Here is a 57,671-nt window from a genome sequence, read left to right as displayed (position 1 = left end):
GAAAACTTCACATCCATGCGTGGTTCTTCGAGATAGGCAAGGGACAGGTCCATACTTACAATCCGGACAAGGAGCAGTACGAGCCGGTCCGCCACGAAGAACTGGTGCTTCCGGGATAGGGGACCGGCGGGAACGGCCGCCGGCTGACCAGGGAAACGTCTCCTTTCCGGATGGAATCTCACGGGGGGCAGCCGATGCAGGTACCGGGGAGGAGGCGATGAACGGTTTCCGGATCGAGAAGGATTCGATGGGGGAGGTCCTCGTCCCCGAGGATGCGTATTACGGGGCGCAGACACGCAGGGCCTTCGATAATTTTCCCGTGAGCGGTTTGCCCATGCCCCTGCCGGTAGTGCACGCCGCGGCGATGATCAAGGGCCTGGCGGCGGAGGTGAACGCCGGGCTCGGGATTCTGCCTCCTCCGCTCGCGGATGTGATCTCGCGGGCGGCGCGTGAAGTCCTTGAAGGGAAGTTCGACCGGGAGTTCGTGGTCGACGTCTTCCAGACGGGCTCCGGGACATCCACCAACATGAACGTCAACGAGGTGCTGGCAAACCGGGCGAACGAGCTTCTGGGACAGCCCAGGGGGAGCAATGCGCCGGTCCATCCGAACGACCACGTCAACCGCTGCCAGTCGAGCAACGACGTCATTCCTTCCGCGATCCGGGTCGCGGCGCGAAGGCAACTCTCCGGCGAGCTTCTTCCCGCCCTCGAGCTGTTGCGGGATGCGCTGGATGCGAAGGCGCGGGAGTTTTCCGACGTACTGAAAATCGGCAGGACCCACTTGCAGGACGCCGTTCCCGTCACCCTGGGGCAGGAGTTCTCCGCTTACGCCTCCCAGGTGGACCACGGCATCCGCCGCATACGCGGGACTTTCCCCGACCTGGAAGAGCTGCCTTTGGGCGGGACGGCGGTGGGGACGGGACTGAACGCCCATCCGGAGTTCGGCCTGCGGACCGTTGCCGAGATCGACCGGCTTACCGGCATCCCTTTCCGGCCTGCCGAGAACCGGTTCGAGGCGATGGGGGCGCAGGACCCGCTGGTCTCCGCGAGCGGTGCGCTGAAAGGTTATTCCGCCTCACTGATGAAAATCTGCAACGACCTGCGGCTTATATCATCCGGCCCTCGGTGCGGGATAGGGGAAATCGAGCTTCCCTCGCTTCAGCCGGGGTCCTCCATCATGCCGGGGAAGGTCAACCCCGTCATCCTGGAGATGGGGATCCAGGTATGCGCGCAGGTCGTAGGCAACGATGCGGCTGTGACGCTCTCCGGCTCGCTCGGGGTGCTTGAACTGAACGTGATGCTCCCGGTGATGGCGCGCAACCTGCTGGAATCGATCCGGCTCCTCTCCGCGGCGTCCCGTCTCCTTGCGGAAAAGTGCGTAGTGGGAATATCTCCCAACCGGAAGCGGTGCGAGGAGCTGATCGAGCAGAGCCTTGCCATGGTGACCCCGCTGGCGGTCAAGATCGGCTACAACCCGGCCGCGGAGCTTGCACATGAGGCGTTTCACACTGGAAAGACCATCCGCATGCTGCTGAGGGAGAAGGGGCTCCTGACCGAGGCGGAGATCGAGCGCGTTCTCGATCCGAAGACGATGATTTGACGGTGGTATAATTAATCGCTAATGGATACCGTCACCCATGGACTTGCGGGATGGCTCATTGCAAGAGCCATTCCGCCCGTAGCGGGAAATTCCGAAGCGGTGAAAGCGGTGAAAAGGGAAGCGACCGTTGCCATGGTCCTCGGCGCGGTTCTGCCGGATGCCGACAACATCGCTTCGTTGCTGGGGAGCGAATTCTATATTCGGCTCCACCGGGGAGTGTCTCATTCCTTTGCCGGCATCGCGATCACCTCGCTTGCAGTCGCGCTGCTTTTTCACAAGTTCGGAAAGTGGAAAGACCTCAAAAAACTTTATCTTTTGGTGCTGCTCGGGCAGCTTTCCCACATAGGGCTCGACCTTCTCAACTCCTACGGGACGCAGATCTTCCAGCCGTTTTCCAACGCCAGGGTGTCCTTCGATCTGCTTTTTATCGTAGATCTTGCGTTCACCGGGATCATAGTCCTCGGGATATTGCTTTCGCGCCATAGCCCGTCACGGGCGCGGGCGGCGCTTGCCGTTCTGACAGTATATGTGGGTTTCGCGGCATTTCTGCACCTGAGGGCCGAGGAAGCCGTGCGGTACGCGGCGGTCCGGAACGGGGTTCCGGTGGTTTCGGCATGGGCGCTGCCGCGTCTTCCCGAAATTCGTTCCCTGCCGGACCTGACACCGGGGAGGAGGGCCGAGGCCGCGCAGAAGCCGAAGTTCGAAGAGGTTGCCCCCGGGCTTGCGGCGATCGCACGCCGCGACAGGTTCCCGATCCCGGCGGGACCGTGCGCCTGGAACGGCTTCGTGGACGACGGCCGAACGTATCTAAGGGCCGAAGTGAATCCGTTCGACGGCGCGGTGGACTGGAAGGAGCGGGAGTGGAAGGGGCGTGAGGCACCTGAAGCGAAGGCGCTGCGGGACCTTCAGGACGTCCGCACCTATCTCTGGTTCGCGCGCTTCCCCACGGTGCGCGTGGCAACGGAAGACGGGAAAACGGTCGTCACCTTTCTCGACATGCGGTTCGGCGGACCGACAACGCGTCGCCCCTTCGTCCTCAGGGTGATCGAGTCTCCCGGCCGGTCCCCGCAGACGCAGTGGGGGTCTTTAGAAGCAGGAGCAGCGCGGACGCGATGACCGCCAGGGACGCGCTTGTCCCGAACGCGGCACCGGCGCCGTACATTTTATAGAGAACCCCGAAGATGACGCTCGCCGGCAGGGCGGCAAGGCCGACGACGAGGTGGAACCAGCCGAAAGCCGTCCCGCGTCGCTCCGGCGGAACGAAATCGGCAACCAAAGCCCGCTCGACGCCTTCGGTGGCCGCGGCGTAAAGCCCGTACACCAGGAACAAACCCGTCATCCAGGCCGGCCCCCGCGCGATCCCCCATGCCGCGTACGCGGCCGCGTAGACGATCCACCCCGCGACGACCACCTTCCTGCGGTCCATGCGGTCGGAAAGGATCCCTGCCGGGGTGGACAGGGCGGACTTGACGACATGAAACGCCCCCCACAGCAGCGGAACGTAAGCAACCGGGACGCCCGATTCCACGGCGCGCAGGATGAGGAAGGCGTCGCTGGCATTTCCGAGCGTGAACAGTCCCACGATGAACAGGTAGCGCCGGAAGGCGGGAGGCAGATCCCCGTCCTTCAATTTACCCCCGACGTGCACGGGGGGCGGGGTTTCCGGCTCCCGGACGAACAGGAACAGCGCAAGGACCGCCGCGGCGCCCGGGACCGCCGAAAGAAAAAAGACGCTCCGCAGGGACAGGTCCGCCCCGTAGAGCAGCAGGAAGGCGGCCAGAGGGCCGATGACCGCCCCCATGTGGTCCATCGACCTCTGCAGGCCGAAGGCCCGGCCGCGGTCCGCCGCGGGGACCGCTCCGGCGATCAGCGCATCCCGGGGGGAAGAGCGGATTCCTTTGCCGATCCGGTCGGAGAATCGCACCGCCAGTACGTGTCCCCACGCCGTGGCGAACCCCACCAGCGGGCGCATCAGGGCGGAAAGGCCGTAGCCGGAGAGCACCAGCGGTTTTTTACGGCCCGTCCGGTCGGCCCACATGCCGGAAAAGAGCTTGAGCAGGCTGGCGGTTGTTTCCGCCACGCCTTCGATGATCCCGAGCGCCGCCGGCCCCGCGCCGAGCGTGGACGTGAGGAACACGGGCAGCAAGGGATAGATCATTTCGCTTGAGAAGTCGGTGAGAAGGCTTACCAGACCCAGCGCGAAGACGTTGCGGTGCAGTCGCGATCTTCCCATGCCGCGGTTATCCGGGGATTCCCTGGTTCCGCAGCAACCTCATGCCGTTCCCGATGACGAGCAGCGTCGTCCCCATGTCGGCGGCCACCGCCATCCACAGGGTCGCGTAACCGGCCACCGCCAATGCCAGGAAGCCGGCCTTGATCGCGAGGGAGTATGCGACGTTCTGCCGGATGACCGAAACCATCCTGCGCCCCAGAACGATCGCGGCGGGGATCTTTCGCAGGTCCTCCGTCATCAGCGCGACGTCCGCCGTCTCGATGGCCACCGGAGATCCCGCGGCGCCCATCGCGATGCCGACGGTGGAAAGGGCAAGCGCAGGAGCGTCGTTGACGCCGTCCCCGACCATCGCGACCGCTCCGTTGACATTCACGAGCTCCCTCACCTTTTCGAGTTTGTCTTCCGGTAAGAGTCCCGAAAAGACCTCGCGGATTCCGATCGTGGCGGCGGCGGCCCGCGCGATGCCGGAACGGTCGCCGGTAAGCATGGCCACGTGCTCGACGCCCAGCGCCTGCAGCGAGCGAACCGCCGCCTGGGCCTCCCCCCTGAGTTCGTCCTCCATTTCGAGGACCCCCGCGATTCCGTCCGGCGTCCCCACAATGGCGGTCAACCGGGAATCGTCCTTCCCTCCTTCGGGGTGCAGCGCGCCCAGCGTGGACAACGGAATGCCTGTCTCTTCGAAGAGACGCCTGTTTCCGACGAGCACGCGTTTCCCCTCCACCTGCGCCGATACGCCCCGTCCTCCGAAAACCTCCATGGTTCGCGCCACAGTCCCGCGCGCCGCCAGCGCAACACCCCGCCGCCTCGCCTCGTGACGGATCGCCTCGGCGACGGGATGCGCGGAGCCCGCCTCCACCGCGCCCGCCAGCCGAACGACCTCCTCCTCCGAAAATCCGTCCGCCGCCCGCACGCGGGTGATCTTCAGCTTTCCGCGGGTGAGGGTGCCCGTCTTGTCGAACGCCACCATGCGGATCTTGCCAAGGGTCTCCAGGTGATGCGCTCCCTTGACCAGGATGCCGTCGCGGGTGGCGCGGGTGAGAGCGGTGATGGTGACGACCGGAGCGGCAAGGACTATGGCGCAGGGGCAGGCGATGACGAGCAGGACCAGCGCACGGTACGCCCACGGGATGAGCGCGCCGAAGCCGAAGATCGGAGGGATCGTCGCCACCAGCGCGGCGGCCGCGAGCACCGAGGGGGTATAGACTTCCGCGAACCGTTCCATGAAGGCCTGGATGGGGGCCTTCTGCGACTGGGCCTCCTCGACGCGCCGCAGGATCCGCGCGTATGCCGATTCCGACAGCGGTCTTTCCGCCTCCGCCAGCAGGAGCCCGCGACCGTTCACCGTGCCTGCGTACAGCGGATCGCCTTCCCGTTTCTCCACGGGCAGGGATTCGCCGGTGAGTATGGCCTCGCCGACGTCCGAGGATCCCTTGAATACAACGGCGTCCACAGGCACGCGCGCGCCGGGCCGGATTATCAGCATGTCGCCCGGCCGGACCTCTTCCGCCGCGACCGTGCGCTCCTTGCCCTCCACGCCGCCTTCCCGGATGACGGCGGTGTCGGGGGAGGATGCGAAAAGATCGGCTGTGGCCTTCCGGGCGCGGTCCAGGCTGCGCGCTTCCAGGTGATTCGCCAGCGCGAAGAGGGTGACCACGACTGCACCTTCCGCCCACTCCCCCATCGCCGCCGCCCCGGAAATGGAGATGGTCATGAGAGTGTTCATCCCCAGGGAGCGGTTGCGCAGTTCCCGAAATCCCCGCCATGCGACCGGCGCGCCTCCCGCCGTTATCGAGGCGAGAAAGAGCCGTCCCGCCCAGGGCGAATCCTTCGCCAGCGCGAAAAGCGCCGCCCCGGCAAGGAGCAGAACGGCGCTCGCGTAGAAGGTTTTAAGCGATGCCCTGGACGTTTCCGGGATTTCGGCTTTCCGCAGGGATTCGTCCACGGGATGCCCCTCCATCCCGATGGCCCGCAGCGCGTGGAGGATTTCATCGAGATCCCCCCGGTGCCTAACCTCCACCTGGCGCGAGAAAAGGTGGAAAGTGAGCGCTTCCACCCTGGAGAGACGCCCCAGCGCGACGCGGATTTCCTTCTCTTCGTCCGGGCAATCCATCGCCGGGATGAAGATCCGGGAGAGGGTGGTGTTCCTGCCGGTATTCATTCTCTTATATTAATGTAAGATCCTCGTCATTCCTTGCGGCCTACGAAGATACCCTTTTCGTCGGAGTAGGAGACGACCCTGCCGTCCTTGATGCGGACCCGGAAGAAATCCCGCGCCCGCGGGAAAGCGTTCAGGAACATCTCCTCCACTTCCCGCTGGACGGCCTCCGGCATCCCGGTCCTGCTCACCCACTCCTCGAAGGGGTGCTCCTTCCAGGCGCAGGAAACGTGCAGAAGGTACAGCCCCGCTTCCTTGAGAAAGGAGACCCATTCCTCGACCCGGTAGCTGTGCACGTGCGAGGGATCTCGTACCTTTTCGATGCCGTTCATGAACGCATCCAGGGCCGGGTCTTCCGGCACAACGCTGTCGATTATGCCTACCTTCCCTCCGGTCTTCGTGACGCGGACTATCTCGGAAAGGGCCTCACGCACGTCCGGGAAATGGTGGGGGGCGATGCGGCAGACGACGCGGTCGAACGATTCGGAGCGAAAAGGGAGAAGCTCCGCGTCCGCGGACATGAAGTCCATGTTCCCGCAACCCCGCTCGGCGGCAAGGATGCGCGCCTCCCGGAGCATTTCGGGGGTGAGGTCGGAAGCTATCATCCTGCGGACTACCGGAGCGATGGTCACGGCCGTGTGGCCGCCTCCCGTCGCCACGTCGAGAACGATATGGGAAGGCGCAAACGCGAGTCGCGAGATGAGAATGCGCCGGTCCTCGGCGTCGGTGTGGTCGGCGCTCACCCGATATCTTCCGGCGACTCCCGCGAACAGGTTCCGCGTTTTCCGCTTCGACGGCAAGTCGGACAAGTGCTTCCTCCTTGAATTCCCAAGACTATTCTCCGATGCGGCGGCAGCGATTACAATGGGGTGGCGATGACCGCCCATCCAGCTCCCGTTTCAAGGCTGTTCGCCGGCACGTTCCCGGCCATCGAGGAGAGGCTCCTCTCCCGCCTTCCCGAAACGATCGCGCGTGGGGGGGATTGGGAACATGTGCTGCTCGTCCCGTCGAACGATTTGAGGGAGCATCTGCTCAGGCGGCTTGCAGCGCGCTGGGACGGAGTCGCGGCTCGTGTTTCCATCATGACACTCTACGATTTCACCATCCGGTTGCTCAAGCACCGAGGGATGTTCCCGAGGGAGCTCCCCCAGGCGGTCATGTCTGCGGCCTTTTTCGCGGCCGTCCGGCAAACCTACGAGGAAGGGAGCGGGGACTTCGCGGCGATTTCCTCGACGCCGGGATTTCTCCCGGCGCTCCAGCGAACTTTGAGCGATCTCGAGGAGGGATGGCTCGACGCGGAAGTCCTGCGCGCGGCCGAAATGTGCGCGAGGAAAGAAGGACGCCCCGGGAAGGCGTCCCGTTGGGCCGAATGGCGCGCGCTCGTCGAGGAGGTAGAGCGCAAGGTCCACGCGATGGGCGGGATGACGAGGCGGCGGATCTTCCGGGAAGCGGTTTCCGGTTTCGAGCACCCGGGCTACCCATTCCGCGTTTCACTCTACGGCTTCTATGATTTCACGCGGCTGCAATGGACCCTCGTCGATGCGCTGCTTTCGAGCGGCCTCCTGGACGAAGTGTATTTCCCCGGCATCTTCCGTGAGGACGGTTCCCTTTCCCCTTCCTTCTTCTTCGCGGCGCATGCGTGGGACCGCCTTTTACGGGCTTTCGAGGGGAATTTCGAATTCCGTGAAGATCCGGTCCCCCCGGCGTTGCACGATGCGCGGGAGCGGATCTTTTCCACCGCATCTCCCGATACGCTCGCCCCCGCGCCGGTGACGATCCTGTCTCCTCCCCACGAGGAAGGGGAGGCCCGCCTGGCCGCCCGGCATGTCCGCCGCTGGCTCGACGAACATCCGGGAGAAGAGGTGATGCTCGTTTACCGGAGACTTGACGAAGCGGGGGTTTCCGCCTGGGAGCGGGCGGCGAAGGAATACGATATTCCGACCGTTGAGCGGCTGGCCGTGCCGCTGTCCTCCGTTCCCCTTGTACGGGTGCTGCTCCAGATGATCGAGGCGGCCAGAGAGGACTTTCCGCGGCGCAAGACGATGGACATCCTTTCCTCGCCGTACCGCCGGCATTCCGCCGCTTCGGCCGCGGTCGCTCCACGCCCCGATTTCTGGGATGTATGGACCCGCGAACTGCTTGTGGTTTCCGGAAAGGACTGGGACGCGCGGCTCTTCGGTCTCCGCCCCCGGGACGCGGAAGAAGCGGAGAGCGACTCATGGAAGGAGAAGGAGCGGCAGCTCAGGCTCCTGCGGGGAGAGGTGAAGGCGCTTCGCGCCTCGATGGCGCCGGTGTGGAAGGCAGGAGGGTACGCCGGCTTCGGGAAGGCGCTGCGGCGCCTGCTGATCGAAAACTTCCGCTTCCTGGACGACGAGAGCGCCGAGGCCGAGCGTGACCGCAGGGCGCTTTCGGACCTTTTCTCCATCCTTGACGAGGTCGAGCAGGTTCCGGACCGAGCCGCGCCGTGGCCGGGAACGGACGACGCCGTCGCCTGGTTCGCCGCGCTGCTGGAAAGCCGGCGCCTTTTCGTGGGAAAGAGGGGCGGGATGCGGTTGCCCGGCGTCGTAACGGCGGGCGACCTGAACGCGCTGCGCGGGGTAACCGCAGACCGGGTGATATTCCTTTCCGTCGACGACGGCTCGGTCCCCGCGCAGATAGACGAAGACCCGCTGCTGCCCGACGAGGATCGGGAGACGCTCAACCGGCTGACGCGGCGCCCTGAGCTGCCCGACGCCCTCTCCCTTCTGCGCAGGAACGCGGCGCAGGAGAAGCTTCTTTTTTCCCTTCCCGTGATCTCCGCGCGCCGGGAAGTCTGCTTCTCCGTTCCGCGAGCCGATTCGGAAGGGGCCGTGAAGCGCCCATCCAGGTACCTGCTGAACCTTCTCTCGCGGTTCGCAGGCCCCGGCGTATTCGGGGAGGAGTGGACGGCGAAATCGGGGGCGAAGGTCCGGTTCCTGCCGCGCTCCCCCTTCGCGATGTTGCGCGCCGACGGGCCCTTGAGCAGGAGGGAAGAGGCGCTACGCGCATGGAGCGAAGGCGTTCCGCCGAAAGACGGCGCGGACGGAATCCCGTGGCGCAGGATCGCGGCGATCCTTTCGGAATGGGAAAGCCGGTGGTCGGGGACCTCCCTGTTTCCGGAAAGGCGAATCGTCCCGCCGCGTCCGGACTGGAGCGCGACCGAGCTTGACGAGCTCGCACGCTGCCCATATCGCTACTTCCTGCGATACCGCCTCGGTCTCTCGCCCGTGGAGGAACCGGAGGAGGAGCTGTCGCTGACGCCCGCCGAGGCGGGGCTCATCCTTCACGACATCCTTCACCGGCTGGGGAAGGAGGCGGCCGCCGGAAAAGGATGGGGGGACGCAGCGTCCGCAGCGAGGAAGGCATTCATCCGGTTTGCGCGTGAGAACCCCACCGGCCTGCCGGGGCTCTTCCTTTTGCGGTGCCGGGAAATCGAGAGGGACGCGGCCGTGCTGGTCGAGTGGGAGCGCGGCCGCGCGGAGAGGCCCGAGGCGTACCGCGTGGAAGACGTGGAGCTCAGGTTCAAAGTGCCCGCGGGAAGAACCCTCCCCGCATTCCGGGGGAGAGTCGACCGCGTCGACCGGGGCCCCCGGGGAGAAGCGGAGATAATCGATTACAAATACGGCGGCGGGAAGGATGAAAAGCCGCCGCTCGAACGGATACTTCACGGGCTCGCGAGCCAGATTCCCGTGTACCTTTCCTTTGCACGGACGCTTTCTCCTCCTCCGCCCGAAATCCGCGCTACGCTGCTGTTCCTGAAGGATGGCGTAACGCCCGTGACTGTCGTGGGGGAGCAGTGGAAAGCCGTGCAGGAGGGGTGGGCTTCGTCCCTGTCCGAATGGATCGGACTCGAACGGTCGGGAACGTTTCCACCGTTGCCCCATGACGGGTTCACTTATGCCGGCGCAAAATCGCCCCGGTATTGCGATGCCTGCCTGTTTGCGGACCACTGCCGCGTCTCTCCACGCTACGAAGGTGCGAAGAAGGAAAAGGAATCGCTTGTCCGGCGCGTGATCGAAGATCCCGCGTTACGGGCTATCGGAGAACACAGGCCGGCGGCGGGATGACATGGACAGCGATCGCATAAAGGCGGTAACGGAATTCACGCGGGACATCGCGGTGGACGCTTCCGCCGGAACGGGAAAGACGGCGACGCTGATAGCGCGCGTCCTCAACCTGTTCCTCGCAGACCCGGTCCTCCTCCCCGACCGTGTGCTGCTGCTGACATTCACCGACAAGGCGGCGGCGGAGATGAAGTCCCGGGTGGTGGAAGGGCTGGAGCTTCTTCTCAACGCCTGCCGGTCGGCCGCCACCCTGGGCGAGGTTCGAGAGAAGGCCGCGGCGTGGAATTCCCTCGTCAGGATTCCGGGCGGCGGTGAGGAGGCCGCTGCGGCGCTGCGCGAGCGCGTCGAGGAACTGGCGGACGGTGTGGGGCGCCTCTCCGTCACCACTTTCCATTCATTCTGCCGCCGCATCCTTCTTTCCTTCCCCGCGGAGGCGGGTGTCGACCCGAAGTTCGAAGTGCTCGCGGAGGGGGAAGCCTCCGACGCGTGGGACAACGCCTTCACCGCGTTCTTGCGCGAGGAGTTCGGCGGCCGGGAGATCGATCCATCCTGGGAGCGTGTGCTCCACGGCCCTCCCGGGCCGGAAGCAGTCTGGTCGGCGATCCGCCGCCTTTGTCTCTCCCAGCGGGACCTTCTCACGGCCGGGGAGCTCGATTTCGGAACGGCGGCGGATTTTCTCGGATACACTCGGGCGGAGTACGCGGACGCAGTAGAGTGGTTCCGCGCATTCGTCGAAGGGATCGCTGACCCGGCGCACGAGATGACTCCAGTGCTGTCGCGCGCGCTCGGAATGCTGGAACGAGTGTGGACCGAGGTTTCCGGCGGCGACATTTCCGCCGTCGCCGCACAGGCCTCGGAGGCCGTCCAGGCGTTCGAGTTCCGCGCTGACAGGACGAGAAGCAGGAAGATCTTCCCCCAGCCGCCGGGGTTCACCCTTGCGCAGGCCCGGGATAATCTGCAGCGCTTCCTGCGGGAGATTTCGGAGGCCCCCGCGGGGGACGCGGCGGCCCGCTTTCTCGTGGATCGTGCAAGGGCGGCGCTCGGGCATTACCGGAAAGCGAAAGGCAGCGGGCTCGATTTCATGGACCTGCTTCTGCGGGCGAACGATCTGCTTGCGGGGAGCCGGGAAGTCGCGAAGTCGCTCTCGGAGCGGTTCCGGTATGTTTTCGTGGACGAATTCCAGGACACCGACCCTCTCCAGGCGGAAATGCTGGAACGCCTCTCCTCTAACACCGCGCCGGGGCGCCTTTTCGTTGTCGGCGATCCGAAACAATCCATCTACGGCTTCCGCCGGGCGGACATCCAGGTCTACGCGCATTTCCGTGAGAGTATGCTTTCCCGGGGCGGGGAAGGCATTGCGCTTGTCAGCAACTTCCGGAGCCGGCCGGACCTTCTCTCGTCCGTCAACGGGCTGTTCGGGCAGGTTCTTTCCGGAGGCGAGGATTTTTCCCCCGGATACGCCCCGGTGAAACCAAACCGGCAGGACCCGGGCGGCGGCTTCCCCGTGACGTCGTACACGCTTGGAGAGGAGGCGACCGAAGCGGAATTCGTCTGCGGGCTCGTCCGGCGGATCGCCGGGAACGTTCCCGTTGGAGGAAAGGGCGGCGCGCCCGAACGGGCCGCGTCTCTTCGCGACATCGCCGTGCTTTATCGCTCGGACGCCGGCGGGGAGGCGCTTGCCGGTTTCCGGGATGCCTTCGCAAGGGCGGGTATCCCCCTCGTCGTGCCGCCGCGGAAGGGGTTCTATTCCCGGCAGGAGATACAGGATTTGCGGATCGTCCTCTCTGCGGTCGACGCTCCCGCCGACCTCTCCGCGCGTTACGCCGCGCTGAAGACCATCTTCTTCGGGCTGCGTGACGAGGAGATCCTGCCGCTTCACGAGGATGGCGGTCCTCCTCCGGGGGAAAAGGTCCGCGACGCGCTCGGGCTGCTCGGGCGCCTTTCCGCCGAGCGCGGCAGGGCCTCCCTTTCCAACCTGCTGGCCGGACTGTACGCGGAGACCGGGGTGGAGTTCGTCGCGGCGCGGCATCCCGACGGCGATCGCATAGTCCGGAACCTGGCGAAGGCCGCGGGGATGGCAAGGGCGTTCGAGTGGACCGGCGGCGGTTCTGTGAAGGCGTTCCTCGCCGACCTCAAGAGGAAGACGGAGGAAGACCGCCAGGAAAGCGAGTTCCCGGCTTTCGACGAAGGGGAGGACGCCGTTCAGGTTTCGACCATCCACGCATCGAAGGGGCTGGAATTCCCCATCGTGATCCTCGCAAACCTTTCGAGGGGAGGCAGGAAGAGGGTGGAAGGGCTGCGTGTGGACCGGCGCCGCAAGCTATCAGCGGTGATCTTTCCCGGATTCAGGACTTATTCCGCCTTCCGCCGGATCCGGCTGGGCGAGCGGATGGTGACTTTCGAGGAGTGGGAACAGGCGAAGCAGAATGCGGAGGAGGTCCGGCTGTTCTACGTTGCCGCGACCCGCGCGCGCGACCGGCTCTATCTTGTGAAGGGCGCGAAGGGGAAAGGATCGATCCAGTGGGATGCTCTCCGGCAAGGGCTTGCATGCGCATCGGACGGCGGACCGGGGAAGTGCGCCGTTACAGGGATCTCCGGAACGCGCCGCCTCTTTCCCGGCGGAGGAGAGATGCTCGACGTCGCCGTTTCGGAGTCGCCCGCGGTGGAGCCGTCCCCTCCATCCGTCACGTTCGACCTGTCGTTCGTCAGGGAGTGGCCGACCCCGCCCCCGGAGCCGATTCCCCCCCTTCCCGAGCCGTTGAGCCTGAAGGAGTACCACGACCGCGAGAAAGGGAAGCGGTTCGGCGAGAAGGTGCATATGGCATTGGAAGCGTTTCCGCCGGCCGGCTCGCCATGGCCTCCGCGAGAGCCGCTGCCGCCGGCCGTCTCCTGGGGTGAAGGCGAGGAAGCCCGCTGGATCGTCATATGCAGGAAGATCGCGGCAAGCGCGTTCTTCAAGGAGATTCGCGAAATGTCCCTCGTCGGCACGGAAGTTCCGCTGCTGGCATGCAGCGGCGGGATGTCGAACGAGGAACGGGCGGACCTGATCGTCAGGATGCCGGTGCGTCCGGGAAATGCGGAAAAAACGGGCGCGGAACACTGGGTTGTCGACTATAAGACGGGCCGGCGGGAGAAGGATTCGGAGGAGGATTACATCAGGCAGGTGCGCCGCTATTCGTCGATCGTCGCCGAGGCATGGCGCGTCCCGGCCCGCGCATTCATATGGTACGTCGAAACCGGCGAGGCGGTGGAGGTGTGATCGGGGGCGCGGACACCTTGCTCCATGGAGGCTGCCATAATACTGGAACCGGCCATACGTCGGCGTGCAAGACCGGGTTCCGGCCTCAGGAGTCGAGGACTTCGCGCACTTTTTTCGCCAGCACCTCTTTCGTGAATGGTTTCGGAAGGAAAAAGATCCCTTCCTTGAGCACCCCGTGTACCGATATGGCATCGGCGGAATACCCGGATATGAAGAGCACCTTTTCCTGCGGCCAGGCGCGGGTGATGCGGTCCGCGAGCTGAACTCCGCTTTCTCCCGGCATGACGACGTCCGTGACGAGCAGTTGGATCAACCCGTTGTGCGCGCCCGCTACGCGCAGGGCCTCGAACGGGCTTCCGGCGGTCAGTACCTTGTAGCCGTACGATTCGAGAAACTCCCGGATCACGTTCCTGACGGCCGCATCATCCTCCGCGACGAGGATCGTCTCGGATCCCCGGGCGGGAGGCGCGGCGGCCGCGCGTATCGCGGCGGCGTCCGTTTTTTCCTCGATCCGGGGCAGGAAGATCCGGATCGACGTCCCTTTTCCCGGCCTGCTGGACGCCCAGATGAATCCTCCGCTCTGCTTGACGATCCCGTAGCTGGTGGACAGCCCCAGCCCCGTTCCCTTGCCCGCTTCCTTCGTGGTGAAAAACGGGTCGAAGATGCGCTTCAGGGTTTCTTCGTCCATCCCGCAGCCGGTATCAGTGACGGAAACCCGGACGTAGGACCCGGGCGGCATGTTGACTTCCCCGTTCAGGTAGGCCTGGGGTTCGGCGAATTCCGCCCGGTGCGTCTCGATGGCCAGCTTGCCGCCCCGGGGCATCGCGTCCCGTGCGTTGACGACGAGGTTCATGATGACCTGCTCGAACTGTCCCGGGTCGATCTTCACGAACCCGATGTCGGAGGATAGGTTCAGCGTGAGCTCTATATCTTCTCCGATCAGGCGCTGGAACATTTTTCGGGCATCGGTAACGACGTCGTTCAGGTCCACCACCTTCAGTTCGAACACCTGCTTGCGGCTGAATGCGAGGAGCTGGCGGGTGAGGTCCGCGGCCCGTCCCGCCGACCTCTTGATCTCCTCGAGTTTCGAGCGCTCGTCGCTGTCATTCTTCGACCTGTCAAGCAGGATCTCCCCGTATCCGAGAATCACGCTCAGGAGATTATTGAAATCATGCGCCACGCCACCGGCCAACCTTCCGACCGCTTCCATCCTCTGGGAGTGAAGGAATTTTCTTTCCAGGGCCTGGCGCTCCGTTTCATCCTCGACGAACACCTCGTAATAGTCTATGGCGCCGTTCTCGTCCCTGACTGCGGTTCCGCTGGCGCGCACGTGCAGGATGGCGCCGTCCTTCCGATTCCAATCCAGCTTGAGCACAAGGGAGGATGCCTGGTTCCTGCCGGCGTATTTTTTCAGGATGCCCTGCCGTTCGTCCGCCTTGACGTAGATGTCCCTGTCCATGTTCGCGTTCAGGAGCTCTCCCTCGGATTCGTACCCGAGCATTTCGACCAGCGCGGGGTTTACCATCAGGAACTTTCCTCCCGGTGTAACCCTGTAGATTCCAAGGGGGGAATTCCTGACGATCGACCGGTAGTTATTTTCGGAGAGCATCAGCGCTTCCCGCGCACGTTCCCGCTCGGCCCGCCTCCCCACGATCGCGGCGGTCATCCGGTCGAAGCCCTTCGCAAGCTCGCCGAGCTCTCCCTTGTCGTACGGCGGCCCGATCCGTATTTCCGCATCCTCCTCCGCAACGCGGTGCGTCGCCCGAAGCAGTGCCTGCACCGGACGCACGACGAAATATCCGCTGGAGAGCCACACCAGGAACAGCGCGGCTGCGATTCCCGACCCAAGGACGGCCATGTCTCTCCGGGTATGCGTGTCCAGTTCCGCGAAGATGACGCTTTCCGGAATGCCGACGACCGCGAAAACATCCCTGCCGATCAAGGTGTTCGGCACTTTCGCCACCGCGAACAGGAAAGGCGTTCCGCCGCCGCTTTTTCCGGCTGCGAGTCCTCCGCCCTTTGCCAGCAAAGGCCGCACGGCGTCCATGTCGGGGAATGCCTTCCCGACCAGTCCCGCTTCCGTCGGGTATCTGCCTAGGATGGCGCCCGATGCGTCGATCTTCGTGAGCGCCGCGCCGTTCGGAAGGCTCTCGCCTGCATCCCTCCCGATTTGCCCGAACTCCTCCGTGTCGAGAGCGGCGAAAACGACTCCGCGCAAGCGGTCGTTCGCATCCGGCAACTTGTAAGCGGTCATGATTCCCGGACGATTGGAGATCCGCCCCACCTGATAGACGCACACGGAGAACTCGCGAGTCTCCATCGCGCGGCGGAAGTATTCCCGGTCCGAAACGTTGACGGGGCCGGGAGGAGGGACGGCGCTGCAGACGACGTTTCCGGCGGGATCGGCGATGCCGATGTTTCTGTACTGCGGATAACGCTTGAGGAGTTCGGCCATCGCATCGCTGCAGGACCTGGATTCGGGAGAACGGACGGCGGGAGACCGGGACAGCGTAACGAGGAAATTGCGGGCCTCTTCGATCTTCCGGTTCTCGTCGGCGGCCACCAGGTTGGCGTTTCGTACGGCGTTGGTCTTCAACTCGCCGAGCATGTGCTTCCGTTCATGCTTGAACGTGAAATAAGTCACGCCGAACGCGGGCACGACGACAAGGAAACAGATCGCAATGAGGCGTACCCTCAGGCTTGATAAGCGATTCCACCCCATACCGTCTCCCGTTGAATGAGATACCCTCCGTTTATGTATCGGATTCAGTGAAAGAAAAAATCAGTAATGATTTGCGAATTGTTCGCGCTAACGGAAATCGACGGAGTTTTGGACGGTTGAAATGCAGGATATTCCCATTTCCTTGCCTGCGCAATCCGGACTGGGCATCAGGCATTTCCCGTGGCCTCCTTGCCATCGAGGTGACGGTCCCGTAGGATGCTTTAATCGGATCGAACCGGGGATGCCGCACGCAGGGAAAAAATGGAATCCGGCGAGGAGTAAGGTGAGATGAAACCAAGGGATGTATTGAATAAAAAGAAAAAAACATATCTGCTGATCGCCGGAATAAGTTTTGCTGCGCTGACCATGCTGGCGTTCGTCGAAAAATATTTACCGAAATCGTTGTTCGATGTCCTGGCGATCGGAGCAGGCACGGTGTTCGGCGCCGGGATCGTGCTGGTGTACTTGGGGATCAAGTGTCCGAAGTGCGGGAAAACGCTGGGGCTGAAATTCGTTTTCGCGGACGATACTCTCCACCACTGTCCAGGCTGCGGGATTCCGTTCGACGAAGATTCCTTGTGACCCGCCGCCGATCTACGTGATGCGTTTCAGGTAGATGAGTTTGTCGTCGCCGTCGTCGTAGTAATCGGGAAGTTGGGCTGCGAGGGTGCAGCCGATGCGGATGTAGAACTCGCGCGTCGTTCCGTAGCTCTCCTTCGAGGACGTTTCGATCACCAGGAGCTTCCCGCCGCGTTTCCGTACCTCTTCCTCGACGAAGGAGACGATCTTCCGGCCGTATCCCTTTCCCATCCTGTCGGCGCGGGTGGCCAGCCAGTAGAGATCGAAGGTAAACTTCGTCATCGGGTTCTTCCCGAAACAGGCGTACGCGGCGACCGTCCCGTCCTCCTCTTCCAGAACGAAGGGATGGTAGTCCTCCTGATCGGGGCTGGTGAGAGCGATGTCGACCAGCTCCATCGCCACGTCGACCTCGAACGGCTTGAATGCCCCGGTGCCGTCGATGAGATTTCGGACCGCATCGCGGTCCTTCTCTTCGATCGGGCGTATCATGGCCTGCGTTTCCTTCCGGCTGATCATCGCGCCCCCCGCGCCAGCCCCAGCCGCAGGATTTCCGCGACCAGCGCTTCATAAGCAAGCCCCTCTGCGCGGGCGGCGCGCGCAAGCCCGGCGTCGGGGGAGATATCGGGATTCGGATTCACTTCGAGGACGAAAAGTTTCCCGCTACGGCTGGTGCGGTAGTCCACGCGGGAATAGCCGCACAGCCCGAAGATCCGCGCGCATTCCATCGTAATTTCCGCAAGGCGCGACCTCAATCCGTCCGAAACGTCCGCAGGGCACCGGGGAGCGATTTCGGCGAAGGACGGATGGTTCGGGTCCCACTTCGATTCGAAAGAGCAGATCCGCCACTTGCGGTTCCGGTATACGAGCTCCGCAGGGGGGAACGCGCGATGGGGATCCACTGCCGTGCCGTTGCCCAGCACGGCCACGTTGAATTCCCTTCCGCCCACGTACTCTTCGACGAGCGCCTCCTGGTTGTACTTCTCCACGACGTGCGCCACCCTCTTTTTGAGCCCCGCCTCGTCGTCGACGACGCTCTCCTCGGTGATCCCCGCCGATCCGTCCTCCTTCGACGGCTTCACGATGACGGGGAAGACAAGTCCCGAATGGCGACGGGGAGGGGCGGAGAAGAGGCGGAACTCCGGCGTCGCGATTCCGTGCGAGGATAGGATTCTCTTGGTGAGCGCCTTGTTGTTGCAGACCGCCAGGGCCATCGGGCCGTTTCCCGTGTAGGGGATCTTCAGCAATTCCAGGAACGCAGCGCCGTGGGGCTCCTTCTGCGCCGAGTTCAGGGGGCATTCGCTCAGGTTGAACACCGCTTCCGCACCGAAGGAGCGGAACGATTCCGCGAGCGCCACGATGTCCCTGCCGAACGAAAAATACCGCGCGTCGGCTCCCAGGTTCGCCAGGGCATCCGTGACCGACCGGGCGCTTACCGCCAGGTCCATGCTCTCGCGCATCCCGGGGTCCTCCACCCCCGCAAGCGACTCCTCCACGGAAGTGTAGAGCACCGCGATCTTCTTACCGGCGATACCCCCGATGGTCACCGTCCCCCCACCTCCCGGCGCGAGAGAGCGTGCGAAAGGATCTCCGAGATCAGGGAAAGATAGGACAGGCCCATCCTTTCGGCCATGATCGGCAGGTCGCCGTAGCCGGGGGAGAGGCCGGGAAGGGGATTGCATTCGATGAACTGGGGAACGCCTCCGCCGTCGATCCGGAAATCGATCCGGGAGAAATCCCTGCAACCGAGAAGCCGGTAGATCCCCCACGCGCACCGCTCGATTTCGGCGATCGTCTCTTTCGCGAAAGGCGGCGGGCATCGGTATTCGACCTGGTTTTCCCAGTCGCGCTTGACTTCGAGGGAATAGACGAAGTCCTCCGGCCGCACCTTCTTCGGTGCGATCTCCATGACGCCGACCACCCGCGGACTTTCGTTGCCCAGCAGTCCCACGGTGACCTCGGGGCCCGCTACGAATTCCTCGACGATGGCCTCCTGGCGATACGTTTCCGTGACGAACTTCACCATGTCGCGCGCCTGCGATGGCTCGGCGGCCCGGGATGTGAGCCGCACCCCCTTGCTCGACCCCTCGAAGGCGGGCTTCACGATGACGGGGAAGGAGAGGCCGTGAGCGGAAAATTCGGCGGACGAACTGAAGGTGCGGAACCCCGGGGTGTGGAATCCTCCCGCCGCCACCAGCCGCTTGGCGACAGGCTTGTCGAGAGTGACGCAGAGCGTCAGCGGATCCGATCCGACATAAGGGATGCCAAGCATTTCCAGGAGGGCCGGCACGTGCGCCTCGCGGCACCGCCCGCCTTCGCCTTCCGCTATGTTGAAGACTATTTCGGGTTTGTGTTTCCTGATGGCGTCTATGATGCCGGGGCCGGCGCCGAGCCGGACCACATCGTGGCCGAGGGCGGAAAGGGCATTGCAGATGTGCCCCACCGTCGCCTCGGAGTCGTACTCCTCGAAGGCGTCTTCAGGGAGGTGAGCGGGAGAATGGGCCGGTTTTACGTTGTAGGAGAGGCCGACTCGCACCGTCTCCTTCTCCGGGCCATCCGCTCGTTTCCCGCCGGGATGAGCGCCTTTACCTCTCCGGTCATCAGCCGGTACACGTCCTGGCGGGGCGGAATCCCCTCCGTCTCCGGCTGCGCCGACGGCCGTCCGTCTTCGTGCGGCTCTTCGTAACTGACGATTATCCCCTCGTAGTTGCGCAGGATCGTCCTTCGCTCTCCCATCGAGAGGATGTAGTTGGGCATCAGGGGTATCTTCCCGCCGCCGCCGGGGACGTCCACCACGAATGTAGGGATTGCCAGCCCCGACGTGTGGCCCCGGAGCGCCTCCATGATCTCCACGCCCTTGGAGAGCCGCGTGCGGAAATGCTCCAGCCCCCGCACCTGGTCGCATTGGAACAGGTAGTAGGGGCGCACCTTCGCACGGAGGAGCTGCGTGTTCAGCTTGCGCAGGATCTCCGGATGGTCGTTGACCCCTTTGAGGAGCACCGTCTGGTTGTTCACGGGCACGCCGGCATGAAGGAGCCGGTCGCACGCGCGCCGCGCCTCCTCGGTGACCTCGCGGGGATGGTTGAACTGGGTGTTCACCCAGATCGGGCCGTACTTCGAAAGCAAAGCGCAAAGCTCGTCGTCGATCCGCATGGGAAGGACGACCGGCACACGGGTGCCGATCCGGACGATCTCCACGTGCGGGATCTTCCGCAGGCCTTTCAGTATGAATTCCAGCCGCTGCGTCGGCAGCGTGAGGGGATCGCCGCCGGAGATGATGACGTCACGGATCTCCTCGTGCCGCCTGATGTAGGAGAACATCTTGTTGAGCTCGAATTCCGTCTTCGCTCCTTCGCCCAGCGCCCAGATCCGCTTCCGCGTGCAGTGGCGGCAGTACATCGAGCAGAAGTTCGTCACCACCATCAGGCAGCGGTCGGGATAGCGGTGAGTGAGGCCGGGAACGGGGCTGTCCTTCTCCTCGTCCAGCGGATCGTCTTCGCCGACCGACATCCCGAAATATTCCTCGGTGCGCGGGATCGCCTGCATGGCGATCGGGTCGGCGGGATCGTCGAACCGGATGAGCGAGAGGTAGTAGGGAGTTATTCCCAGGTGGTAGATGTCGTTCACGCGGTTGAGGACGGCGGCATCTTCCGGGGAGAAATATCGCAGCCCCGCCAGTTCGCGGACGGATGTGATGCGGTGGGAAAGCTGCCAGCGATAGTCGTTCCACTGTTCCCGGGTGATTTGCGGCCACGGCAACCCCACCGGGTTCCCGCCGCCCGCGTCCGGGCCGATCCTCAGCGGAACGGAATCGTCACCGAGATTCGGGTCCATGTCCTCCTCGTCGTCTCTTCGTCGGCATGTTGGGTTGCCGGGTTCCGCCCGGGCCCGCATTCGTCACGGGCCGAATTATCGCCCACTGGTTTTCACCCAGAGGAAATCGACGGGAGCCTTTCCCTTGTTGCTGAAGGCGAACTCCTTCTCGGCGTAGAAGTAGAGGCTTTCGCCTTTGCGCGCCGCGTACGCGGCGCTCCCCAGCCGCAACCCGAGCCGGCCGGAAAGGACGAACACGTAGTTCTCCCCTTCCTGCGCGGGTTCGAGCGGCGTCTCCTTGCCGGGCTTGATCTCCGCCCGGTAGGCGACCATGGAACGATAGCGGCTCTTGGGGATCAGCGTCTCGAAGGACACGTATCCCGTCACATCGGATGGAAGGGCTTCCGTCTTCCGGAAGATCACCTTCTCTTCGTCGTCGTCGGCGAAGAACGAGGAGGGCGTTTCGTTGAGGGCGGAGAGGATTTCGAGGAGGTTGGCGACGGAGGGGGACGTGTGGTTGCGCTCGATCTGGGAGATGGCACCCTTGGTGAGGCCGGCCCGCTCCGCGAGATCGGCCTGGGCAAGTCCGTTGATCTGCCGCAGGTGCTTGATCCTTGCCCCGATGTCTATCAATACGGTTTTTTTAAACCCCCCGTTTAGTAATCTATCCGAATTTTACGGTTTGCGAAAAATGGTGTCAACAGAAAAATAGCGGATACGCAAAAGAAATTAAGTTTCGAGCCCCTTTCCGCTATCCGCGGTGGCCCGGTTTTCTATACCCCGATTTTTGTCGTTTCCGGCTCTTCGAGCAGCTCCGGCGGCGGAGCGATCCGCCTTCTTTCCACGGTGAGGGGAGTCGTCACGTCGATCGTCGCCTTGATAGGAAGATGATCGGAGGCGATCCGGGCGGCCGATGTCGCATGGGCTTCGACCGCCTGAAGCGCCTTCCTCGGCCATACCCAGATCCTGTCGAGCGCGAACAGCGGCAGGAAGGAGGGAAAGGTCCGCTGCGCGGGCGCCCGTCCGAGGCGGCCGTGAAGCCATCGCAGGGGACGGCTGCCGGGCAGCCATTCGTTGATGTCTCCCATGACGACCGTCAGGTGGGTTCCTTCCAGGGAAAGGACGTCCAGCAGGCGTTTTACCTGGAACCGGCGTTCCACGGGACGAAGGCCGAGGTGGGTGACGATCACACGAACGATCGCGCCGTCGATTTCGATGTCAACGTCGATCGCTCCACGCGGCTCCCTTCCGGGATGGCTCAGGTCGATGCGCCGTATTTCCCTCGCCCTTCGGCCGGTGAGAAGCGCATTGGCGAGGCGCCCGTCATGGCGGAGGGGCGCCGTTTCCGCGATGTAGTGGAAACCCGCGGCCGCGGCGATCCGTTCCAGCTGCCTCGGCTTCCCCGAGGGATTCGGCCGCGGATCCACTTCCTGCAGCCCCACGATGTCCGCCCCGAGTTCCCTCAGGACCCCGGCGACACGGACGGGGTCCTGCCGGCCGTCCATGCCCACGCACCTGTGGACGTTATAGGAAGCCGCCAGGAGCAGTCCTTCGGGTTCCCGTATTCCTGTTTCTCCGTGTTCATCCATTAGTCCGGCACTCCGGTTTTTCAGATGCCCGGATCCGCTACCTGTCCTGCAAACGCCGCCGGAGCCACTCGGCCGCGGCGACGAGCGCCGCCACCAGCGCAGCAAGGCCCAGGAAACTTTCGATTCCGGGATGGCGGACCGCGTACGACAACCGCTCACCGAAAAAGGTGATCGCGAACAACCCGGGGGCCATGCCGATCAACGTCCCCAGTGCGAAATCGAGAGGCCTGATCCGCAACGCCCCCGCCGTCAGATTGATGAACGTGAAGGGAGCGACCGGCACGACCCTCACTGTGGCTACAGCCACGAGTCCCCTGCGCCGCAGCATCCGGCTCAGATTGTCCAGCCGCCGTCCCGCGACGAGGCGGAACGGGATCCCGCCAAACATTCGTCCGATTCCGTACGTGGCCATCGCGCTCAGGAAAGAGCCGGCCAGGGAATAGGCGAAACCCGCCCCCGGCCCGAACGTGAATGCCGTCGCCGCGATGAGAATCGTGACGGGGAAGGCGACCAGCCCGCCCGCGACGAACGCCCCGATCACAAGGAACGGCGCCGCAGGGTGCCCGTTTATCCGATCCACCCATCCCGCGACCGTCTCGGGAGTTGCAGCGCTTCCGAGCGGAGTGAATTTCCAGAGTCCGCCCAGCGCAAGGACCGCCGCAAAAATGACCGCCCATCCCAGCAGCCTGCTCCGTACGGGCCCCCGGATATCGTCCGAAACGAAATCCCGGATGACCGTTTCCGGTTCGAGCGGACGCTCGGGATCGACGATCGACGTGTCCGGGATGAGTTTGTCCCGCCACTCCGGCACCTCCCCGGCGAGCACATCGAGAGTCCTTTTACCGCCGCGGAGCGACTCGACCGCCTCGATCAGCGAACCTTTTGCCACGACGGCCCCGGCCACTTTCATCGGCTCGATTCCGAGATGTTCGCCGAGGAGGCGGCTCCGGAATTCCACTATCCCTGACCGGAGGCGCGGATTTCCTTCGGCTTCGATCGCGAGGTCGCACTCCGTGTCGAGTCCCATCGACCGGTTGGTGAGGTTCGACGAACCCACCCGCACTATATCGTCGTCCGCGATGGTGACCTTGGAGTGGACGTTTATCCATTCCTCCTCCCGGTTCCCGGTGACGGGATAATAGATGCGCAGCCGCCCGGATGTGTCGGCTTCCCGCAGGCGCCGGATGAGCCTCGAACGGGCGGTGTCCATCGTGCTTTCCTCGAACTTGCCCGGGGAGTTCTTCGGGAGGACGATCATGATCTCGGGGCCGTTTTCCTCCCCGAGGCGCGCGATAAGCGCCCTCCCTACGGAGTCGGAACTCAGGTAAGGGCTTTCGATGTAAATCGATCTCCGCGCCGCGGCTATGACATCAAGGTGAAGCGATTCCACTTCACGGACCCCTTGGGAGCCCTTGTAGGCGGGCTCTGTACGCGCGATTCCGACCCGCACGTCTTCGATATCAGGCGCAAGCCTGTCCGGCCACGGATCGCGCCGCCATCTCCTCGGCGGACGCAGCAAGCGGCCCGTCGCACGAAACCATCGCTCGCGCACGAGGTCTCCGAGCGCAGCCGCCGCCTCCCCGTCGACGGCAATCTGAACGTCATGAAACGGACCGTAGGCCGCACCCGACGGATCGACGCGCCGCGTGTCTTTCGGCAGATGCTCGGGCGTGTCCCACCTGCTGCGGGTCAGGTCGAGCCCCCCGGCGAACGCGATGGAGTCGTCCACGACCACCACTTTCTGGTGCAGCGACGCCCAGACCGGATGGTTTCCATCCATCTGGAAATGAACCCGGGGATGGGTCCGTCTTTCCAGTTTGACGGCGGGCAGCGCTTCCCGCTCGAAGGTGTAGATGGGATTGAAATCCCAGGCGAGGATGTGCGCGTGCAACCCTTTTCGGCGTGAGACGATCGCATCGAGGAAATTTCCGAGTTCCGGCGGCAGACCGCTGTCATGGTCTTTACGCATCAGGCGGACCCGGCTGTCGATGTCCCATGCCAGGATCAGTATCGATTCCCGCGCCGCTTCCGCGGCGGAAGCGAAGGCCTCGAAGTACGCGGCGGCGTCGACGAGAAACGCGACGCGGTTCGCCTGCGCGATCCGCCAGCAGTTCCGCTCTTCGGCCAGTATATTCTCGCGTTCGGCGCGACCTCCCCGGTGCCGTTCCTCCGAAGGATTTCCCTCGAAAGCCCCGCTTGCCGAGAAACGTTCATCGACCGCCGTCTTGTCCATGGCTTGCAACTTCTCCCACATGATATCGTCGGGGCGCGGTAAAAAGATCCCGCCCCTCCCTGAGGTGGCCCTAAATTTTTTGATGCGGTTCACCTGCCGACGTATTCTTTGCCGGGCGATCGATACAAAGGTGTCTCCAATCGGATGTTGAAGCATCTTCCTTTGACACCGGGCGTCGAATCGTGGAAAATATCTCACTTCAGGTGGGGGAGTAGCTCAGTTGGGAGAGCACCACGTTCGCAACGTGGGGGTCGAGGGTTCAAATCCCTTCTCCTCCACCATTTTTCGCTAAAGGGTATCCTTCCGCGAAAAATGGTGTCCGCCTTAGCCATGAATGGCGGGAGCGGCCCATACCCGTCTCCACCGCCTCGCGACGAACCATGGTGAGAAATGCGGGTCGGCGGGCAAATCCCTTCTCCTCGAGTGATCTGAATATCCGTCAGCCGCAGTTTTATTTTCCTCCCGCCGGAGCATGTTTCCCGAGCGCGTTCTTGAGGCGTGCGGCGGCCGGAGGCGTTTCGATACCGGCGCCTTCGACGATCTCGCGCGGCAGGACATCCTTCTTGCCGTAGAACGCGGCGTCCGCATCGTGGTCGATCTGCATGGAGGATCCTTCAAGGGAAATCCCCGCGAACAGCCCCCGGCTGCGGGAATATGAGTAGATCTCGGCTTTAAGCTCCACGTCCGTTTCCGCCTTCCCGCGCCGTCCCACCGGTCCCGCCGCTATCGACGCGTCCGCTCCGAAGGTGAACTTGCCCTTCATTATTCCTTCCACGCTTTTCGGCGTCTTGAAGACGAGCACGAAGTCCGTCGATTCCGCGCCGATCTGCCACCCGACGCTGCCGCTCATCAGTTTGACGAACACGGGGTTGCTCCATCCGCCGTTCTTGTCCCGAACGACAAGGACGCCGGTCCCGTACTGCCCCCCGAGGATGAAACCCACCTTGATCACGCCGGGTACGATGGCGATGCCGTGAGCATTGGAAAGAAGTGCGGGAGGGATCGCTTTTTCGGGGATCCCCATGATCTTTTCCATTACGTCGGTTGCCGTTTCAACCCGGGCGGCTTCCTTCGCCGCCGCGAACGACTGCGAAGCCGCGGCGACCAACGACAGGACAATGACCGGTAACAGAATCGAAAAGCGTGTTTTCATTTTCTTTCCGCTCCTTTCATTCCGAGCCTCTCGTTTCATTAACTGTTTCTTTCCGGGGCACTCATTCCCGATCCAATTTCCCTTACCGGATTTCGACGCCGGGTCCTTCCGTTCCGTTTCGTATTCCCGGTGTTTCATCGGCCGCTCCCCGAAAGGATCGCCACCGGGAAGGATTCGAATACGCGGTCCAGCGCAAGCAACTTCTTCCCTGCCTCTTGCGTTGCATCCATCGTTTCGCCCGTGAATACGTCGGTCCACCGGACCGGGGATTCCACCGGGAGGAGAAGACCGCCTTGCGCCCCCCAGGTTTTCCTGCCCAGGGGAAATTCGCCAGGCGGCGCGAGGCGCGTCATCAGCCTCGGTACGGCGGCGATTACCCAGAATCCGTTTCGCTCCCGGGCGAAGGAGAGGACATGCTCCTTTTTCCCCGCCGAAGCCCCGAGCGGAATGTAGGAACCGGCCTGAAACAGCTCCCGGTGCAGTCTCCGGAAATTCAGGGCCGAGTGCGTAAGGAACAGCTTGATCCGTCCGTCCTCCCAGCCCGCGAGGATCTCCAGTATGAAAGACAACGGATCGCGGTTTTTCCTGTCGATCGATTCGCCCAGAAGAATTGAGCGCCGGGAAAAATCGACCGGCCGCCGGTTGTCCGGATCGACGAGAGAGAAGTCCCACAATTCCGTCCCCTGGTAGAAATCGGGCACACCAGGAGAAGCGATTTTCAGAACGACCTGCGAGAGACTGTTGAGCGCACCGTACCAGGCGATCTTTTTCCGGAAGGAGAGAAAGTCCTCGAAGAACCGGCTCTCTCCCCGGCCTTCCAGGATGGCGTCCACGAAGTCCCTCACGGCGTTTTCGTGAGGATGGTTCGGCCGATCCCAATGGGTGTGGGCTTTCGCCTCCCTCACCGCCTTTACCATGTAGTCCTTCACCCTTTCCGCGAACGAGGGGATTTCCACCTCTTCGAAGGGCCAGGCGCCGAGCAGCGTCTGGTAGACAAGGGTCTCCTCGCTCGGATCGGGGACGTGCCTCCCGCCGACGGACCGTTTCCTGTCGGAGTTCCAGCGGCTCCACAGAAGAAGCCGCTTCTCCCATTCCGCAGGGAGTTCGGAGAGGACGTCGATGCGGGCGCGCACATCCTCGCTTCGTTTCGTGTCGTGGCTTGAAGTGGCGTTCATTCCGTGTGGAAAACGGGAAAGCGCGGCTTTTGCCCGACGGTGAAACTCCGCCGGGGCGACGGCGGGGGAGGCCGGCTCCCCGCCCACTTCGTTCGCCGATACGAGCCGGTTGTAGAGATACAGCGCGGTGTCCTCGAATCCCTTCGCCATTATCGGTCCCGTGAACTGCTGCCAGCGCATCAGGAAACGGAGGCGGTCCTGGCCATGCTCTCCGGAGAAGGAGGAAGGCCCTTCCGGCAACAGGATCCGGGCCACGAAATCGAATACCGGCGAGCTTATCCCTGCGCCGCGCCGGCGGGCTTCCCGAATCGCCCTGCCGATGTAAAGCCTGTCCCTGGCGGAGATATCGGGGCCGCGTATATAAGTACGGTAGACCGGAAAGCATGCGGTAACCTCGATCATCGCCTGCCGCAGCTCCTTCCTCGGGAGGTCCCGCCCGCGGCGGTCCTGTTCCGCGATGCTGCCGAGGTATTTCCCCAGCGAATGCATCTCGCCGGCGAAATGCGCCTCCATGACGAGTTTCCTGCACCTGTAAACCAGGTCTCCGAAATTCGTTTTCCTCCCTATGAAGCGCGCATATATTTCGTCAAGCTCACGGACTCCGCGGGCGCTTATGAAAACACCGTTCACCGCGTTCAGGAAATCGTATCCGGTCGTGCCGTTAACGGGCCACTCCGGCGGGATATCCTCGTCTCCCTGCAGGATCTTCTCCACCACCGTATAGAAGCATCCCGCCGTTTCCGCACCTGCTTCCGCCGATCCGGCGATACGGTCCCGAAGGGTGGTAAGGTAACCGAGCGGATCGGAAAGACCGTCGATGTGATCCACCCTCAGGCCGGTGACTTTTTCTTCCCTGGCAAGCCGCAGTACCAGATCGTGCGTGGCGTTGAACACCTCGAGCTCTTCGACCCGGAGGCCGACCAGGTCGCTTATGGTGAAAAACCGGCGGTAGTTGATCTCCTCGTTTCCGAACCGCCAGTAGGACAGCCAGTAATGCTGCTCCGACAAAAGGCGGTCAAGGAGTTCGAGACTCGCAGGTTCCCCCTTGCGCCCGTTGAAGATCCGGATGTTCTCTTCGAGAAACGACCGGACCTCGGGACGGTTCCTGTAGAGGCGCCCGAGTTTCCGCTTGATCGATTCCTCTTCCGCAGTCCTTGCGGCCGTGTAGGCAGGTTCCGGCGCCGCCGTATCCTGCAGGCGGTCGATGGATGCGATGAGTTCCCACAGTTCCCGGAACGACGGCGAGTCCCGCCCGTAGGTTTCCTCCACTGTCTCTATTCTGTGCGACAGGATCCTGTTGCAGGATTTTACGCATACGGGAAGTTTCATCCCGGAATAGCGGACGATGAACCCGCTTTTGTCGAGGGACAGGGTCAACTCCCGGTTTTCGAGGACGTCTCCATACGGGCCTCCGAGGATGGGCAAAAGGATTTTTCTTTCCAGCGCCTTTTTCGAAGGGAGCCAGTCGATGTCGAAGAACCTGGCGTAAGCCGAGCCCACGCCCCTTTCCAGCACGTCCATCCACCAGCGGTTTTCGCTGCCTGCGGCCATGTGGTTGGGGACGATGTCCAGGAGAAGCCCCATCCCCTTGCCGTTGAGGGTGGCTGCCAGCGTGTCGAATTCTTCCCCGGAGCCGAGGTCGGGATTGAGCCTCGACGGATCCGTCACGTCATAGCCGTGGGAACTCCCCTTGCGAGCCATGAATAGGGGAGACACATATACGTCCGTTATGCCGAGCGCGTCCAGGTAGGCGAGGATCTCCTGCGCGTCCTTGAACCGGAACCGCGGGCTGAATTGGAGACGATAGGTGGTGACGGGGATCCGCAGGATGCCCACGTGGTCACTCCCCCCGGACCCTGATGTGCAATTTATCCCCCAGTTCGCAGAATGCCCGCACCCACTCCCCCGCGTTCCCGTCCCCCCTGCCGGCCAAAGCGAGGTATTCGGGGTAAACGGTTTGCAGCATCTCGTAGAAGATGTTCTGGGCTTTCCAGAAGTTCGCGGGGGTGGGCAGGGCCATGCCCATTCCGACAACGGCATCGAGGGAGAGCAGGAGGAAAAGTTCGGCGGGTGAAGCCCGTAATCGCGCGGCAATACGTTCCGCGGCCTTCTCGAAGTCGTACGCCAGGCCCGTTTCGTCCGAGAGGGGTATGCCGGTTTCCGCCGATTCGTCGAGCAACGCGCGGATCTTTTCCGCATCCGGTTCTTCTGCTTCCAGGGCCGCCTTCAAGTCCGTTCCTATGGCAAGTTCCGCCGCGGCGCTGAAAGAGCGCGGAACGGGATGCCCCACTTTCGAAAGGAACCGCACGAGCTGGGAGTTCTGTTCATAAACCCGGCGGTAGGCGGCAAGGGCGTCGCCCTGGGATTTTTGCAGAAGTTTCTCGAGTATCTTCCGCTGATGGTCCCGAAACAGGAGCTTGAGGGAATAGGTGCTGCCCCCGAAAGCCCGGTCGACCGCACGGAGCGTCTCCGGCAGATCGGCGCTTCGGAAAGCATCGCCTATTTCCCGCAGGACGGCCTGGTAGGCCTCCTCCCCGGCGAATTCCCGGATTCCGCCGCTCACGTTGTGGTCGCCGAGGTGAAGTACGCCGAACGTGAATCTCCCTTCTTCCCGCGTGATCGCGGATGCGATCTTCGCCTTTCCGAGCGCAAGCCGCGCTTCTCCCGATTGAAGGGTCCGGAAATCCTCCCGCTCCACTTCGTAGCAATAAAGCCTTGCGCGGTCCTCGTAGGTCTCGAAAAGAGTGCTGACGGCATAATGGGCGCCTACCTTCCGGAGGTCGAGCATGGCGGGCCGAACGAATTTTTCGTAGACTTTCCTTCCGTTCCCGTGCGCGGGAACGTTGCTCTTCGCCAGTTCGAGCCGCTCCAGGAACCCGGATTCCAGCCCCCCGCCGAAGAGCCCTTCGGCGAGCTGCAGGGCCCTTCCCGCGTATTGCAGAACCTGAACCGTCTCGATGCCGGAAATCTCGTCGAAAAACCAGCCGCAGCTCGTATACATGAGCTGGGCGTGCCGCTGGAGTTCCAGGAGCGAAAGCGCAGTGACCGACTGGGCAGGCGTGAGCTTGCGATTTGCATGCCCGGCGAGGAACTTCGAAACGTTTTCAGGGGAGCGGTCGAGGACGACCTCTATGTAGCCGTCCCGGGCCACCCAGGGATTTTTCAGCAGCTTCTTTCCGGCGTCCTCGAAGCGTGAGGATAGCTCGTCCCGAAGGGAATCGAGCGCCTCGCGAAGCGGCGCCCGCCACTGCTGGGTCCAGCCGGGGTGGGCGCCCGAGCTGCATCCGCAATCGGCGCGCCAGCGCTCTATCCCGTGCATGCAGCTCCACGAGGTGTTTTCGACGATCTCCGCTTCATGCGAAGGGGGATGCAGCTCGAGGTATTCCCCATAGTTCGTGATGTGCGCATCGCCGTTCGAACCCAGGTGTTGAAGCGCATACGACAGGGCCATATCTCCCCATCGGTGATGATGGCCGAAGGTCTCGCCGTCCGTCGCGATATGCACAAGCCTGTCATCCGTGGAAGGGTTCCCGGGAAATCCTCCCATGATCCGTTCGGCGAAGGTCTCTCCCCGGGTGAGCAATCTCTCGAAGGCGACGGCCCTGGAAATCGGTCCGTCGTAGAAAAACAGCGCGATCTTCCGTCCGGATGGCAGCCGAAGATCGTAAGGGAGCGTCGGGTCGATCCGCCCGCCGCTTGCGTCCTGCCACTCGCGGCTGCCCTTTTTTCGCACGCGGCTTGCCTGGTGGGGAGCCAGGATCGTGAAACGGATCCCCATTTTCCTCATGATCTCCAGGCTTTCGATGTCGACTGCGGTTTCGGGAAGCCACATCCCTTCCGGTTTGCGGCCGAAGCGCCGCTCGAAGTCCCGTATCCCCCAGAGGATCTGGGTGTGCTTGTCGCGCGTGTTCGAAAGCGGGAGTATCACGTGGTTGTATGCCTGTGCCATCGCGGAGCCGTGGCCGGAAAAGGTCTTCCTGCTTTCCCGGTCCCCCGCCAGGATCGCCTGGTATATTTCCGGGTCTTTCTCCTCGAGCCAGGACAGCAGGGTGGGGCCGAAATCGAAGCTGATCTTGCCGTAATTGTTGACTATTTTATCTATCATGCCTTCGCCGTTCAGGATGCGCGAGGCTGAATTAGGCGCGTAGCACTCGGAGGAGATCCGCTCGTTCCAGTCGTGGTGCGGGTAGGCCGAGTCCTGCCGTTCGATCGCCTCCAGCCAGGGATTCTCCCTTGGCGGTTGGTAGAAGTGGCCGTGTATGCATACGTACTTGTCCATGCCCCTTGCCCTTCATTCCTTCGACAGGAGGACGAACGACCACGGGTTCAACGTCAGAGCCGCCATCCCGCGGGATTCGATCCTCTCCGGGGTCGCACTTCCGCTTCCTTTCCACCGCGCGTCGGAGGAATCCAGGAGTTTTTTCCACGCCCCTGCGGGCAGCGGAAGTTCGATGGAAACGGCCGCATCGCCGAAGCGATAGGCCGCCGCCGCCTGGGAGGGGCCGTTCCGGCGTCGTACGTGGAGCACTTTTTCCGTTTCGTAAGCCGTCGCTTCCATATCTTCCTTGCTCGATAGCGACAGGGCCGGATGCCCTTTCCGGAGGCCGATCAATTCCCTGTAGAACTCCCGCAGAACGCGGTTGCGCTTTCCTTCCGCCGGCATGCGGTCGAGCCGGGACCGCTGGAACGTATCTTCGTCCTGGGGATCCGGCGGTTCTCCTCTCCACCGGAATGCGGCGAATTCCTCCTTCCTCCCTTTTCGGACCGCTTCGACAAGGTCCTTGTCCGAATGGCCGATGAAGTAGAGGAACGGGGCGGTCTCCCCGTATTCCTCGCCCATGAACAGGAGTGGGAGGAAGGGCGAGAGCAGGACCACACCGGCGGCGAGCTTCAGTGCTTCGAAGGGAACAAGGCGGCTCAGCCGTTCACCTTCCATGCGATTACCCACCTGGTCGTGGTTCTGGGAAAAGACGACCAACCTGGAAGCCGGAACATCGCGCGACGAATTGCCGTGCCGGCGGTTCCGATAGGCGGAATATTGCCCCGAATAAACGAATCCGTCCGTATGGGCCTTCGCAAGGTCCCCGATGGTTCCGAAATCCCGGTAATACCCGTCCTTTTCTCCGGTCAGCAGGGTGTGCAGCGCGTGGTGGAAGTCATCGTTCCACTGCGCATCCAGCCCGTGCCCGCCGGCCCCCCTTGGAGTAACCGCCCGCGCGTCGTTCAGGTCGCTTTCCGGGATAAGATGGATTTTCCGTTTTTCCCTTGCGGCCAGATCATGGACCGCATCCGCCAAATCCGCCAGGAATGGATATGCGCTGAAGTCCATGATTCCGTGGATGGCGTCGATCCGCAGGGCGTCCACGCGGAAATCGGAGAGCCAGTAGAGCGCGTTCTCGATGAAGTAGCGCCTGACCTCGTCGCTGCAAGGCCCGTCGAAATTGACGGCCGATCCCCACGGTGTCCGGTACCGGTCGGTGAAGTACGGACCGAAATCCGCCAGGTAATTCCCTTCGGGGCCGAGATGGTTGTATACGACGTCGAGAACGACGGCCAATCCCTGCCGGTGGCAGGCTTCCACGAGACGTTTCAGTCCGCCCGGTCCTCCGTAACTGTTCTGCACGGCGAAAGGATAAGCCCCGTCGTAACCCCAGTTGCGGTTCCCGGGGAACTGGGCCGCCGGCATGATCTCGATCGCGGTGACGCCGAGGTCTTTCAGGGACGGAAGATGAGGAACGACGGCATCGAAGGTCCCATCGGGCGTGAATGTTCCTATGTGAAGTTCATACAGGATATATTCTTCGAGCGGGAGGCCGGCCCAGTGCACGTCCTCCTGCCGGATCGTGGCGGGATCCACCACCTGCGAGGGTCCGTGGACCCCCTGCGGCTGGAATCGGGAAGCGGGATCGGGACGCTCCGTTCGCCCGTCGAGGCGGTAGACGTAAAGGGATCCCGGCTCGATCCCGTCCAGCACTGCGCCATGGTACCCTTGCCCCTTCCTCGCCAGGGCCTCCGTACGTTCCCGCGTGGATAGAATGCGCACCTCTACTTTCTCCGCCTTGGGCGCATATACGAAAAATGCGCAACGGCCGCTCCCCATGTAGGTGGCACCCAGGCGAAATCCGTTTTCCATCCAGGCGGTTCCTATCCCACCCCATCCGATATTCCACTCACTAAGATGAGAGGCGCGCCTTGCTGATTCGTGTCCTTTCCTGAAACTTGCGAGTTTCATCGCCTGTCTACTTCTATGAAGAATGCCGGGAAAAAGGAGACGAGGCGGCATGGCCCCTTTCGAGGTGAAGGATTGCGCGCTGCTCGTCCGGACGAGCGGCCTGCCCCCGGCGATGAGCATGCGTGAGTTGCGGGAACGAATCGCCGTCTGCGGGGAAGGGGTGCTTTACCATCACTTCTGCGAAACGACGCTCCGGCCGACGTTCGACGATCCGGATTACCGGAACGACTTCGCGGTCTGGATCAAGCGGTACCTGGGCGACCGCGTACTGGCGGAGCGGCTGGGGATCCTGGACCCGTACGCCGCATCCGGCATGGATGAGATGAGAACGGTTACCCTCGACATCATAGACGACCGGCTCGGGGAGTTGCCGTACGTCCCCTGGGTGAGGCACGGCGATGAATTCCTGTTCATGGAAGCCACGACCGTCGTCTTCGACACCGGGGATTTCATCCATGCTCCGCTGGACCTGGCCCCCGCCATCCTCAGGATGACGAACGGGAGCATCTACTACCACTTCCTTGAAGCCTTGAGACGTCCGCCGGTGGGAAAGGACGATTTTTCGGCATGGCTGTCGGAGGCAGGCAAGGAATTCGAGCCTTACCTCAAGGCGCTTGCATCGATCGACTTCCAGTTCCACAACCTCGCCCACCTTCGCAAGGAACTGGCGCGGGTCCTGTTGCAGGTGAAGGAAGGCATATGAGCTCCTCCCTTGCCGCCTATGAGCCGATCGTGGGCTCCTCCGTCGTCGGGCAGCTGCGGCGGCTCGGCGAAAAACTTGCCGGGCAACGGATCGTCCACGTGAATTCCACGCGTGAAGGGGGCGGAGTCGCGGAGATCCTGGACTGGATGATCCCGCACATGCAGGACGTGGGGGTGGATGCCTCCTGGGAGGTTATCCACGGCACTCGCAGGTTCTTCGAGATCACCAAGGCGATCCACAACGGCCTCCAGGGGAAGCCTGTCGACATTCCGAAAAAGGACTGGAGGACCTACCAGGAGGAAAACGAGACTAACGCGGAGCGGCTTCGTCCGCTGCTGGCGGAAGCGGACTTCGTCGTCATCCACGATCCCCAGCCGGCTTTCCTGCTGAAACTGTGCTCAAACAGGAAGGGGAAATGGATCTGGCGCGCCCACATCGACATAAGCCATCCGTTCCGGCCCGTCTGGAAAGTCCTGCGCACATACGTGGACAAGTACGACGCAAGCATCTTCTCGATGGCTCAATTCGCCCAGCACCTGCCGATCCCGCAGTTCCTGATCCCGCCGAGCATAAACCCTTTAAGCGAGAAGAACCGTGATTTGACCCCGGCGGAGCTTGAGAGCGTCCGCGCGGAATTCCGGCTCGACCCGGAGCGGCCGCTGCTCGTCCAGATCTCACGGTTCGACCGGTTCAAGGACCCGGTCGGGGTGATCCGGGCGTACCGGCTGGTGCGCAACGTGGCTCCCGTACAGCTCGTCCTGGCCGGAGGAGGGGCGACCGACGACCCCGAAGGGAAGGCGGTATTCGACGATGTGATGGAGGCTGCGAACGGGGACCCGGACATTCACGTCCTCCTGCTCCCGTCGGACGCGCACAAGACCGTCAATGCCCTCCAGCGCCTGGCGGAGATCGTCCTTCAGAAATCGACCCGTGAGGGGTTCGGCCTAACCGTCACGGAAGGGCTTTGGAAGGGTAAACCCGTGATCGGGGGAGACGTCGGAGGGATCCGTATCCAGGTGACCAATTATCAGACCGGATTCCTCGTCAACACTCCCGAAGGAGCGGCGCACAGGATCCGGTACCTGCTGCACCACCGTGACCGGATGAAGGAAATGGGCGAAAGGGGCCGGGAGTTCGTCCGGGAGAATTTCCTGCTTACCCGGAACCTGCGGGATTACCTTGCCTTGATGCTCACGATCCGGGGAGGGATGGTGGAGCGTACTGTTTACGTTTAGCCTTCTCTGTTCGCAATGCTTCCCACAGCGGCGAAGCATGATGAGAAATGCGGGCTCGCTACCGGCCGCGTCCGGGGTAAGATGGAGCGGATGAATCCCGTTCCATCCCCTTCGCCTTTATATGTCGAAGTGGCGGTCCCGCTGCCGCTCGACCACACGTTCACTTACCGGGTTCCGCCAGGCGCGGAGGAGCGTGCGAAGGTAGGCGTCCGCGTCCTCGTTCCGTTCGGGCCGAGGAAGGTCGCGGGCCTGATCGTCGCTTTGGCGGACGGCTCCTCCCTCGCCGGGCGGGAAGCGAAATCCGTCATTTCCTTCCTCGACGAGGAGCCGTACGTAACGCCCCGCCACCTGGAGTTCCTTTCCATCGCCTCCCGCGAATGCCTTGCGCCGCTGGGCGAAATGCTGCGCGCCGCGCTTCCCCGCGGCCTTCCCCGGAGAGACATCCCCTCCGGGCCCCGCACGGAGACGGTCTTCCGTCCGGTGGACGGCGGAAACGACGGCGACACGACCCCGAAGCAGCGGGAGGTCCTTTCCGCCGTGCTGGAGGCCGGCGAGATATCCGCCGCCGATCTCTCCGCGCGCATTCCGGGCGGGGCGGAGGCCGCGAAGAGGCTGGCTGCGAAGGGACGGCTCGCCGCGGCGGTGCGGGAGAAACCCGTCGGGCTGCATGAAATGCACCTCCCCGACATGACGGGGGAGATCGTCCCCACCCCGCACCAGGAAGCGGCGCTCGTGAAAATAGGAGTAGCGCTCTCCTCGGAGAAGTTCGCAGTCTTCGTGCTGCACGGCATAACAGGTTCCGGGAAGACGGAAGTCTACCTGCGGGCCGTTGAACAGGTCCGGCAGACGGGAAGGCAAGCGGTTTATCTCGTGCCCGAGATCGCGCTGACTCCCCAGCTTCTCGGCCGGGTCGCCTCCCGGTTCGGCGGCGGCGTGGCCGTACTTCACAGCGGGCTCTCGCCTGCGGAGCGGGCGGCGCAATGGCGCAAGGTCCGGGCCGGCGAGGTTTTCTTATGCGTCGGCGCGCGGTCCGCCGTCTTCTCGCCATTCCCTGCACCCGGGCTTTTCATCGTCGACGAAGAGCATGACGCCGCTTACAAGCAGGAAGACGGGATCCGCTACCAGGCACGGGATCTGGCGATCCTGCGGGGGAAGCTGGAGAACGCCGTCGTCCTGCTGGGCTCCGCTACCCCTTCCGCGGAATCGATGCAGATGGCTCGGGAAGGGGAGGCGGCGCTGCTCTCCCTGCCGGAGCGGATCGGCGGAAGGGATCTGCCGGAGATCCGGATCGTGGACCTGAAAAACCGCACTTCCCTGCGGGGCGCGGACCGCTATTTTTCCCCCGAACTGGAGGAGGCCGTCGAGGAAACGATGGGCCGGGGTGAAAAGGCCATGCTCTTCCTCAACCGCAGGGGATATGCGCCGGCCGTCACCTGCCTCGATTGCGGACAGACGGTTCAATGCCGCAACTGCCGGGTGACCCTTACCTTCCACCAGCAGCACGACGCGCTGTTGTGCCACTATTGCGATGCCAGGACATCCCCTCCGGAGAGGTGCGCGGTGTGCGGCGGGCACAAGCTGGCACAGGTAGGGATCGGCACGGAACGGCTCCTTGCGTGGGCCTCCAAACGCTGGAAGGATGCCCGTGTTGCCCGCCTGGATTCCGACATAAGCCGCAGGAAAGGAATGTACGGAGAAATCCTTGCCCGTATGCATTCCGGGGACGTGGACATCCTTGTGGGCACCCAGATGATCGCCAAGGGACACGATTTCCCGGAGGTGACGCTCGTGGGTGTGCTTCTCGCCGACCTGTCCCTTTCCTTCCCCGATTTCCGGTCCTCGGAGCGGACGTTCCAGATACTGACGCAGGTGGCGGGGCGCGCAGGGAGAGGGGACCGGCCGGGAAGGGTGATCGTCCAGACCCTTTCCCCGGAACATGTCTGCATACGCGCGGCGGCCGCACACGATTTCGCCCGTTTCATGGAGGAGGAACTGGCGGGGAGGAAAGCGCTGGGCTACCCTCCCTTCGGTCGTATGCTTCTGTTGCGCCTGTGGGGGCCGAAGGAAGACCGTGTCCGGCAGGCGGCGGAGGAAGCGGCGGAAGAGCTGTCGAAGCCGGTGTCCGCCGCGGGCATCGGCCTGTTGGGCCCCGCCCCGTCCCCCATTTCCTTCGTGAAAAAGAAGCACCGGTTCCAGATCCTTTTGAAGATGCCCCCGCGGTTTCCCGTCGGGGATTTCTTCCCGCCGCTCCTTCGACCCCTGCGCGACCTCGTCCGCAAGCACGGCGTCCGCATCGAGGCCGACGTCGACCCGTACCACATGATGGTTTAACGTCCCCGGGAACCCGCTCCGTAAATCCGCTGACTTTCGAGCCCGCAGCATCCGCGGCACGGGGAGAGCGAGAAAACCCCCGGTTCGGCGTAAATGGAAAATAAAGACGGGGAGGGGAATAAAATCCGGATCGTTGTTATGGCATTGAAGATGGCGCAACACGTAAAATACACGGAACCGAGGGATGTCGATCGCATACCGGATGGAATGGAGGTCGGCGGTGGCCGATGCCGCTTTATCCAGGGAAGAACAGCGCCGCCTCGCCGAACTTGCCGGAAACGGGGACATGTCCGCATGGGAACTACTTTACGATGCGTATAACGAGGCGATAAAGGGGTACTTTCGGTGCCGCGTTTGGGACGAAAGCGCTCATGAAGATCTTTGCCAGGACACGTTCATCTATGCGTATAAAAATCTGCTTGGGGGCAAGTACAAGTACGAATATGCCTTTTTCACTTTTCTTCGCAATCTGGCGGGATTCGTCTATTTGCGTTACTTGACGAAAATGAAAAAGGGAATGATCGACTTCGCTGAAAGAAACCCGCTTCCCCGGCCGGCATTCAGCACGCCCGTCCATCCGGATCCCCAGACCTCCCTGTTGATGATCCAGGCGCTCTCGGAGTGTTCAGTCAAACCTCATCAGGCCATTGCCTTCGGGTTTGTCAAGCTGCTGCATTGGAAACCGCGATTTTTCCTGAAAAACAGCGAAAACCGCCGATTGGGGGATCTCCTCGAAAGCCTGATCGATATCCACCATCAATCGTTCACTGGCGGTTTTTCCGATCCTTCGGAAATGGTTTCCCGCGCGGCCTACCGCAATTGCTGGGAGGGCACGAACCGATCCCTTGAGAGAACGGCCCGGGAAGTTTATGTCGAGAAGGAATACCTCGACATCAGGGATTTATGCGGGGACGGGAAGGTCCGCGATATCCCGCTGGGAAAATTCATCACCGCCGAAGATCGGAGGGAGTCTTCCATTTACGACTGGTGCCATAAAGTGAAGAAAAGGATCAAGGAGGAATTCGACGTCGAACCGCAGGGAGACGAGTTGACGCCGGAGATCGAGCGATGATCGCGCACCTGACGCTTAAGGAAATGCAGGCATATGTCCGGGATCTTGTTTCCGGAGAGGAAGCTTTTCGCGCTGAGGTCCACATGGCTTCGTGCGACCTCTGCGCGGGCAAGGTTCGGCGATGCTTTCTTATCAAGGAATGGTTCGGCGAGGTCTGGGAATGGTGGACATCCGGAGGCGTCGGACCCGATGCTTCGAAACGGGCGATTCAGGGGTTCCTTCCTGCATATGCCGGGGATACCCGGATCGCTGCGAGGATCGCTTCCTGGGTTGAGAAATTCGGTGGAAAGGTTCGAAGTCCTGTCCGGTTTCTGCTTGACGCGCGAGGGAGAATCGCGAAAGGCGCCGGAGAGGAGCTTGAAAATATCTTTTCGGGGGGGCCGAATCCGCTGTTTGCTACCGTATCACAAGGCCGTATCCGCGGCGCAGGGGGATCGGAGGTCGTCACGGTGGAAACGGGCGGGCCGCCATGGATGAAAATAACCGCCAGCGCCGCTTCGCGTACAATCTCGGTTGCATCACAGATGCTCGATGAACCATGGCCCATCGTCCTCCTCGTCCCGGAGCATGGGGGGGAGCCTCTGATCGGCGCATTTAGGGCGGTTTCGCAGCCGGGAGGGGATATTCTCGTGACCGAATTCGAAGGCGTCCCCGACGGTGAGTACAGACCGTTTTTGATATGAAATCAGCTTTCGTCAGGTTCCGGATGGGGGATCTTGCGGTCTCCTACCGAAAAGCTTCCGCGGTAAATTATGTCCTTTATCACTGCGGCATTCCCGTTATTTCCGATTTTGTCGTTCGGAATGAAGGTCATTCGCCCGTTACCCCGGTCGTGGGGTTCGAGATTCCGGGGTATGGAGAACGGTGGGAACGGCGCCTGGGCCCGATACTTCCCGGGGGAAAAATCACGGTCTCCGGGATCTCCCCGGTCCTCCGATACGAAATCCTTGAAGGGCAAGAGGGGAAAAAGAACGGGAGGCTGGATTTTTACATCGACGGCCGGAAGGCTCGGACAGATGATATCCCTATTCTCGGATTCTATGAATGGCCGTTGGCCTCAGAATTCCGTGCGAGCCTTGCGGCGTTCGTTCAGCCTTCCCACCCGGTCGTTCAGCATATTCTCCTGGATTCGGCGGATCGGCTGGGCGCCGATGCGTCCTCCTACCTGTTCGATCCGTTTAGAAGGGCTGGGTGGGTCGGCGGAACCGAAGGTGTAAACAAAGCTCTCTACGATTGCCTTGCCCGGGAATACCGGATCCGGTATGCGTTCGAACCCCCGAGTTACGAGCGGGACTGCCAGGTCATCCGCCCTCCGCATGTAATCATTCCGTCCGTCGAAAAGAAAGCGGGTGTGGGCACCTGCATCGACCTTTGTCTCCTGTTTGCGTCGTGCCTTGAAAGCGTCCGTCTTCAGCCGTTGCTGATCGTCGTCCGGGAGGGAGAGAGCTTCCTCCATTGCCTTCTCGGGTGCTGGACCGATCTGTCCGAACGATTCGAACCGGTTGTGACCGATCCCGGACGGTTGATCGATGCGATAAGGAAGGCGAAACTGCTACTCCTTGAAGCAACCGGAGTGACGGGAAGAGCAGGGAAGGTTCTTTCGTTCAATGAGTCCGCAGGCCTTGCATGCGAACTTCTCCATGAGGACCGATTCCTCTTTGCCGTCGATGTCGCTGCGGCGCGCCAGACGGTGGCGCCTCTCCAGTTTCCGTTCCAGCCGGGAGCGGTCGAGGTGATTAGGCGAGCGGAAGTTATCGCCCGGGAGGAAGGATACGCCACTCTCGAGACACGGCACCTTTTCGGTAGTTTCCTGTTGTACGAGGGGGCGGAAGATCCTTTTATGGAACAAATTTTTTCATATTTAGCTGCCGACCGGACGTTCCTCCTCGGAATATACAGGAAAATCTCGAGGGCAGGCATCCGCACGAAGGGTGCTATCCCGCGGCCGACCCTGAACTACCGGCGTGTACTTGAGGACGCCCGCTTCGTAGCCGGCGACGAAGGGCGGAAGTTCGTGGAGAAGAAGCATCTCTTTTACGCTTTGCTGCTGTCGCCGAGCGCGTTTGTGGACCGGTTCTTCCGCGAGGCGGGTACGAGCCGGGGACAAGCCAGACAAATGTTCCAGGGGAAATATTCGTGGACGAAGAAAATCCCCGAAACCCTGTTCGAGTGGACCGGGGACGGAGAAGGGTGATCCATGCGCGGGTAGATATCATTCGCGCTATGGAAGTGTTGGATTTGTCCCCTGCGCCGATATCTTTATCGTAACCGACCTGTTGCGAAGACGTTCATTTCTCGTCCTGTTTGAATACGGAGGGGAATATTCGCCGTATCCCGTTGCCAGGAAGATCCCGGAGGGGAGGGAGGCAGCCGAGCGCATCGACTCGATCACGGCGACGGCCCGGGCGAGCGAGAGGGACATATTGTCCCTGAAATACGCGCCATCCGGAACCGGATTGCTGTCCGCATGACCGATCACGGTTATGGAAATCCGTTCCTTGTATGGTTCCAGTCGGCGGGCGAGGGCGGCGATGGATTTTTTCGCCTTGCCCTTGAGTCGGACCTTCGAAGAAAAAAGTCCGTATTCGAATGTGATATCGAAACCCGAGTTCCTTTTTGTTACGATTCCACCGGGGATGTCGAGCACGATGGATTGCAGCACGCCGGTTGCCGAAGCGGGGATTCCGTCGGCGTAAGATCCGCCGACCTTGCCGGAAACGGTTTCGTTGCGAACGCCCGATTCCGTGAAACGGATTTTCAGAAAGATACCCGCGGCGAGAAGGACCAGGACCCCGCAAACTGCTGTTGTGGATGTGAGCAGGGATCGCCGTGAGAATCCCCTCTTTCTGATTTGCGAAATCCGCCTCAAGCCGGCCTGATATTCTGGATTGCCCGGTTCCATGCGGGACGCCTTCGTCCACAATTCTTCCGCTTCGAACAGCTTTCCCTGTTGTGCCTTGATACGGGCGAGCAGGTCGAGAACCGAGGGGTGTTCTACTTTTCCTCCGGTTTCCGCAGCGAGCAGGTTCTCCGCTTCAGTGTAACTCCCTTTTCTTGCAAGGCTGGCCGCCCGGGAAATCAAGGCGTTCCGAATGAGAGGGGCTAACGCGGCGGATATCGGATCTACGCTCATGCTACTTTCCTACGGTCGAAAATATTTCACGATCCTTGTCTCCCGGGGGCAGCAATCCCCAGAGTTGGCGCACTGCGGCCTTGAGGGATTCTAGATCGCCGGTATTGATTGCCCTCCGGCCTTGCGCAATGTAGTTTCCGGCCAGGTCCTGGTTGCTCATCGTCGATCTTCGGTTTTCCAGATGATCGAGACATCCGACCCACCATCCGGGCTGGCGGAACAGAATGGTTATCCCCAGCCGTTCCAGTTCCCGGACCTTAAGCGCGAGATGGTCGGCGTCCCGTGTATCCATCACGGTTCTGACCTCGCGCTCCAGATCGGTGAAAAGTCTCTTCTCGTCGGGTTTTACACCGAAATCGTTATTGTTGACGATTTTGCGTTCCTCCTCGATCTCCCGCTCCGCGTTCGACACGAGGGATGGCCACTCTATCGCATCCTCGACCTCGTCGATCGCCGACATGAGGTCGAGAAGTCTCTTTTCGCATTTGACGGAGGCGTCGCGGTCGGTGCGTGATGCGGCCAGCGATTTTTCCACGTCCTGGATCATTCTCTCTTCGTCGATTTGTTGCAGGATGCGCCGGGCGTCGCCGTCAGAGATTCCGCGGGCTTTCTCACGGACGGTCTCCAGTCTCTTTTTCTGGATTTCAAGCTCCTTGGCGATTTCCTCTTGGTTCCTTTTGTCGCTGTAGCCGTTCTTATTGAATTTCAACTCGTATTCTTCATCGAGAATGGGGATGTAGGCTTTCGCGACCATTTGACGGGACTGGTCGATATGGATTGTTACCTCGACGTCGCTGCCTGCCGGAACATCCCGGGTTATTTGATCTCCGTAAATTTCGAGAGTCCCGATATACTTGTTTCGGTTGGCCCGGGCTTTCTGCCCCTCCATCAAGGGGATCTTGATGATATGTTCCTTCACCCCCTTGCGGACTTCGAAGGCGGATTTCAGATCGGTTTTTCTCCTTACCGGCAGCGGCGTGCCTTTTTCGAGCACCCAGTTCATATCATTGTTGACCAGTGCGACTCCCACATTGTGGGGTAGAGGAGGGTCGACGATTTCAATCGCTACCGTGTATGCGAAGTTGTCCGGCTGGCAATTGAGTTTCGTCCCCCTTGCATCGAACAATTCGATCGAGAACACATTCCTTCGTCCCTTCTCGGCCAGCACGTTCGTCCTGAATGTACCGTCGGGAGAAATTCCTATCCTGCCGCTTCGCCATTGCTGACGGCAGTCCGTGTTTATGAATTCGATCGTCAATCCGTCCGGAATTTCTCCATCGTATCCCCGGACGCGTCCCCAAACGAACGGTTCCGTGTCCGGGCCGCTGGGTTTGTATTCGAGATCGACGACATATTGTCCCTTGGCGGCTTTTATTGGGGTTGCCGATTCCAGCCGCTTGGTTCCCGCATAGATTGACGCCCCGTGGGTGACGACAGTGAGCGGATCGTTCGTGTATGACAAGGGGATTCCCAATCCGTCGTTGGTGTCCGAGAGAAGGTTTCTCAAGTAGGGCATCAACGTCGGACCACCCACGAGAAGTACCTTTTCGATGTCGGCAAACCCAAGCCGCTTTTCCGCCAACACTTTTTTACATAGATTGATCGAGCGGATTATTATCGGCCGGGCAAGCCGCTCCACGTCATCCCGCTTCAATTCGAACTCGAACGGCTTCGGATATTCATGGCAGATGAATGGGATGTCGATATACGCCTTTTCATCCCGGGAGACGCGGATTTTCGCATTTTCCGCGTAGCATTTCAGTGCATGGAACGCGCCCTCCCATTTCGGATTACCGCGTTGGAAATCAGGAAGACGATGTTCTTTGAGCAATGCCGGGACTAGGAGATCCTCGACGATTGCCCAATCGATAAGCTTTCCCCCGAGGTGATTATCGCCGTCATGATGCACGACGCGGATTTCGTCGTCCCGTACCTGCATGACGGCGGCGTCGAACGTTCCTCCCCCGAGATCGTAGACCAGCCAATATACCTTCTCGCTTTCGGTTTGAAATCCATAGGCCAAGGCGGCCGCGACGGGTTCCTGAATCAGGATGGTCGTGTGCAGGCCGGCTTGTTGGGCGGCCTGCCTTGTAGCTTCGCATTGCGGAAGTTCGAAGGCTGCGGGCACGGTGATCACCGCAGCTTCGATATCTTCCTTCAACTTCAGCCTCACGTCCGCTTTAAGGGATTTGAGAACTTCCGCCGAGAGGTCTTCGGGTTTCGATCGCCGTCCGCTCCGCCGAAAAACGTATTCGGTGTTCTCTCCCATCTGGAGCTTGAATTCGCAGAAGGCGTTTTCATGGTCTTTCATGAGGCCTTCCTTGGCGCTGCGCCCTACGATGATCCTCCCCCCCTTGTCGACCATCACGGCGGAAGGCGTGATCGGCTGACTTTCGTTGTTCAGGATGATATCGACCTCGGTCCCCCGGATAACCCCTATGCTGCTGTTCGTCGTTCCCAAATCGATTCCGAAGTCTATGGTCGTTCTGGACATGTCGGGTTTCTCCTTGAGTGGATTCCCTGATCCTCAATCCTTCGCTTTTTGCGGGGCCGGCGTTATTTCCGGAGTGCCCACGATGACTTCTCCCATCTGGATCATCTTGTTCATGCGGAAGACGGAGGGTTTGACCGTTTCGATAACGACATCACGGCTGATGCCCGCGGCGGGCTGAAACGCGATGACCTTCAAGCCGTATATACCCCCTTCCGGCATTGTGTCCCCCGTGTGATCCCGAATCTCGAATCCCGCCTGGACGAGCGTGTCCCAAACAGATTCGAGGTGACGAAAAGCACGCTTCATTTCTTCCTGCGGCCGCCCGGTTTGCGGGTGAACCATCCGCCTCTTCAATCTCCATAAACCGGTTCCTATCTCGGCGAACAACCGGTACTCATCGCGGCGCGCAGCATCGTCGGAATGGTTTTCTACCCCCTGGATGCCCTTCGATTGCGAATCGAGCATGCCCCGGCTTAGGCGTTCCATCGCACCGATCAGGTCGGCCGGCCATTCCACCGTGGGAATCTGAAACTCCTTCGGATGGTAAAGCTGTCTCAATTCCGCGGAAAACGCGCCGGATCTTGAGTGCCACATCGATTTCATGTCCTTGCCCGTCGTCATCGTGGAAATTCCATTTTCGTTCCGGTTAGTTGTTGTTCGGTCTTTCGCCGAATTGCCACCCTTCGGAAAGGAGTTGCTTGATCTGGGGGAATTCGTTCCTGTGGCTGAAAGGCTTGAAATCCGCATGTGCATTTTTTATGGCGCTCAGGTTGTTCTCATCGATCGATTTTCCGATCAGGAATCCGACGGCGCCGAACAAGATCATGAGCAATATTCCGGCCCCGCCGTGTCCGATTGCGCCGCACCCGGTCAATCCGCCTGCAACCGCTCCGCCGATCCCGCCGATAGCGGCCCATTCGGAAGCTTTCGCATGAGCCGCACGGCATTTCCCGCACCTGGGAACGACGATTCTGATGTGTCGCCAGGTGATATTCGTCCCGCCGATTGTCGGTGTTCGCTGAATATTGCCGTGCATCCTGACTTCGATGGAATGCGATTCCTCTTTCGGCTGCTTTCCGCAAAACCAACATGTATCATGGACTTTCCCGAATTCGTGATTTTCCTTTACTGTCCGCAAATCTTCCTTGATCTTGCTTTTGGCGGCTTCCCCGGCCGCGACTGCCAGCGCGATTTCAAGAAGTTCTCCGCACGTCTTCCAGTCCTTCGTTTCGACGCCGAAGGAGATGATGCAGGAATGAAGGGAAAGAGCAACCTCGTCATGAGCGGCTTCCCCGGAAGAGAAATCCTCCGGCAATATAGAGTCCATCACGGAAAGAACGGGCCTCGAATGCTCGATAAGATTCGATGCGATCGAATGTCCGTTACGGGCATTGACTTCCTTGTCTTTTTCCGCGGCCCTCGTCAGCGCTTTGATCCGCTGGCGAAGCGGATCGACGCCTTGCCGGAGAGCGTCGACGATGATTGGGGAACGGTATATCGATGAATTTCCGCCGGATTGCCGCCCGGAAAGAGCATCGTCCCACTTCTTGAGGATGGAATGATGTCTACGGATCTCCGGATCGTTTCCCTTTTCCGCTGCGGCGACGGCCAGCCGCACCGTTATGGAAACAAGGGCCGATGGAAGGGAAGTCCTTATTCTGCGGGCGGCTCCTGATTTAAGGCGCGGGTCATCGAGTTCCCGGATGCGAGTCGAAACGCGGCTCCAGAAACCTTCGCACTCGAGCACAGCCTTCCATTTCGCCAGGGCATCGTTCCAGTACGCCTCTCTTTGATGGATCTGGGTTCGCGAGAGAGGGAAAAACAGGGATTGTGCTTCGAGATCCAGGGCGGATGCATGAGCCAGGACGGCCAGATTGTGCGACGGAATGCCTTTTACGCCGTCCGTCCTCTCCCGTGCCGTCCAGATTTGTTTTGCCTTGTGGATATCCCCCCGCGAAAAGGCCACCATGGCTTCATCCGCCGTTCCCTTGTCCGACGGATTGGGCCAAATCCAGAAAAGTTCTGCGACAAGGCGCTCTTCCGAATCGCGGAGGCGATGTATGGATTCCCGAATGGTATCCAGGTCGGGCGGAGGATCCAGCGGAAGGTTTCCCATCGGGAGTTTTCCGCTGAACTTCGCCTCCATTTCCATTGCGTGGATCTGTTTCGATATCTCCCTTGGGGTTGCGTCCACGGGCAGGCATGCGACACGGAACGGATTCTTCCGGTAAAGGTCCGGTCGGCCCGATGCCAGAAGGATATCGGGACCGGATGACGGCCGGTCATCCCTTTTTTCCAAACCCGCTTCACTCACGCTTCACGCGCTCCGTCGGTATTCGCTCAGTATGCGATTCCCCTGCGCCAGAGTCGAACTTGATACTCGTGTTTCGTTCGAAGGTCCCTGCATTTGTTGAACGCTTCTTCCATGAGGTCCGCCGCTTCGGCCAGCATCTCCGCCTGTCGAGATAGCGCGAGGGCCTGATCTGCCATCGCCTTGGCCTGTTCCTCATCGGCGGGAGTATGAGTGCCCAGCGCGCTCTTGGACCACCCACTGGAATCCGCACCGCCGGAGGGTGATGTCTTTCCCCCTGTTCGCGGCTTCCACTTCAAAAGATCCTCCAGAAGGCTCTGCGCGTCCCTGTACCTGTGCTCCGGCCGGCGATCAAGAGCTTTTTCCAGGATCCGGTCGATGGTGGCGTCCACTTCGATGTTTAACCGGCTCGGAGGAAGCATCGGCCTCTCGAACGCTTCCGGATCGAACACGTCGTACCCGTCGGGATCCGCGTACGGAAGCCTGTCCGTCAGGAGAAGGTAGAGTGTGGCTCCGATTGACCAAACGTCCGCCGTGCACGAGTCGCTTTGCGGATCCTTGAATGCCTCAGGAGCTTTGAAGCAGCGTGTTCCGCGCGTGCTTGCCCTCAGGGTCAGCGGGTTCACCCGCTTGGCGAGGCCGAAATCGCTGACCCGGACGCGCAGTCCTGCCGCGTCGTACCCAACGAGGATGTTATGCGGCTTGATGTCCCGGTGGACGATCGGGGGATTCTCTCCGTGCGCGACGGAGAGGCCCCGGCAAACCTGCTTGATGATTTCCACCACGGACTTCAGCGGGACGAACCTCGCGCCGTGGGATCTCCAATACTGCTCGAGATTTCCTCCCGCAACGTACTCCATCGTGAAAAAACCGCAGATTCCCCTTGAGGTCTCGGTGATGTTGGCGTCGAATACCTGGACGATGTTCGGATGACTGATCCGGGAAAGCATGATCGCCTCTCCCAGCATTTGTTCCGTTTCTTCTATCGTCATACCGATCATCTTGAAAACCTTCATGGCCTGCCGTCCCAGGAAGCGATGCTTTACGCGGTAGACTTCCGCGAAGGCGCCTTCGCCAAGCAGGCGTTCGACTTCATACGTCCCGCGAATGATCTGTCCTTCCTGCATGAGACTCATTTCAATCCTCTGCCATGCTGATTCTCTCCAAAATATATACGCACCGCAGTAAAAGAATCTCGCTCCAATTGACTGAATACGATCGCCATGGAAATGTTGGAATGATATCAAAAATCTCCTGGGACGAGAAATCCCCTGTGGAGCACGTAAATCGGGAAGGGAAAGGCGGCGGCGGTTTCTGGCAGGGGTGGTGATGCGAAGGTGGTTTAAGCGTTTGAAATCAGTTAGTTGAGGGATCGATGGTTGGATGTGGCGAAGTTAATTTTTCCCCTATATAATTAGGCCGGTTCGGTCGAAAGCGATCCGATAATCCGGTGATCGAAACGAGATGTAATGTCTACTGACAAACCGCATCTTGCTCGCTCCGCAATCCTTGGTCTCGAGGCTGCCTATTTTACGGGAGCGCTATTCGGCGCGACCGGATTAATCCTCTTTACCTCCATGAAAAGCAGTGCGGATTTTGTCATTGGATTAGCATTTCTTGGAGTTGGGATGTTGTCTCAATATGCAAGCTGGCGTTCGTTAAACGGTCCCTCGACTGACCGGTTCAAGCCTTTCGGGTTTCGCGGGAAAATATGGCTTTCGGCCCCGTTCGCGGGTCTGGTCCTCGTTCTGCTGCTTCTCGTCGGAGCACTTGGGGTCACGTCCCCCGCGCATTGGATTCTTCCCTGTGCATTCGTTCTCGGAAGCTTGTTTTTTGCTTTCAAGTTCCGCGGGGGAATTAAGGATTTATCGGAGGACCGGGGGGGCGAAGAGGCAGCGACTTCAGGAAAGAAGACGGTTACTGCCGACGGCATTCGGGAAGCGCCGGACAAAGTATGGAGCCTGCGTGAATTTCCATGTCTTGCCGATGATGTTGTGGGGCAGCGGGTTGAGCCTGCGTCGGAGTCATCCGCCGCAGAAGCGGAGTTGCATGTCGAAGAAAAAGTAAATGATGCGACGGCCGATCAGGGGACCGATGAACGTCGAAAAACAGTGGCCGACCTGTTCAAGGTGATCACGCAACTGTTCTTTACCCGGGACGGAAACGGCGTATGGTGCGAGGCGAAGCAATTATCGGACCTGAGGAACGGAAATCGGATTGAAAATCCGTTGTTATTAATACGGCAAGGCGATCCGTCTTTCCTCCTCAAGGAGGAAGGAGGATTAGAAACTAAGTTATTGATGAATAAGGAAGGGGCGGAGTTTCTCATAAGGAATCCACGTGCCTTCGATCTCTTTCGGATGGAGGTCGGACGAATCTTGTCCGCGCTTGGAGACGAAGGATATTTTGGGCTCCTAAATGATCATATGGATCGCGTGGAAGATGAAATGACGAAGAAAGGGATTCCGTTCCGGGATGTTGTGGAGGCTCGATTGAAAATCCGGGAAGTATATGTCGGGCTAAAGAACAAGTTCTCATGCGAATGAATGTCTTTAAACAGTTTCTTTTCCTTCGGCAAACAGAATCGGCATGACCCGGTTCGACCGTCTTATCGATTTTTATTTGAATTCAATTCCCGGCGGCGACTCCGGTTACGGGAATGTGCGAAACGTTTTTGGTTCCATCCTCGCCGCATCGATACTTGTCGCTTCGTTCGGATATTATCTCTACAGGAAATATCCGGACTTGGGGGTGTTTGTCCGGGAACGGATCGGGAATGTCAAAAAAAGGTTTCCCGGCGACCGCAGCGTATTGACCCGGGTTGTGCCCGCTGCAATGATCGGGGTGTTCCTTATCGCCGTATTGTACTCCATCAGAGGGACCCGAAATGTGGGTTCCAGTCAAACGACGGGTTCCGATGCAGCGAGGGCGAAAACCGCTTTGCCCGGCAATTTGGTGGCGGATAATTCGATATCCGGGGATGTCGTCGGTGTCGCCCGAAAAACGGGATCGGTGGAAAAACCGACTCAGCTGGAAACGGCGGTTGATGAGGGAAAGGCAACCCGGTTGCCTCGCAAACAGAAAAAGGAGAAGGACCTGATTGCCCGTTCGGATTCCTCGAAGAGGCCGTCCGGAACCGCGGGAAGGGAGTTGATCGATCGTTACAGGGAACTTGGCGATGCATTCAGGGATGAAGGTCAATACGAAAAAGCGATCGAGATCTACGGCAGGATACTGAGCCTGGACAAGGATAACCGCGCAGCCAGGGAAGGGGTCGAAAAAGCGAGGAAGGCCGCTGTCGCCGAACAGACCCTCCGGCAGAACAGGGAGAAAAATACGAACGGAAAGTAATTCGAAATATCCCGAAGGAATTCGTATCCTGTTTCGAGGTTTGTCTAAAGGGTAGAAATGCAATCCGCTGACGATTACATGTTTATGGAGATACGGGCCTGAAAAAACCGAATATTTGCATCTTGCTCTTTCTGTTGATCGGTCTTTTTTGCCGGGATTCCCTCGGATCGGATTGGCGTCCGCTCGCCCTGGACGAGATAGAGATGCTTTTGTCCAACAGCGTGACGAGCAGGAGAGTGTCGGACCTTGTCAGGGAACACGGCGTCGATTTTCGCATATCGGAGGAAGTGGAGAACAGACTTCGGGGCCAGGGGCTTGACAATTCCGCGCTTGCGGCATTGCGCGAATCTTTCAAGGGGGAGGGTCCCAGAGGAGGAATTATCCGCGTCTTTTCCGATCCGGACGGGGCGGATGTTTTTCTTCGTGACGAGCCGAAGGGAGTAACCCCTCTTCGTCTGGCCGGTATTCATACGGGGCGGTTTATGCTCCGGGTCGGGGGCATGCGCGGATACGGAGAGGAAACCGTGGAAGGGGAAATAGGCGAAGGGGAAATAAAGGACGTCAATGTCGTTTTGAAACAAGGTGATTTCCTGCGGAAGGAAGAGCGCTCGTTCGCTGAGGAACCAATTTTCCCGGTCGAAAAAACGGAAATCGCCCCGGTAGGTAAATGGCGTCGCGCTCCAACGATGAAAGGAATATTATATATCGAAACCGAGCCCGCAGGCGGACAGATATATGAGAGAGGCCAGTTCAAAGGCAAGGCTCCGGTGGAAATGCAGCTCGGCGAAGGCCTCCATGTGCTTGTGTTCATCATGAGGAATTATGAGGTCGAGGCGATTCCGATTGTCGTCAGGAATGGGATAAACCGGCCGCTCACCGTCAAATTCATCCCAAGATAAATGGAGGGAATCATGGGACGCGTTCGTATGATTGCAATTCTGCTTTTTCTGCCGGCGGTTTTCGGTTGCGCCAGCTCCGGTGCGCTGGAGGCGCAGATCCAGCACCTCAGGAATGAGATCAACCGGGATATCAGTCGATCCGAGGAAAGGACGCGAAAGGACCAGAACGACCTGGAGGCGAGGGTTAGAAAAGACCTCGGAGAAGTCGATACGAAGAATCGGCGGGAGATCGGCGAATTGGGAAAGAGCGTCCGGACCGAGGTGCAGGAATTGAAGGAAACGCAGAAAAAATATTCGCTGGAGACGGACAGAACACTTCTCGATCATCAAAAGCAGATATATCAGGGCAAGGCGGTTCTCGACGATAGCGTTCGCCGGGTGTATCTGCTGGAGAAACTTGTAATCACTCCAGGTGTGGCGACCCCACAGCAGGTTCGGGAAGGAATCATTTTGTTCGTAGAGGGGAACAAGGCGACCATTTCCCATGGAAACGTCAACGGGATCAAGGCCGGGGATCGAATGGAAGTCGTGAAGAACAACGAGAAGATTGCGGTGATAGAGATCGAGACCGTTGAGCGTGAGAGTTCCAGGGGAACGATCCAGAAGGAAACCAAGAAAATATCGATCGGGGACAAGGTGGAACCGGAGAAAAAACCTTAGGGCATGGATAAAACATGACCTGTCGGTTTTTTTTCCTCCTTGGAATCGCCGTATGTGCCTTGGGGTGCGCCACCGCCGCCAGTGAATACCAAAAAGCGGCCAAGAACGGAACCATCGAGGCGTACGAGCAATTCGTTAAGGAGAACCCGGGAGACAACAACGTTGCGGATGCACGCGAGAGAATCAGGGAATTATCGACCGAGAAATCTTTCCACGAAGCGGAGCAAAGAAACACCAGGGAAGCCTATGCAACCTTCGCGAAAAATTTTCCTGACAGTGCGCTGGCCGCAAAGGCTTCATACCGCATAAATGAACCCGATGGGGAAGCGTTCCGCAGATCATGCGCAATAGGAACTGCGAACTCCTTTGCCGGATTTATCCACGACTACCCTGACTCTCCGCGGAAAAATCTTGTATCTGCCCGCATCGATTTCCTGAAGGCCGTTTCATCGGGAAAAATCGAGGATTACCGCAGATTCCTCGAAACGGCTAACGATAATATTTTTGCACCGGAAGCGGCGGCCGAGTTTCCATCTCTTTGGCTTGAGATGCTACATAAGAAATTCGGCCTGAAATCCGTCGGATTGCCGGAAGGCAGTGTAAATTCCACAGTAGGAACGACCGGAGCGAGCGCGGAACCATCGGCCCCCGACCTCTGGACGCATTACGATAGCGTGCGCAAGGACCTGATGCGGATCGGACTCGACGCTCCCGTAATGACAAAAGGTGAATTTTCCAAGGGCACCGATGCGCCTTTCGTTATCTCGGTGGAGACGAAGAAAAGCATTGAAAGGGTCTCCACAGCTGTTCAGGTGCTTTTTGGAGTCACGTCATCCGCACTGATTGCAGTGGGAAGCGGCGGCACGATGTATGGATGGATCATCCCGAAACAATACCAGAAGGAGACCCATAGTCTCACGATCACGGACCGAAAAACCGATACGGTATATTACAGCGATCTGGAGTCGCTCGACAGCCGGGCCGCAAAAGATCATGCCGCCAGAGCGGCAGGCGAACTCGGCGCTGTCGCAATTCCGATGCTGACCTTCGCATTGTGCAATGAATCGTCCTCCGTCCGCCAGGCTTCGGCAGAAGCTTTGTTACGGATCGGGGGACCTGTAACCCGGGACCTCCTTGTCGAATCGTTGAAATCGGAAACCGATATTTTTACGGCCAGGAAAGTTTTTGAAGTCCTTGAGAGGTTAAACGATGCGAGGGGCCGGGAGACGATCATCGCAAACTTGTCGGCCCGAAATCCGGAGATCCGGGCGGCAGCTCTTATCCTAATCGGGGAAACCCGCCGCATTGACGCCATCGGCAAAGTGCTTGAAGCGCTGAAGGATGCCGACGAACGGGTTCGAATTGCCGCACATGAAACGCTGAAAACATTCGCGGAGCCCTCGGTGGCCGAAAATTCTTCCGAACCTTCCGATAATACCGTGAACCGGATTTCCTCCATGTATCCGGAATCGGCCGGGGCGATCCCCGCGATCGTCTCCGCTTTACGTCATGATTCGCCCGAGGTCAGGGCAGGAGCGGCGGATGTTCTTGGAGATGTCGGAGATTCCGGGTCCGTCGTTCACCTGATGCGTTCCCTTTCGGATTCCGATCCTCGCGTGCGTTCCGCCGCAGCGTCGGCCCTTGGAAGAATAAAAGATCCTCGGGCGGTCGGCCCTTTGGCGAAACTTTCTCAAGACGATGCTGATGACGGAGTGAGGAATTCGGCCAAGGACGCGCTGGAATGGATGGATGTCAAGGTTGGGGAGAGCGACACGATATTTCAATCTCCCGGCGAATCCATCCCGACGGACCAATTGCACCGGACAGCGGTCGGCGGAGCCGATAATGATAAGAAGGAGACACCTGGGATCGTCCCGGAGGATAAAGGGGGAGGTTCGCCGTCGAAAGAGCCGAAAAACGGGGAGGAACGCGAGCTGATTTCCGAGTATGTACGCATGGGAGAAGTGTTTCTTGCGGGGGGAGATTACGCGAGAGCGATCGACGTGTATTCAAGGATATTGAATATCGATGAAGGCAATCGGGACGCGTTGGAAGGAATTCGCAGGGCGAATGATGCGCGCTCTGCTGAGGAACTTGAGCGGAACAAATTGGAAAGTTCACAAATTCCGGAGCGGCGCAAGGAGAACCCCCGGGCGAACTGAGGGAGGCGGCGGCAACCCCCCACATTCCCCGCACTCTCGGAAGAAAGGAAGGTGAGCAGGACGCCCGGTTGAATACCGTCGAGCGAAAACACGATGAGCTGGAGAGGGAGCACAACATCCTCATCAGGGATCACCGGGTGCATCATGGGACGACTGCACATGACAATTGACAACGAACTCCGCCCTTCGGTGTCGGTGCGCGACATGATTGGAACAGAGATTGCGGAATGGACACGGAAGTCTCCGGCGAAATATACTCACGCAGTAGGAGGCAATCTCGTTTGTCTCATGGAAGGACAACGATAAGTGAAGGAAAAACATAGCCTGGAAGCCAACTTCGACGCTGCCTTCACGGCAGCTCTCGCCCAGCGCGAAAAGCAAATTCAACAAAATTACCGCCCTATTATCGGTATCCATAAATGGTTCGCTCGTCGGCCCGGGACCGTTTTTCGGTCCTTGCTCTTGTCCGAATTCAATGGCGACGAACCCCTGAGAACAGCATTCTGGCGGGCGCACGATCTGAACGGAATCATCGCGGACCCTTTTATGGGAGGCGGCACGACGATTTACGAAGCCAATCGCCTTGGGTTCAGCGTTGTCGGGACGGATATCAACCCAATAGCCTTCTGGATAGTTCGGCAGTCGTTGGCGCCCCTCGATCTTGATGCTTTCGGGGAACGAGCGCGGATCGTGATCGCGGACGTAGAGAACGATGTGGGGGACCTTTACACCACGATCTGCGACACGTGCGGCGAGGCTGTTATCGTCAAATATTTCATCTGGGTGAAAACTCAGTGTTGCCCATCTTGCCATACGCAGAATGATCTATTTCCCGGTTACCTCCTGGCCGAGGCAGTGCGCCATCCGCGCCACGTGGTCGCATGTCGGGGATGCGGCAATCTGAACGAGTGTGATCGGCAGCCGACGCCCACCGATCCAGTTGCCTGCGCGGAATGCGGCCGCCCCGTCGTTGTCCCGGGTGTCGCCCGTGGGAATAAGGTCGCGTGCAGGCAGTGCGGGACTCAATTTTCGTATCCACCCCGACAGCCCACCGGACCTCCGATTCACCGACTGTGGGCCATCGAATATCATTGCAGCAGATGCAAGCCGGCCCACGAGGGACGGTTCTTCAAGCGACCTGAGGCTGAGGATCTTCGCAGATTCGAAAGGGCGAAACAGACCCTTGATGAGATCGGCGCCTCTCTTCCGATACCGGAGGATGAGATCCGGGATGGCGACGAGACCCGCCGCCTCCATCGGTGGGGGTATTCACGATTTCGGGAGATGTTTAACGAGCGGCAGTTGCTTGGGTTGGGGTTGTTGCTGCGCCGCATCATGAGGGAGAACAAGGGCGAAATCCGAAATGCCTTGCTCACGGTGTTTTCCGACTTTCTCCGCTACCAGAACATGCTCTGCCGCTACGACACATACGCACTCAAATGCCAGGACATCTTCAGCGTGCACGGCTTCCCCGTTGGACTAGTCCAGTGCGAAAATAACCTGCTCGGTATTCCCAGGGTCGGCTCCGGATCCTTCCGGCACTTCGTAGAGAAATACCTTCGCGCGAAGCAGTACTGCATTGCCCCATTTGAGACTCGTGTCAAAGGGGGTCGCAAGGAGATCGTTCCGATTGCCGGTGAACGAATCGAGGCACGATTCGTGAAAACCTTTCCCCGCGGGAAGCAACGACAGGCATCTATTGGTGCGGCAGCCGCCATGAAAGTTCTATTGCCTCCGGACTCGCTCGACGGCGTTTTCACCGATCCGCCTTACTTCGACAACGTGCAGTACGCCGAATTGATGGATTTCTGTTATGTGTGGCTAAGGCTCGCCCTTCGCCGCGAATTTCCGGCCTTCAGGCCTTCGAGCACACGGACCCACGCAGAGCTTACAGGCAACGAGACGATGGGGCGCGGCCTTGACAATTTCACGGAAGGCCTGTCCCAGATTTTCTGCCACTATTCGGCGGCACTCAAGACAGGAGCTCCGTTCGTTTTTACATATCATCACAACGATCCTGAGGCGTACCTGCCGCTGGTTGTCGCCATCCTCGATGCGGGTCTTGACTGCTACGCGACCCTCCCGGTTCCCGCCGAAATGGGAGCCTCGCTTCACATCGCGCGTTCAAAGTCCTCCGTCCTCGATTCGGTATTCGTGTGTCGGAAAGGAGCTGCGACCACTGACAGCACCAACGTGGAGGCGCACCTCCGGATAGATATCGAACATCTCGTGGCCGCCGGCCTAAGAATCTCGGAAGGGGATGTTCGTTGTCTCGCGGCCGGGCACATAGCCCGGGTGGCTGTCAACAGACTTCGGGCGACGTGGGACCCCGACATCCCGTTGGGGCGGCGAATGCTGAAGGCCAGGGAACTTCTTCTCTTGGTCGGGCAGGAGACGGCCTCCGTGCGCGCTGCGATTCAGTTTGTCGATGAGCTGCAATCTGTCGGTAAAGAGGGAGTTGCGCGTGCCGCGTCCCTTTGAACTTCCTCCGATGGAGCTCCAGGAACGGCTTGAGGAGATGGTCGACGCAACGTTTGCCGATCTTTCTTCCGAATTCCTGCTCATGCCGACGGGTTCCGCCTTCATCAAATACTTCAATTTTCGATCTGCCTACGAAACCCTGAAGCGCCACACGAACGCGTTTATGGAGTTCAGCGAGTCCAAGGTCTACGCGGCGATTATCGAAGACAGCCGGACCTTTTGTGTCGTTCGAGCCATGCTCGGCATGACGCCTCCCGAGTGGGCTGAACTGGCAAGGGGACGAAGCGATGTCGACATCGACCAAGGGGCGGCGCGCGTGCTCGACAGGCAGTGCAGGGAGAAGACTGATTTCGTAAGGGAGAAAGAAGAAAGGTTTCAGGCGCGGCTCGCGAGGCCCCAACAGAATGGTGCGCGGGTGCCTGAGCGTCCCCTGAGTCTGGCGCGGGTCGAGGCTCTCGTGAATGTGGCGGTCCACTACCTGTCTGAGGGGGCGCCTCCCGAGATCGACGGCATCATCCATCGCTTGGACAAGTTTGATACAAAGGAAGGCCTTGCCTCCTTGTGCCACGCGGCGAACGAAGACGTACCGTACCCGGTCCTTCTCTACGAGCGATACCTGGGGCGACCGTTTGCCGCTCACCGGGATGCAGTTTCGGAACTCGTGGGCGAGGTGATGGAGAAGGCAATCGAGGACAAGCTTCGATCGGCCGGCGTTTCCTACAGGAAAACGAACCGCGCGGAGCGGATTCCCGGTTTCGGCCAGGCGCCGGATTTCTGTATACCCGACGAGGAGGCGCCCGCGGTTGTGATCGAGGCGAAAATAACGAACGACGACGGAACAGCTCGCGATAAGGTCGCTCGCATCAAGGTCCTGGCGAGCCAGCGCGATGAGCACGTTGCATCCGGTCGTCCGACTTATGAAGTTGTCGCCTGCATCGATGGCCGCGGATTCCGTGAAAGACGGGAAGACATGAGGCAGTTGCTGTTGCGGCTAAATGGAAAAGTCTTCACCACCGCGACAATCGATCGCATAATCTCGCACACGCGTATTCACGAGTTTGTGGCACGGCCAACCCGGTAGAGGCTCCAAGGTCCGCCCCTATTCCCCCGCTATTCCCCTCTTGACCGCCGCATGCCCCAGCGATAAACTTCACGCCATCACCAGTCCTTTGCCTTTCGATTTCCGTTCTTTCGCCGTTTACCTTCGCCCCACGGAGGTAATGCGATCAACACGGTCAAGCGGACAATCGCGCTCACCAGCCATACCAAATTTTTTCCCAAACTGTTTTCTCGCGCCCGCCAGGAGCGCCCCCTATTCCGAGAAGAATACAGTGCCACACTTTTGTTGTGGTTACTTCTTGCGGGATGTCATACCCCTATCTGGGTGAAAACCCCTGTTGCAGTACCTAAGGATTTCGGAATGGCAAGTCCGCAAGTAATGAAAAAGATACCCCTTCGCGTTGGGCTCTACCTATCTCCCGAATTAAAAAACTGCTACCATTGTTGATCCTGGCCATTTAAATGGGTTCCGGGCCGGAGTAATATCTATTGGCGATGCTTTATGTAGTGGAAGCGAAGAAATGCTAAGAAATATCTTCATGGAGGTAGAAATAGTAGCTGACAATACAGTTACGAGTGTTGGCGGTAAAGCTCTTGATGTAATAATTGCACCTTTTTTTGTTAAGGAAAGTGGATACGATGTTAACCGTCGGGTTGGACCCAAGAAAGTGCCACCAATTCTTATAATAGTTGAGTGGCATGTTTTTTCTAATGATAGAAAAGTCATTTACAACAAGTCAATTTGGGGGGAAGGAACACCCGAATGGGTTATCGCATGGACAAAGAAACAGTTGGAAGATGGATTTGTCAATAATATTGGCTCTTCCGGGTTTGTAGTGGGTTGACGGGTTTTTGGGGTTACGGCCGTCAGTTTGTTTGTCGCTCTTTTCCATCTGTCGGATAATGTCCGCCGAGGCGCTTTTGAACGTCGTTTGTCCGACAATACGCGCCACGGAGG

At 60.4% G+C, this 57,671-nt stretch carries 40 protein-coding genes and 1 tRNA gene (1 of these 41 running past the window's edge); 21 read left to right on the top strand and 20 right to left on the bottom strand.

Annotation, left to right across the window (positions count from 1 at the left end):
• The 3 genes from HY896_10155 to HY896_10145 all read left to right on the top strand — a co-directional run.
• Positions 1–119, top strand: the 3' end of a protein-coding gene (locus HY896_10155; GenBank protein ID MBI5576707.1) for a carbonic anhydrase. The gene continues 535 nt to the left of window position 1, outside the view; 119 of the gene's 654 nt are visible here — the last part of the coding sequence; its start codon lies off the left edge, out of view; the stop codon is at positions 117–119.
• 98 nt (positions 120–217) lie between these two features.
• Positions 218–1,600: a class II fumarate hydratase gene (locus HY896_10150; protein ID MBI5576706.1), complete on the top strand. Its 1,383-nt coding sequence runs from the start codon at positions 218–220 to the stop codon at positions 1,598–1,600.
• Positions 1,601–1,621: 21 nt separating this feature from the next.
• Positions 1,622–2,716: a metal-dependent hydrolase gene (locus tag HY896_10145; GenBank protein MBI5576705.1), complete on the top strand. Its 1,095-nt coding sequence runs from the start codon at positions 1,622–1,624 to the stop codon at positions 2,714–2,716.
• Here the strand turns inward: HY896_10145 and HY896_10140 are convergent.
• From HY896_10140 to HY896_10130, 3 genes are read right to left on the bottom strand one after another with little or no spacing between them, the layout of a single operon-like run.
• Positions 2,637–3,833, bottom strand: a complete 1,197-nt coding sequence (locus HY896_10140; GenBank protein ID MBI5576704.1) for an MFS transporter — start codon at positions 3,831–3,833, stop codon at positions 2,637–2,639. The genes HY896_10145 and HY896_10140 overlap by 80 nt on opposite strands.
• Positions 3,834–3,840: 7 nt before the next feature.
• The gene (locus HY896_10135; GenBank protein ID MBI5576703.1) at positions 3,841–5,991 is read right to left on the bottom strand and encodes a cation-translocating P-type ATPase; all 2,151 of its coding nucleotides are present in this window, start codon (positions 5,989–5,991) and stop codon (positions 3,841–3,843) included.
• Between the two features lie 26 nt (positions 5,992–6,017).
• On the bottom strand, positions 6,018–6,797 hold the full coding sequence (locus HY896_10130; protein ID MBI5576702.1) for a methyltransferase domain-containing protein: 780 nt from the start codon (positions 6,795–6,797) through the stop codon (positions 6,018–6,020).
• A 66-nt stretch (positions 6,798–6,863) separates the two neighbouring features.
• Between HY896_10130 and HY896_10125 the strand changes: the two genes are divergently transcribed.
• The gene (locus tag HY896_10125; protein ID MBI5576701.1) at positions 6,864–10,073 is read left to right on the top strand and encodes a PD-(D/E)XK nuclease family protein; all 3,210 of its coding nucleotides are present in this window, start codon (positions 6,864–6,866) and stop codon (positions 10,071–10,073) included.
• Between the two features lies 1 nt (position 10,074).
• Entirely contained in the window at positions 10,075–13,329 is a 3,255-nt protein-coding gene (locus tag HY896_10120) for a UvrD-helicase domain-containing protein (protein MBI5576700.1), read from the top strand.
• Between the two features lie 85 nt (positions 13,330–13,414).
• Here HY896_10120 and HY896_10115 read toward each other — a convergent pair whose 3' ends face one another.
• Positions 13,415–16,051 (bottom strand): response regulator, encoded by a 2,637-nt coding sequence (locus HY896_10115; protein MBI5576699.1) that lies wholly within the window; start codon positions 16,049–16,051, stop codon positions 13,415–13,417.
• 288 nt (positions 16,052–16,339) lie between these two features.
• Here HY896_10115 and HY896_10110 point away from each other — a divergent pair, with 288 nt between their 5' ends.
• Positions 16,340–16,633, top strand: a complete 294-nt coding sequence (locus HY896_10110) for a hypothetical protein (GenBank protein ID MBI5576698.1) — start codon at positions 16,340–16,342, stop codon at positions 16,631–16,633.
• 12 nt (positions 16,634–16,645) lie between these two features.
• Here HY896_10110 and HY896_10105 read toward each other — a convergent pair whose 3' ends face one another.
• The 7 genes from HY896_10105 to HY896_10075 form a co-directional block, all read right to left on the bottom strand.
• On the bottom strand, positions 16,646–17,146 hold the full coding sequence (locus HY896_10105; protein MBI5576697.1) for a GNAT family N-acetyltransferase: 501 nt from the start codon (positions 17,144–17,146) through the stop codon (positions 16,646–16,648).
• The gene (locus HY896_10100) at positions 17,143–18,174 is read right to left on the bottom strand and encodes an ATP-grasp domain-containing protein (GenBank protein MBI5576696.1); all 1,032 of its coding nucleotides are present in this window, start codon (positions 18,172–18,174) and stop codon (positions 17,143–17,145) included. The genes HY896_10105 and HY896_10100 overlap by 4 nt, the downstream gene beginning before the upstream one ends.
• Positions 18,171–19,163, bottom strand: a complete 993-nt coding sequence (locus HY896_10095) for an ATP-grasp domain-containing protein (GenBank protein MBI5576695.1) — start codon at positions 19,161–19,163, stop codon at positions 18,171–18,173. The genes HY896_10100 and HY896_10095 overlap by 4 nt, the downstream gene beginning before the upstream one ends.
• A complete protein-coding gene (locus HY896_10090) occupies positions 19,136–20,461 on the bottom strand; it encodes a KamA family radical SAM protein (GenBank protein MBI5576694.1) in 1,326 nt (441 codons plus the stop codon). The genes HY896_10095 and HY896_10090 overlap by 28 nt, the downstream gene beginning before the upstream one ends.
• 75 nt (positions 20,462–20,536) lie before the next feature.
• The gene (locus HY896_10085; protein ID MBI5576693.1) at positions 20,537–21,073 is read right to left on the bottom strand and encodes a helix-turn-helix domain-containing protein; all 537 of its coding nucleotides are present in this window, start codon (positions 21,071–21,073) and stop codon (positions 20,537–20,539) included.
• Positions 21,074–21,213: 140 nt separating this feature from the next.
• Positions 21,214–22,029: an endonuclease/exonuclease/phosphatase family protein gene (locus HY896_10080; protein ID MBI5576692.1), complete on the bottom strand. Its 816-nt coding sequence runs from the start codon at positions 22,027–22,029 to the stop codon at positions 21,214–21,216.
• 37 nt (positions 22,030–22,066) lie between these two features.
• Positions 22,067–24,262 carry a VTT domain-containing protein gene (locus HY896_10075; protein MBI5576691.1) on the bottom strand — a complete coding sequence of 732 codons (2,196 nt, stop codon included), beginning with the start codon at positions 24,260–24,262 and terminating at the stop codon, positions 22,067–22,069.
• Positions 24,263–24,467: 205 nt separating this feature from the next.
• Between HY896_10075 and HY896_10070 the strand changes: the two genes are divergently transcribed.
• Positions 24,468–24,543, top strand: a tRNA-Ala gene (locus HY896_10070).
• 170 nt (positions 24,544–24,713) lie between these two features.
• On the opposite strand, the gene HY896_10065 is transcribed toward HY896_10070, so the two are convergent.
• From HY896_10065 to treZ, 4 genes are all read right to left on the bottom strand, one after another.
• Positions 24,714–25,415 carry a lipid-binding SYLF domain-containing protein gene (locus HY896_10065; protein ID MBI5576690.1) on the bottom strand — a complete coding sequence of 234 codons (702 nt, stop codon included), beginning with the start codon at positions 25,413–25,415 and terminating at the stop codon, positions 24,714–24,716.
• Between the two features lie 134 nt (positions 25,416–25,549).
• A complete protein-coding gene (gene treY / locus HY896_10060) occupies positions 25,550–28,426 on the bottom strand; it encodes a malto-oligosyltrehalose synthase (GenBank protein ID MBI5576689.1) in 2,877 nt (958 codons plus the stop codon).
• Between the two features lie 4 nt (positions 28,427–28,430).
• A complete protein-coding gene (locus tag HY896_10055; GenBank protein ID MBI5576688.1) occupies positions 28,431–30,869 on the bottom strand; it encodes a DUF3536 domain-containing protein in 2,439 nt (812 codons plus the stop codon).
• 12 nt (positions 30,870–30,881) lie between these two features.
• A complete protein-coding gene (gene treZ, locus HY896_10050; GenBank protein ID MBI5576687.1) occupies positions 30,882–32,723 on the bottom strand; it encodes a malto-oligosyltrehalose trehalohydrolase in 1,842 nt (613 codons plus the stop codon).
• A gap of 148 nt (positions 32,724–32,871) precedes the next feature.
• Here treZ and HY896_10045 point away from each other — a divergent pair, with 148 nt between their 5' ends.
• The 6 genes from HY896_10045 (at position 32,872) to HY896_10020 (ending at position 40,357) form a co-directional block, all read left to right on the top strand.
• Complete coding sequence (locus HY896_10045) at positions 32,872–33,525, top strand: hypothetical protein (protein ID MBI5576686.1); 654 nt, start codon at positions 32,872–32,874, stop codon at positions 33,523–33,525.
• Positions 33,522–34,760 carry a glycosyltransferase gene (locus HY896_10040; GenBank protein MBI5576685.1) on the top strand — a complete coding sequence of 413 codons (1,239 nt, stop codon included), beginning with the start codon at positions 33,522–33,524 and terminating at the stop codon, positions 34,758–34,760. Before HY896_10045 ends, HY896_10040 begins: the two co-directional genes overlap by 4 nt.
• 81 nt (positions 34,761–34,841) lie before the next feature.
• Complete coding sequence (priA, locus tag HY896_10035) at positions 34,842–37,091, top strand: primosomal protein N' (protein MBI5576684.1); 2,250 nt, start codon at positions 34,842–34,844, stop codon at positions 37,089–37,091.
• A gap of 184 nt (positions 37,092–37,275) precedes the next feature.
• Positions 37,276–38,163: a sigma-70 family RNA polymerase sigma factor gene (locus tag HY896_10030; protein MBI5576683.1), complete on the top strand. Its 888-nt coding sequence runs from the start codon at positions 37,276–37,278 to the stop codon at positions 38,161–38,163.
• Positions 38,160–38,846: a hypothetical protein gene (locus tag HY896_10025; GenBank protein ID MBI5576682.1), complete on the top strand. Its 687-nt coding sequence runs from the start codon at positions 38,160–38,162 to the stop codon at positions 38,844–38,846. Before HY896_10030 ends, HY896_10025 begins: the two co-directional genes overlap by 4 nt.
• Before the next feature lie 368 nt (positions 38,847–39,214).
• Positions 39,215–40,357: a hypothetical protein gene (locus HY896_10020; protein ID MBI5576681.1), complete on the top strand. Its 1,143-nt coding sequence runs from the start codon at positions 39,215–39,217 to the stop codon at positions 40,355–40,357.
• Positions 40,358–40,384: 27 nt separating this feature from the next.
• Here HY896_10020 and HY896_10015 read toward each other — a convergent pair whose 3' ends face one another.
• The 5 genes from HY896_10015 to HY896_09995 are packed head-to-tail and all read right to left on the bottom strand — an operon-like array spanning position 40,385 to position 47,237.
• Positions 40,385–41,296, bottom strand: coding sequence for an OmpA family protein (locus HY896_10015; GenBank protein ID MBI5576680.1), 912 nt, complete (start codon positions 41,294–41,296; stop codon positions 40,385–40,387).
• 1 nt (position 41,297) lies between these two features.
• Positions 41,298–43,790 carry an Hsp70 family protein gene (locus tag HY896_10010; GenBank protein ID MBI5576679.1) on the bottom strand — a complete coding sequence of 831 codons (2,493 nt, stop codon included), beginning with the start codon at positions 43,788–43,790 and terminating at the stop codon, positions 41,298–41,300.
• A 33-nt stretch (positions 43,791–43,823) separates the two neighbouring features.
• Complete coding sequence (locus HY896_10005; protein MBI5576678.1) at positions 43,824–44,411, bottom strand: hypothetical protein; 588 nt, start codon at positions 44,409–44,411, stop codon at positions 43,824–43,826.
• A 25-nt stretch (positions 44,412–44,436) separates the two neighbouring features.
• Positions 44,437–46,089, bottom strand: coding sequence for a hypothetical protein (locus HY896_10000; protein ID MBI5576677.1), 1,653 nt, complete (start codon positions 46,087–46,089; stop codon positions 44,437–44,439).
• 41 nt (positions 46,090–46,130) lie between these two features.
• A complete protein-coding gene (locus tag HY896_09995) occupies positions 46,131–47,237 on the bottom strand; it encodes a serine/threonine protein kinase (protein MBI5576676.1) in 1,107 nt (368 codons plus the stop codon).
• 333 nt (positions 47,238–47,570) lie between these two features.
• Between HY896_09995 and HY896_09990 the strand changes: the two genes are divergently transcribed.
• The 8 genes from HY896_09990 (at position 47,571) to HY896_09955 (ending at position 57,558) form a co-directional block, all read left to right on the top strand.
• Positions 47,571–48,647: a hypothetical protein gene (locus tag HY896_09990; protein ID MBI5576675.1), complete on the top strand. Its 1,077-nt coding sequence runs from the start codon at positions 47,571–47,573 to the stop codon at positions 48,645–48,647.
• Between the two features lie 520 nt (positions 48,648–49,167).
• The gene (locus HY896_09985; GenBank protein MBI5576674.1) at positions 49,168–49,452 is read left to right on the top strand and encodes a hypothetical protein; all 285 of its coding nucleotides are present in this window, start codon (positions 49,168–49,170) and stop codon (positions 49,450–49,452) included.
• Between the two features lie 122 nt (positions 49,453–49,574).
• A complete protein-coding gene (locus HY896_09980) occupies positions 49,575–50,351 on the top strand; it encodes a PEGA domain-containing protein (protein MBI5576673.1) in 777 nt (258 codons plus the stop codon).
• A gap of 12 nt (positions 50,352–50,363) precedes the next feature.
• On the top strand, positions 50,364–51,011 hold the full coding sequence (locus HY896_09975; GenBank protein ID MBI5576672.1) for a hypothetical protein: 648 nt from the start codon (positions 50,364–50,366) through the stop codon (positions 51,009–51,011).
• A gap of 548 nt (positions 51,012–51,559) precedes the next feature.
• Positions 51,560–53,173 (top strand): HEAT repeat domain-containing protein, encoded by a 1,614-nt coding sequence (locus tag HY896_09970; protein MBI5576671.1) that lies wholly within the window; start codon positions 51,560–51,562, stop codon positions 53,171–53,173.
• Between the two features lie 306 nt (positions 53,174–53,479).
• Positions 53,480–55,654: a DUF1156 domain-containing protein gene (locus HY896_09965; protein ID MBI5576670.1), complete on the top strand. Its 2,175-nt coding sequence runs from the start codon at positions 53,480–53,482 to the stop codon at positions 55,652–55,654.
• Positions 55,655–55,664: 10 nt separating this feature from the next.
• The gene (locus tag HY896_09960) at positions 55,665–56,735 is read left to right on the top strand and encodes a hypothetical protein (GenBank protein ID MBI5576669.1); all 1,071 of its coding nucleotides are present in this window, start codon (positions 55,665–55,667) and stop codon (positions 56,733–56,735) included.
• 499 nt (positions 56,736–57,234) lie between these two features.
• A complete protein-coding gene (locus tag HY896_09955; GenBank protein ID MBI5576668.1) occupies positions 57,235–57,558 on the top strand; it encodes a hypothetical protein in 324 nt (107 codons plus the stop codon).
• Positions 57,559–57,671: the final 113 nt, after the last annotated feature.

The sequence above is a fragment of the Deltaproteobacteria bacterium genome, assembly GCA_016218975.1.
GTDB lineage: Bacteria > Desulfobacterota > Deferrimicrobia > Deferrimicrobiales > Deferrimicrobiaceae > JAENIX01.
The sequence above is the reverse complement of the archived record's forward strand: the minus strand, read 5'-3'. Positions and strand labels throughout refer to the sequence as shown.

What these genes read in the sequence shown, in the direction of transcription:
- HY896_10105 (MBI5576697.1), bottom strand. Translation starts at nt 17,146, where the DNA reads ATGATCAGCCGGAAGGAAACGCAGGCCATGATACGCCCGATCGAAGAG.
- HY896_10055 (MBI5576688.1), bottom strand. Translation starts at nt 30,869, where the DNA reads ATGGACAAGTACGTATGCATACACGGCCACTTCTACCAACCGCCAAGG.
- HY896_10135 (MBI5576703.1), bottom strand. Translation starts at nt 5,991, where the DNA reads ATGAATACCGGCAGGAACACCACCCTCTCCCGGATCTTCATCCCGGCG.
- HY896_10030 (MBI5576683.1), top strand. Translation starts at nt 37,276, where the DNA reads ATGTCGATCGCATACCGGATGGAATGGAGGTCGGCGGTGGCCGATGCC.
- HY896_10140 (MBI5576704.1), bottom strand. Translation starts at nt 3,833, where the DNA reads ATGGGAAGATCGCGACTGCACCGCAACGTCTTCGCGCTGGGTCTGGTA.
- HY896_10045 (MBI5576686.1), top strand. Translation starts at nt 32,872, where the DNA reads ATGGCCCCTTTCGAGGTGAAGGATTGCGCGCTGCTCGTCCGGACGAGC.
- HY896_10010 (MBI5576679.1), bottom strand. Translation starts at nt 43,790, where the DNA reads ATGTCCAGAACGACCATAGACTTCGGAATCGATTTGGGAACGACGAAC.
- HY896_10145 (MBI5576705.1), top strand. Translation starts at nt 1,622, where the DNA reads ATGGATACCGTCACCCATGGACTTGCGGGATGGCTCATTGCAAGAGCC.
- priA (MBI5576684.1), top strand. Translation starts at nt 34,842, where the DNA reads ATGGAGCGGATGAATCCCGTTCCATCCCCTTCGCCTTTATATGTCGAA.
- HY896_10015 (MBI5576680.1), bottom strand. Translation starts at nt 41,296, where the DNA reads ATGAGCGTAGATCCGATATCCGCCGCGTTAGCCCCTCTCATTCGGAAC.
- HY896_10065 (MBI5576690.1), bottom strand. Translation starts at nt 25,415, where the DNA reads ATGAAAACACGCTTTTCGATTCTGTTACCGGTCATTGTCCTGTCGTTG.
- HY896_09995 (MBI5576676.1), bottom strand. Translation starts at nt 47,237, where the DNA reads ATGAGTCTCATGCAGGAAGGACAGATCATTCGCGGGACGTATGAAGTC.
- HY896_10120 (MBI5576700.1), top strand. Translation starts at nt 10,075, where the DNA reads ATGGACAGCGATCGCATAAAGGCGGTAACGGAATTCACGCGGGACATC.
- HY896_10005 (MBI5576678.1), bottom strand. Translation starts at nt 44,411, where the DNA reads ATGACGACGGGCAAGGACATGAAATCGATGTGGCACTCAAGATCCGGC.
- HY896_10110 (MBI5576698.1), top strand. Translation starts at nt 16,340, where the DNA reads ATGAAACCAAGGGATGTATTGAATAAAAAGAAAAAAACATATCTGCTG.
- HY896_10025 (MBI5576682.1), top strand. Translation starts at nt 38,160, where the DNA reads ATGATCGCGCACCTGACGCTTAAGGAAATGCAGGCATATGTCCGGGAT.
- HY896_09960 (MBI5576669.1), top strand. Translation starts at nt 55,665, where the DNA reads ATGGAGCTCCAGGAACGGCTTGAGGAGATGGTCGACGCAACGTTTGCC.
- HY896_09975 (MBI5576672.1), top strand. Translation starts at nt 50,364, where the DNA reads ATGGGACGCGTTCGTATGATTGCAATTCTGCTTTTTCTGCCGGCGGTT.
- HY896_10125 (MBI5576701.1), top strand. Translation starts at nt 6,864, where the DNA reads ATGACCGCCCATCCAGCTCCCGTTTCAAGGCTGTTCGCCGGCACGTTC.
- HY896_10080 (MBI5576692.1), bottom strand. Translation starts at nt 22,029, where the DNA reads ATGGATGAACACGGAGAAACAGGAATACGGGAACCCGAAGGACTGCTC.
- HY896_09970 (MBI5576671.1), top strand. Translation starts at nt 51,560, where the DNA reads ATGCTACATAAGAAATTCGGCCTGAAATCCGTCGGATTGCCGGAAGGC.
- HY896_09990 (MBI5576675.1), top strand. Translation starts at nt 47,571, where the DNA reads ATGTCTACTGACAAACCGCATCTTGCTCGCTCCGCAATCCTTGGTCTC.
- HY896_10150 (MBI5576706.1), top strand. Translation starts at nt 218, where the DNA reads ATGAACGGTTTCCGGATCGAGAAGGATTCGATGGGGGAGGTCCTCGTC.
- HY896_10075 (MBI5576691.1), bottom strand. Translation starts at nt 24,262, where the DNA reads ATGGACAAGACGGCGGTCGATGAACGTTTCTCGGCAAGCGGGGCTTTC.
- HY896_09955 (MBI5576668.1), top strand. Translation starts at nt 57,235, where the DNA reads ATGCTAAGAAATATCTTCATGGAGGTAGAAATAGTAGCTGACAATACA.
- HY896_10040 (MBI5576685.1), top strand. Translation starts at nt 33,522, where the DNA reads ATGAGCTCCTCCCTTGCCGCCTATGAGCCGATCGTGGGCTCCTCCGTC.
- HY896_10090 (MBI5576694.1), bottom strand. Translation starts at nt 20,461, where the DNA reads ATGGACCCGAATCTCGGTGACGATTCCGTTCCGCTGAGGATCGGCCCG.
- treZ (MBI5576687.1), bottom strand. Translation starts at nt 32,723, where the DNA reads ATGGAAAACGGATTTCGCCTGGGTGCCACCTACATGGGGAGCGGCCGT.
- HY896_10115 (MBI5576699.1), bottom strand. Translation starts at nt 16,051, where the DNA reads ATGGGGTGGAATCGCTTATCAAGCCTGAGGGTACGCCTCATTGCGATC.